Here is a 56,684-nt window from a genome sequence, read left to right as displayed (position 1 = left end):
ACCTCGATCGCGTGCTTGTCGAGGTAGGGCTTCCGGTCCGCCTCCATGGTGGGCATCCAGTTGCCCAGGAAGACATCGACGTTCTTCGCGCCGAGCGAGGCGTAGGTGACCGGGACGGACAGGGTTTGGGTCTTCGGTGCGTAGCCGAGGCCGGACAGGATGCGCGAGGCCAGCGCCGTCGTCGCCGCGATGTCAGTCCAGCCGACATCGGCGAACCTCACGGTCTTGCAGGATGCCGGGTCCGCTGCAGCCGCGCCGACGCAGGAGGCTATTCCGAGCGTTACGCCAAGAAGGAGTCGAGTCGCACACGTGCACATGATGCCCCCTCGTGCCGAGACCCGCGTTTGTAACTGTTCCGGGTCTATTGAACGTTCATTCAATAGATCGAATCACGGGAAGTCACGCACTATTTTTCAGCTTTGTGCTGCAATGCGAGCAAAAATGCATTTAATTTGTGCGCCGCACTGCCGCATCACATTGGTATGAGCGGGCCTATGCAGTGCGCTGTGGCCAGGCGATGCCGGCATGGACATTGCCACCGACACAGATTTGAATGGCCGTTCAATACGCGATCGATCATCGGAGTTGCGAACGATCCGGCCGTTCTGGCGCAAGGACTGCGATGACCTCTTCGAGCCCGATGCAGACCTTCGAGGCGGCGCGCCGCCGCCACTTGGTCGAGGCGACGATCGAGACGCTGGCGGAGGTCGGGTTCAAGGCCGCCTCCCTCAGCGAGATCGCCCGCCGGGCGAACGTCTCCGCCGGCCTCTTCGCCCATTATTTCGGCGATAAGGACGGCCTCCTCGAAGCGACCCTGCGCTTCATGGCGGCCCGCCTCGCCAGCGCGACCGCCCGGAAACTCGCGGCGTCCAGGACCCGGCGCGAACGGCTTTACGCGGTCTGCGACGCCGCCCTGGCCGACGAGGAGTTCGACCGGCGCACCAGCGCCGTGTGGCTCGCGTTCTGGAGCCAGATGGCCCATTCGAAGCGCTACCAGCGCATCCAGGCGATCTACCAGCGCCGCATGATCACCAACCTGCGCCACGGCCTGCGGGGCCTGGTGGCGGATCCGTGCCTGTCGCTCCACGCCACCATGATCGCCGCGATGATCGACGGGCTTTGGCTGCGCTCCCACGTCATGACCGCGACGCCGCGCGAGGCCGGCCCCGACGGGGCGGCCGTCCGCGCTGTGGTGCACGCATTCATCGACGGCCTGCTCGCCGGGGGGGATGGGGCGGCCGAGGCCGGCGCGCCGCGACCCATCTGCGTGACGCCGCCCTGCGCCCCGCGGGAGACCGTCTGGCATCTCAGTCCCGTCACGGGCGAGGAGATCGCCCGTTTCCTGCCCGCCGGCCCGGCGGAGATCCGGGGGGCCGTCCACGATGCGCGTCAGGGCCTTGCCGCGTGGCGCGCGGTCGGGGGAGCGGAGCGCGCCCGAGTCCTGTACCGCTGCGCCGAATTCCTGAGGGCCGAGGGGCCCGACCTCGCACGCCTCGAGACCCGCGAGACCGGCCGCCCCATCCGGCATACGGGCGGCTCCGATCTGCCGGACGCGATCCGCACGCTCGAATACGCCGCCGGGCTTGCCGAACGGACCGGGGCGACCCGAACCGACCTGGGGATGGGCCGGTTTGGCCATCGGCGCCAGGAGCCCCGCGGCGTCGCCGCCGCCTTCGGGCATTGGAGCGCCGCGATCCTCGGCCTCTGCGAGCAGGCGGTCGCCCTGGCCTACGGGAACGCGGTTGTTTTCGCCGCCGACCCGGGCGCCACACAGACGAGCCTGCGCCTCGCCGACCTCTTCGGCCGGGCGGGGCTCCCGGAGGGCGCTTTGACGGTGCTCTGCGCCGACGGAGAAACCGCGCGCCTGCTGCGGGCCGATCCCGGCCTCCTCCTGGAGCCCGACGACGCGGACGCGACGAGCGACCGCGACCTCGGCGCGGGCCTGGGCCGCAGCAAGGCCGCCACGATCGTCCTGCCGGGCTGCGACGCCCCGCGGGTCGCAGCTGCGCTCCTGCACGGCGGCCGACGCTGGCTGCGATCGACCTTCGCCGGCCAGGCGCGGGTCTATGTCCATGCCGAGGCGCGGGTGGCGTTGCGCAGGGCCCTGCAGGCCGCCGCCGCCAGGATGCGCGTCGGCGATCCGCTGGATCCGGCAACTGAGGTCGGCCCGGCACATTCCCCCGCCCATGCCGCCGGGCTGGACGCAGCCCTGCGCGCCGACCTCGAAGCCGGCGCGGAGCTGATCTACGGGGGCGGGCGCCGGCCGGGTCCTATCATCCTCGATCGGTGTACGAATGCGATGGCCCTCGTGCGTGGGCACAGCTTCGCTCCGATCGTGGCGCTGGTCCCGTTCTCGGACGAAGCCGCGCTCGGTGCGGGTCTCGCGAATCCCGGGCTTCGGGCCGGAATTTTTGCGGGTGATCCGGACCGGGCATGGCGGATGGCGAACGCCCTCGACGCCGCGTTCTGCGCCATCAACGATTGCGCGACCGGGTCCGACGCCGGATGTCCCCCGGGCGGATCGGCCGCCTTCGCCGACTGGTCGGTCTCCGCCGATCCGGATCGCAGCCTCTCGCGTATCGCGCGGATCGTCAGCCAGGAGGGGCCGCTTCCGGCCTGATCCCGCCTTGGGCAATCCTACGGGACCGCCGGCCCCTCGGCGTCGCTCGTCCGGGCGGGGACGGAGGGCGCAACCGTGTCCTCCTTGGCGAAGACGCCGGGATCCTTCGACGTCGCATCGAAGGACAGCGTCGCGACGAAGGCCGCGCCGCACCAGTTGGACCGGAAGGTGCCGTTGAAGATGCTACGCGGATCTGCGGTGATCGTCCCGCACTGGCTGCGCGTCATCGTCGTGTCGTGGAAGCGCAGGTCCAGGGTGATGTTCTTCGCCGTGTAGGCGATGCCGACGTTTCCATAGCTGTAATCGGGCAGGCGGAACCGGCCGAAAGAAGCGTTCGTGGTTCCGAGGAAGTAATGCCCCACTTCCGACGAGATCAGAACCCCGCTCGGCAGGACCCCGAAGGTGCCTTCGGGAACGGCGTACTTCATGATGCCCGCGACGTAGGTCCCCGGCGCGTGGGTCCCGAAATAGCTCGGCGAGGTGTAGACGTTGACGCCGAGGGTGAGGGCGTCGTTGACGGCGTAGGCCGCCTTGCCGGCGAACTCATAGTAATCCGCGTTGTTGGCCGTGTAGATGGTGCCGTCCGGCCCGATGAGCGCCCGCTCGTTCGGATAGTTGTAGAACAGGTAGCCCAGATCGAAGGTCCAGGCCCCGAATGTCGGCCTGATCCCGCCGGAGAAATCCATCTCCATGAAGGGGCGGTTCGGCAGCGTCAGCGATTCGCCGGCAATTCCCACATAGGCGAAGCCGTCGAGCATCTGGAGTTCGAGATAGCCCTGCACCCCGGGATGGTGATTGGTCTGCGAGATCCCGCGCGAATTGTAGTCCGTGACGGCACGAAAGCCGAACGACGCGGATACGGCCTGCGGATCGACGATCGGTGCCGAGGGCGGCGCGTCGGCGGCGCGGCCGAGGCCCGGCAGCATTGACGTGAGAAGTACAGCGAGGCATACAGGACGAGCGGACATTGTATTCCTTGCAAAAATCAGCTCTTGAAGCCAAAATTCGCGGATAGAAATAATCGATCGGCTCAAGCAAAATCGCCAAGCCATCTCTAATATGGGCGCACAAAGCAGATACCGTGCGTCGGCTACTGAGGATGGAGCATTTCCTCTTGCCGCTTGTCACGCGTTCAATATGAAAAATTTTCGCTGATGGGCGGATGATGCAGATGTGCATCATTGGTTATTCTTTGGGCCGAATTGATTCAGGTGATAAAATATAAGATGCTTTAGTACAACATCGTGCGGGTCGATTTATTGCTGAACATCATTCATTGCTTATATTATTGGGAAGTAAATCTATTCTAAAAATCCTTGCATTGCGTTCGGGGCAGAACCCCGAGAGGTTTGATCTTCAGTCGGCGAATCCCGGCCGGACGGAAGCGGTGTCAGTGATCGCTGGCGCAGTCGTCCCTGGCAGATGAAACGCTCGCCCGTCCCGGCCGCCTGGAAAGTCTGGAGAAGGTGATCCGGGAGCAAGCGGCACGATCGAACAGCAAGGTCGCGGCGCGCGAACGCTCCGCGTCATCGCATGCCGTGTTTCGGATCGCATCCCGCTCGGGCCGGCATTACCCGCCGGCCATCTCGCTGCGCCGTTCCGGATCCGGCCCTGGGACCACTACGCTTTGATGGGCCGAGAGCTTCCGCTCGGCGCTCGGCGGCCGGCCGAAATGGTCGACATAGGCCTTCGAGAAGTGCGAGGCGGAGGTGAAGCCGCATTCGATCGCGATGGTGAGCAGCGGCATCGCGGATTGGCGGATCAGGCGGCGCGCGTGCTCCAGGCGGATGCTCAGGTAGTGGCGGGCCGGCGAGCAGCCGAGATATTTCAGGAACAGGCGTTCGAGCTGTCGCCTCGAGAGGTGCACGGTGTCGGCCAACGCCTGGCTCCCGAGGGGCTCGGCGAAGGTCTCCTCCATGAGCCCCACCACCTGCAGGAGCTTCGGATGGGCGATCCCGAGGCGCATCCGCAGATCCATCCGCTGACGCTCGCCGGCCTCGCGGATGCGGTGGTGGATCAGCTGGTCGGCGACGTCGGAGGCGAGGGCCGGCCCGTGGTCGCGCACGATCAGCGAGAGCATCATGTCCGCCGCCGCCGTGCCGCCGGCACAGGTGAAGCGGTTGCGGTCGATCTCGAACAGGTCCGAGCCGATCTCCAGGGCGTCGTACTCCGAGGCGAGGCTCGCGCGGTTCTCCCAGTGGATCGTCGCCCGGTAGCCGTCGAGGAGCCCGGCCTTGGCCAGCACGTAGGTGCCGGTGCAGACCGCGCCGATGGCCGCGCCGCCGACGCTGCTCCGGCGCAGGGTCGCCTGGAGCGCGCGGTGGTCGGGGCGGTGGATGTCGAGGCCGCCGCAGACGATGAGCATGTCGAGGCCCTGAGCCTCGGCGAAGGTGCCCGACACTCTGACCTCGATGCCGTTCGAGGCTGCGCAACTTCCGCCCTGCTCAGACCACAGCGAGTAGCGGTACAGCTCCCGCCCGGCGGCCCGGTTGGCGAGGCGCAGGGGCTCGATCGCCGAGGTGAAAGCGATCATCGAGAACTGCGCCACGAGCATGAAGCCGACGGAAATCGCCTCCGCCGCCGGGGCACGCCCGTCGCCGATCGGCCCTACCGCCCACGTCTCACGCATCGCCTGACCTTCTACGCCAACCGGAGCCCGCGCGGCCGAAGTCGATACCGGTTCGGTGTCAGCGAGCGCGTCGAATCACGACCTTGGAACCCCATCCGATCGCAGCGCGGTCGGGTGCGGCCCTGAAGCGAGAATCGTTCCAGGATAGTCCGAACCGGCCCGGAATCGTAGTCGCTCCCGCGGATCGCGAGGGGGCGCTCGCAGGCTGCCCACACCGGGCGGGGAAGCGCCCGGCGTCGCAAATCTCAAACTCGCGGTCGCCGTCGAGAAAGCCGCGCCCGGACGGCCAACCGATGATCGGGCATACCAGCGAGGCTGACCGATGCGCCGCTTTTCCCTCACGTCGCTGCTCTCGGAATCCCTGACGGGACACGAGGGCTGGGGCCGCCAGTGGCGCGACCCGCAGCCGAAGGCCTCCTACGACGTCGTCATCGTCGGCGGCGGCGGCCACGGCCTCGCGACGGCCTATTACCTCGCCACCGTTCACGGCATCACGAACGTCGCGGTGCTGGAGAAGGGCTGGATTGGCGGCGGCAATACCGGCCGCAACACCACGATCATCCGGTCCAACTACCTCTACGACGAGAGCGCAGCCCTCTACGAGCACGCCCTCAAGCTGTGGGAGGGCCTGTCGCAGGAGCTGAACTACAACGTCATGTTCTCCCAGCGCGGCGTGTTGATGCTCGCCCACAACCTGCACGACGTTCAAAGCTTCAAGCGCCACGTCTACGCCAACCGTCTCAACGGCATCGACAACGAGTGGCTCTCCAAGGAAGCGTGCAAGGCCTTCTGCCCGCCGCTCGAGATTTCGGGGAGGCTGCGCTACCCGGTGCTCGGCGGCGCCCTGCAGCGCCGGGCCGGCACCGCCCGTCACGACGCCGTCGCCTGGGGTTACGCCCGCGGCGCCGATGCCCGCGGCGTCGACATCATCCAGAACTGCGAGGTGACGGGCATTCGCCGGGACGCATCCGGTGCGGCCGTGGGCGTCGAGACGAGCCGCGGATTCATCGGCGCCGGCCGGGTCGGCGTGGTGGCCGCCGGCCATACCACCACCGTGATGGCGATGGCCGGGGTGCGGATGCCGTTGGAGAGCTACCCGCTCCAGGCCCTCGTGTCGGAGCCGGTGAAGCCTGTCTTTCCCTGCGTCGTGATGTCGAACGCGGTCCACGCCTACATCTCGCAATCCGACAAGGGCGAACTCGTCATCGGCGCCGGCACCGACCAGTACACGTCCTACAGCCAGCAGGGCGGCCTGCACATCACCACCCACACGCTCGACGCGATCTGCGAGCTGTTCCCGCGATTCACCCGCATGCGCATGCTGCGCTCCTGGGGCGGCATCGTCGACGTCACGCCCGACCGCTCGCCGATCATCGGCAAGACGCCCGTACCGAACCTGTTCGTCAATTGCGGCTGGGGCACCGGCGGCTTCAAGGCGACGCCGGGTTCCGGCCACGTCTTCGCCCACACACTGGCGACGGGCGATCCGCACGCGGTCAACGCCCCCTTCACCCTCGACCGCTTCCGCACCGGACGCTTGATCGACGAGGCCGCCGCGGCGGCCGTCGCGCACTGATTGCCCCGCCTCCTCCCCACGCGACGAGACGCCCGATGCTGCTGATCGCCTGCCCGTATTGTGGAAACCGCCCCGAGACCGAGTTCCGGTGCGGCGGCCAAGCCCATATCGCCCGGCCCGCCGACCCGACCGCGCTCGATGACGACGCCTGGAGCGCGCATCTCTTCGTCCGGGCGAACCCCCGCGGCATCCATGCCGAGCGGTGGTGCCATGCCCATGGCTGCGGGCGCTGGTTCAATGCCCTGCGGGACACGGTCAGCGACCGCTTCCTCGAGACCTATCCAGTGGGCGCCCAGCCCTCCCGCTCCATCGAGACCGAGGCGAGGGCGTGATGGCGCAGCAGTTCAGACTGTCCCGGGGCGGCCGCATCGACCGATCGCGCCCCATCGCCTTCGCGTTCAACGGCCGCACCGTCCAGGGTTTTCAGGGCGATACCGTCGCCTCGGCCCTGCTCGCCAACGGCATCCACCTGGCCGGCCGCTCGTTCAAGTACCATCGCCCGCGGGGGATCCTGAGCCACGGCCCGGACGAGCCGAGCGCCCTGCTGTCGGTGGATCGCGGCCCGGGCCGGATCGACCCGAACAACCGCGCCTCCGTGGTCGAGGCCTACGAGGGCCTCAAGACCCGCTCGCAGAACCACTGGCCGTCGCTCGCCTTCGACGTGGGCGCGGTCAACGACCTGCTGTCGCCGGTCTTCGTCGCGGGCTTCTACTACAAGACCTTCATGTGGCCCCGGACATTCTGGGACCGGGTCTACGAGCCCGTTATCCGCGCGGCGGCCGGCCTCGGCAAGGCGCCGGAAGAGCCCGATCCCGACCGCTACGCCAACCGCCACGCCCATTGCGACGTGCTCGTGGTCGGCGCGGGACCGGCGGGCCTCGCTGCGGCGCTGGCGGCGGCCAAGACCGGCAAGCGAGTGATCCTCGCCGACGAGGGGGCCGAGCCCGGCGGCAGCCTCCTCCACGACCTCACCTCCGAGATCGACGGGCGCCCGGCCGCCGAATGGCTGCGGGCGACGCTGGCTGAGCTCGATGGCCGCGAGAACGTCATCCTGCTGCCGCGGACCACGGCCTTCGGCTATTGCAACCATAACCACGTCGCGCTCACCGAGCGCGTCACCGACCATCTTCCCACGGGGGCGTCGCAGGCGCCCCGCGAGCGGCTATGGCAGGTGCGCGCGGGTGAGGTCGTCCTGGCCGGCGGGTCGCACGAGCGGCCCCTCGTCTTCGCCGACAACGACCGGCCCGGCATCCTGCTCGCGGAGAGCGTGCGGGTGTTCGTCAACCGCTACGGCGTGCTGCCCGGTCGGCGCATCGTCTTCGCGACGAGCGGCGCATCGGCCTACACGGCGGCGCTGGACGCGAAGGCGGCCGGGGCCGAGGTAACCCTGGTCGATCTCCGCCTCGAACCGGATTGCGGATCCGGTCCGGCGCGCCTGCGGGCAGCCGGCATTCCGGTGCTGACCGGCCACACGGTGGTCGGGTCCAAGGGCCGAAAGCGCGTCACGGGCCTGCTCGTGGCGCCGATCGGGAGCGACGGCCGGTGCGGCGGCCGTCGCCTTCTCCCCTGCGATTGCGTCGGCATGTCGGGCGGCTGGACTCCGGCTGTGCACCTGTTCTCGCAATCCCGCGGCAAGCTCGTCTACGACGCCGAACGCGACGCGTTCGTGCCCGGCAGTTCGGCCCAGGCCGAGCGCTCGGCCGGCGCGGCCAAGGGCACCTACGATCTCGCCGCCTGCCTTAACGAGGGCGACGCCGCCGGCGCAGAGGCCGCGGGCTCCCTGGAGCGGCGCGCCTTCACGGCGACGTCGACCCCGACCGGATTTCAGCCGGTGAGGATCATGCCGACGGACGCCAACCCGGCCAAGGTCCGCGCCTTCGTGGACTTCCAGAACGACGTCACCGCCAAGGACATCAAGCTCGCGGTGCGCGAGGGCTTCCAGTCGATCGAGCACGTCAAGCGCTACACCACCACCGGGATGGCGACCGACCAGGGCAAGACCTCGAACATGAATGCGCTCGGCATCGTCGCCGGGCAGCTCGACAAGACGCTGCCGGGGGTGGGCACCACGACCTTCCGCCCGCCCTACACGCCGGTGACCTTCGGGACGCTCGTCGGCCCGGCGCGCCACGCCCTGTTCGACCCGATCCGCACCACGCCGATTCACGACTGGGCGGAAAGCCACGGCGCCCTGTTCGAGAACGTCGCCCTGTGGCGGCGCGCCTGGTATTTCCCGAAGCCCGGCGAAGACCTGCACGCGGCGGTCGCCCGCGAATGCAAGGCGGTGCGCGAGGGAGTCGGCATCTTCGATGCCTCGACGCTCGGCAAGATCGAGATCGTCGGCCCGGACGCCGCCGAGTTCATGAACCGGGTGTACATCAACCCCTGGGCGAAGCTCGAACCAGGCCGTTGCCGCTACGGGCTGATGCTGAAGGAGGACGGCTACATCCTCGACGACGGCGTCGTCGCCCGGGTGTCGCCGGAGTGCTTCCACGTCACCACCACCACCGGCGGCGCAGCCCGGGTGCTGGCCCACATGGAGGACTACCTCCAGACCGAGTGGCCGGACCTGCAGGTGTTCCTGACCTCGACCACCGAGCAATGGGCGGTGATCGCGCTCCAGGGGCCGAAAGCGCGGGCGGTGATCGAGCCTCTGGTCGACGGGATCGACCTCTCGCCTGAAGCCTTCCCGCACATGGCGATGCGCTCGGGGACCATCTGCGGCGTGCCGACCCGGCTGTTCCGGGTCTCCTTCACTGGCGAGCTCGGCTTCGAGATCAACGTTCCCTCGGACAACGCGCTCGCCGTCTGGGAGACGGTCATGGAGGCCGGACGGCCCTACGGGATCACGCCCTACGGCACCGAGACGATGCACGTGCTTCGCGCCGAGAAGGGCTACATCATCGTCGGCCAGGAGACGGACGGGACGGTGACCCCGGACGATGTCGGGCTCGCCAGCATGATCGCCAAGGCGAAGAAGGACTTCGTCGGCAAGCGCTCGCTCGCCCGACCCGACGTGGTCGCCGCCGGACGCAAGCAGCTCGTCGGCCTCGTCACCGACGACCCGAAGCTTGTCCTGGACGAAGGGGCCCAGGTGGTCGCCGACCCGGACCAGCCGATCCCGATGCGGATGCTCGGCCACGTCACGTCGAGCTATTGGAGCGCGAACTGCAACCGCTCCATCGCCCTGGCGCTGGTCGCCAACGGGCGCGAACTCGTCGGCCGCACCCTCCACGTCACGACCCCGGACGGCTTCGCCGCGGCGCGCGTCGCGGAGCCGGTGTTCTTCGATCCCAAGGGGGAGCGCATCAATGCTTGAGGTCCGCTACCGCACCGCCCGCGCGCTGCCGCTCGGCCGCCCGGAAACCACTGCCCCGGACCGGTCCGGCATCCTGATCCGGCCCGCGGACGCGGAGGCGCGCCTGACGCTGCGCGTGCGCGATCCCGGCCGGTCGGCGGCGGACCTGCTCCTCGACCGCCCGATCAACACGGTCGCGGGGGACGAGGGGCGCTGGATCGCCCGCCTCGGACCCGACGAGTGGCTGATCGGCACCGCCGAATACGAGGCGGATGCTCTGGCCGCGACGATCGCGGCCGACCTCGCGGGGAAGGCCCACGCCCTCGTCGATATCTCGCATCGCAATGTCGGCATCGACTTGAGTGGCGCCCACGCTGCCATCGCCCTCAATGCCGGCTGCCCGCTCGACCTCGGCGAGGCCGGCTTCCCCGAGGGCAGCGCCACCCGCACCCTGCTCGGCAAGGCGGAGATCGTCCTGATCCGCCGGCCCGGACCGAGCCCGCGCTACCGCGTGGAGTGCTGGCGCTCGTTTGCCACCTACGTGCACGGCTTCCTGCAGGAAGCCGCCTTCGGGGTCGGACACGGAGAGTAAAGGACGGCGGAACGAATCACCGCGCGATAATCAGCGCCTTCGATCTGTTCGAGATCTCGGGATCGGCCCATCGAGTTCGCACACGATCGGCCCAATGGTTGCCGCATGACGCTTCCGCGCGCATCGCCGCCCGGACCGACGTGGCGATCTTGCTCGGCCTCCTCGGGCCCGAGCCCGCCACCGTCGATCCGGACCACGTGGCTGGCTACACGAAGGCCCGGGTCGACACCGCTCCGGACAACCCCGCTCAGAGAGCCGCGCTTTGCGCGGCATCCGGAAGCGCGAAGATTTCCGGGGCGTGCCCTTCGGCCCGCAGGGCGGCGAGCAGATCGCCGGGGACGAGGGTGAGGGTCCGCGTGTTCACGAGCGGATGGATGTTGATCCGCGATTCGGCGAGCAAGTTGTCCTGGATGAACACCCGCACGCTGTCCGGCGCGGCATTGAGCGCGGCCAGGGGCGAGACCGCGCCGCTCTCGACGCCGAGCTGCTCGCGCAAGGCATCGGCACTCGCGAAGGACAAGCCGCCCCGGGCGCCCAGCACGGACCGGAACGCCTTGAGATCCACCTGCGCGTCGTGAGCGAGGGTGACGAGGAAATAGGTCTTCTTCCCGTCGCGCAGGAACAGGTTCTTGGTGTGCGCCCCTGCGATGGCGCCGCACACCGCCATCATCGCCTCGACGGTCAGGACCGGTGGGTGCTCGGATAGCTGGTAGGCGATCCCGCGCTCGCGCAGCCGGGTCAGGAGGTCGTCGGAGGTCACGGGCATGGGGCTTCCTCATCGGGGGTCGCGGGGTGCGGCGAGCACGCCGATCCGGCGCAGATGGGCCAGGATCTCGCGGGCCGCCTCGTCGGGATCGGGTCGCACGAGGAGCCGCCCGCTCGACGCTGGGCCGGCCTCGCCGGTGGCCGCCTTCAGGCGCTCGGCGGCCGAGCTGCCGGCCGGCGCGCCCTTCACGAGCTTCGGACGGCGGCGATAGGGCCGTTCCTCCACGGCCGGAACCGGGGCCGGATGAGGCGCGAGAGCACCCACGACCGGCTCGATCACGCCGCGCCGGGCCTGGCCGTAGGCGTAGGCGAAGGAAGCAGGGGCATCCGGATGCACCGTCGCCACCACCGGCCCGCGGATCGTCACCCGCCGCCGGGCGCCGCGGCCGAGGCTCTGGTCGAGGTGCAGCGTACCCGCCTCCTCGCCAGGGGCCGCCGCGATGATGTCGGGGATCAGCGGGTAGCCGAGGCGATCCGCGACCGCGTAGGGGACGATCCCGGTCTCGGCGCCGCCCTGTCCGCGCCGCCCGGCCAGGACGAGGTCGGGCGCAAGGGCCGCGAGGCAGGTGGCCAGCGCCGGCACCGGGTCCGCCTCCTCGGGCAGGGCGGCGTGCTGGATGTGCGCGAGCCCCTGGCCCAGGGCTTCCGCCACCACGGCGGCCTCGGGGCCGGCATGAAGACCAATGTGTTGGCCGAGCCCCGCGGCGAGGCGGATCGCCTGCGCCTCCAGGCGGGGCAAGACCGCCGCACCGGAGACCGGATGGCGGCCGGCCGAGAGGAGGATCGCGATCTTCACGCGGCGTCTCCCGGGTCGCCGGCTTCCTGGCCGAGCAAGCGCAGCAGCGCCGGCATGATCAGCTGGGCGTCCTGCACGATGGCGAGGCCCGCGCGCTCGATCATGGCCGCGTGCAGGTCGGTGTTGACCGCCACCACGTGCTCGCAGCCGGCGACCCCCTGGAGATGCTGCGGCGCCCCGGAAATGCCGAGGGCGAGGTAGCAGGTCGCGGCGAGCACGGTGCCGGAGGCGCCGACCTGGGTTTGCCGCGGCATCAGGCCGGCATCGCACAGGACCCGGCTGGCGCCGGGCGTCGCGCGCAGGACCGCGACGAGGCGACGGAAGGTGTCGAGGTCAGTCACGCCGTTGCCGGCCGCCGCGACGAATTCGGCGAGCCCCAGCGGGACCGTGGCAGGGTCGGCCGGGATGCGGATCGCGGACAGGATCTCTTGCGTGATCTCTTGCGCGCCTCGCATCGATGCGTCGATCTCGACCGGCAGCAGCCTTGCCTCGCGGGGAGGGCCCGCATACTCGGCCACGGCCTCGGGCGCGATCGTGGCGAGGAGGCCGGGGGCGGCCCGCTGCTCGATGCTGCGGCCACGCGCCGGACGGATCAGGCCGGTGGGGGACAGGCCCTCGGCATTGCCGAACAGCGGCTCCCGCATCCGCACCGCCACGCGCCGGGCGAGGTCGCCGCCGTCGAGGGTTTCCGGGAACAGGACATGGCGGGGCTTGAGCGCCGCAAGCGTCGCCGCGATCCTGGCGGCCCGTCCGGCAGGATCGTAGGCGTCCGGGTCGTCGTCGAGGGAGATCAGGCGATCGGCGCCAGCGCTGCCGTAGCCCGCGCCGGCGCCGACCGCCAGGACGGCCACGCCGCCTTCGCGGCCGGCGAGGATGCGCGCGGCGCCCAGCACCTGGCGGTCATGGGCCGAAAGGCGACCGCCGGCCATGTCCGGCACGGCCACGACGAGGAAGTCGGGCGCCTCGACGGTCAGGATCGTAGGAGCCGCGGTCCGCTGGGCCGGCTCGGCGCGGACCGGCCCCTCGGCAGGGGCGACCTGGCCGAGATCGTAGCGGAGGCGCAGCGGTCCGGCGACCCGCTGCCCGGCGCGTTCGGCCCGGGGATCGCGGCGCGGGCGTCCGCCGCCGGGACGGCGCGCGCTCCGGTCGTAGCGCGGACGGGCGCCGTCCCGGTCGGGGACGCGGATCGCCGCCCGCTCGGCGCGGGGATCGCGGCGAGGGCGCGTCATCGTCCGGCCTCCACGGCCTGCAGGAGCAATTCGGCGATGTCGCGAATCTCGGCCTTGCGGTCCGGCACGCCCTCCAGCATCGCCGTGCAGGATGGGCAGGCGACGGCGACGATGCCGGCGTCGGTCTCGGCGGCCTGGGCCATCCGCAGGTCGGGGATGCGCCGCTCGCCCGGCACGTCGCTCACCGGCGCGCCGCCCCCGCCGCCGCAGCACATCGCCCGGCGGCCCGAGCGGGTCATCTCGGCGCGGTTCACGCCGATCGCGTCGAGCACGGCCCGGGGCGCCTCGGTCTCCCCGTTGTAGCGGGCGAGATAGCAGGGGTCGTGATAGGTCACCGACAGATCCGGCAGGCGGCCGGGCTTCAGGCGTCCGGCCCGGATCAGATCGAGCAGCAACGCGGTGTGATGGACCACCGTGTAGCACCCGCCGAAGGCGGGGTACTCGTTGCGCAGGGTGTGCAGGGCGTGGGGATCGGCGGTGACGATCCGCTCGAACCGGTAGCGGGCGAGCGTCGCGACGTTCGCCCGCGCCAGGGCCTGGAAGGTCGCCTCGTCGCCGAGGCGCCGGGCGAGGTCGCCGGTATCGCGCTCCTCCGGCCCGAGCACGGCAAAATCGACGCCCGCCTCCCGCAGGAGCCGCACCAGGGCCCGCAGGGTGCGGCCGTAGCGCAGGTCGTAGGCGCCCTCGCCGAGCCAGAGCAGCACCGCGGCCTCGCCGCGCACGGAGATCGGCGGCAGGTCGAGGCCGGCGGCGAAGTCGGTGCGGGCCGCGAGCGGGCGTCCGCCCGGATCGCCGGTCTGGCGCAGGTCGGTCACGGGGCCGACTGCCTTCTCGGGCAGGGAACCGCGCTCCAGGGTCTGGTGCCGGCGCAGGGCGACCACCGCGTCGACATGCTCGATCATCATCGGGCATTCCTCGACGCAGGCCCGGCAGGTGGTGCAGGACCACAGCGTATCAGGATGGATCCGCGCGTCCGGCCCGATCAGCCGGGCGAGCGGCCCGCGTGCCCCCTCGGCCGCCCGCCCCCCCGGATAGGGAGCGCCGGCATAGGCGGGCTCCGAGGGCGAGAACCCCGCGACCAGATCCTGGATAAGTCGCTTCGGGTTCAGGGGCTGGCCGGCGGCGAAGGCCGGGCAGGCGACCTCGCAGCGGCCGCAGCTGACGCAGGCATCGTAGGAGAGCAGCCGGTTCCAGGCGAAATCCGCGGGCACTTCGGAGCCGAGCCGTGGCGCGTCGAGATCGAGGGCCTGGAGCGCCGTGTCGGGGCGGCCCTCGAAGCGGCCGGGTCGCGGGTGGGCGACGAGGTGGAGCGCGCCGGCAGCCGCGTGGCGCATCGGCCCGTGCCGCACCTCGAAGGCGAGGCCGAGCCCGCCCGCCGCCGCGAGCGCGAGAGCCAGGGGCGCGAGCAGCCCGTCGGCCCCGCCGAAGGCCAGGAGCAGGGCCGTGACCGTTCCGCCGACCGCGTAGGCGACGAGCAGGACCGGAAGGATCTGGAAGCGCCCGGCCGAGAGGCGCTTCTGCTTCTCGGGATAGCGGCGCGCGCCGACCAACAGGGAGCCCGCCGCCGTCACCCCGAAGGCGGCGGCCACGAGAACCCAGTAGGGCCGGAAGCCGCCGAGCGGCGGCAGGATCGCCAGGGCCGTCAGCACCGAGGCGGCAAGGAGGCCGCCGGCCACCACCGCGTGCATCCGCGAGGCGTAGGCATCGCGCGCCACGACGTGGTGGACATCCACGAGGTAGCGGCGCGGCAGCTTGGCGAGGCCGTCGAGCCACGCCACCGACGCCGCCGTGCCGAGCCGCCAGAGGGCCGCGCGGCGCGACGCCTGGACGAGCGCCAGCGCCGCCATCGCCCAGACGAGGCCGGGAAACACCGTGGTCAGGGAAGCAAGACCGGTCATGTTTTGTGGTCCGGGCTCGGACGGTCGCGGCCGGCCATGGGCGTGCTCAAAGGTCCTTGCACAGGCGCAGGGCGTCGTAGATCGCCGCATGGATGTTGCGGCCGGCCACCGCGTCGCCGATCCGGTAGAGGGCGTAGCCCTTGGACAGGTCGTAGCGCTGCGGCTCGCCGCGCAGGAGAGCGTCCTGGTCGGTCTGGCCCCGGTTGACCGAGCCGCCCTTGAGGGCGCGGTAGAGGCCGTCGACCGGCAACGTCCCGTGATCCACGACGATGCGGTCGACGAGGCGCTCCTCCTCGGCATCGGTCATGGTGTTGCGCAGCGCCGCGACGAAGCGGTTGCCCTCGGGGTAGATCTCGATCAGCTCCATGTTCGGCGTCATCACCACGCCAAGCTTGTAGAGTTCGCGCAGGTGGATCGGCTGGTTGGTGGTACCGACCTCCTCGGCGACCATCCGGTCGTGGGTGGCGATTTCCACCAAGCAGCCGCGCTTGGCCAGATGCTCGGCGACCGAAGCGGCGTTGTGCTGGCCCATCTCGTCGTAGAGCAGCACCGACCCGGTTGGCTCGACCGCGCCGGTCAGCACCTCGGCGGTGGTCACCGCATGCTGCTCGGCGCCCTTGGCGTGGCCGCGGAACGGCGTGCCGCCCGTCGCCACGATGACGACGTCCGGTCGCTCGGCGCGCACCGCCGCCTCGCTCGCCGCCGTATTGAGGCGCAGATCGACCCCGTGTTTGGTCACCTGCCCGACCAGCCAGCGGGTGATGCCCGACATGGCCTCGCGCCAGCCGGCCTTGGCGGCGATCGCGATCTGGCCGCCGGCCTGGGCGCCCTTCTCGAACAGCACGACGGCGTGGCCGCGCTCGGCGCAGACCCGGGCCGCCTCCAGGCCGGCCGGCCCGGCGCCGATCACCACGATTCTGCGGCGGACATCCGCCTTGCGGATCTCGTGCGGCATCGTCGCCTCGCGGCCGGTGGCGGCGTTCTGGATGCACAAGGCGTCGCCGCCGACATAGATGCGGTCGATGCAATAGCCGGCGCCCACGCATTGCCGGATGTCGTCGGCCCGTCCCTCGGAAAGCTTCCTCACGAGATGCGGATCGGCGATGTGAGCGCGGGTCATCGCCACCATGTCGACATGGCCCTCGGCGACCGCGCGGGCGGCGGTGGCCAGGTCCGTGACCCGCTGGGCGTGAAAGACCGGCACGTCCACCTCGCGCTTGATCGCGCTCGGCAGGAACAGGAACGGCGCCACCGGGAACGACATGTTCGGCAGGGAGATCGCGTGGGCGATGTGGTCCCGCGCCTGGCCGCCCAGCACGTTGAGGAAGTCGACGAGGCCGCGCTTGGCGTATTCCGTGGCGATCGTCAGGCAATCCTCCTGGGACAGGCCGTCGGCGATCATCTCGTCGCCGGACATCCGGATGCCGATCACGTAAGCGTCACCAGTTTCGGCCCGCATCGCCTCCAGCACCTCGATGCCGAACCGCATCCGGTTCTCGAGGCTGCCACCGTATTGGTCCGTGCGCTGGTTGACCGAGGGCGACCAGAACTGATCGATCAGGTGGCCGTGGGCGGCCGAGACCTCGCATCCGTCGAGGCCGCCCTCTCGGCAGCGGCGCGCCGCCTGCGCGAAACTCTTCACGACGCGGGCTATATCCTCCGCCTCCATCTCCTTCGGGACGGTGCGGGACGCCGGTTCGCGCCGGGGCGACGGGGAGATCGTGGGGAGCCAATGCTCGGTGTCCCACTTGGTGCGCCGGCCCATATGGGTCAGCTGAATCATCAGCTTGCCGCCATGGGCGTGCACCCGGTCGGAGAAATCCCGGAAGAACGGGATCACCGAGTCGTCGGCCACCGAGATCTGGTTCCAGGGGGCGGCCGGAGAATCGGGAGCGACCGAGGACGAGCCGCCGAACATGGTCAGCCCGATCCCGCCCTTCGCCTTTTCGGCGTGATAGAGCTGGTAGCGCTCCTGCGGCTTGCCGTCCCGGCCGTAGCCCGGCGCATGGCTCGTCGACATCACGCGATTGCGGATGGTGAGACCCTTGATGGTCAGGGGCTTCAGCAGCGCGTCGGCATTGGCGATCACGGGACGACTCCCGAAGGCAAAAGGGTGATCTTGGAGTGATCTGGACGCGGGTGGGACGGGGAATGGCCGGGGCCGCCCCTCACCGCTCGATGACGAGGTCGCTGGTCGGCTTGGAGCAGCACAGCAGCGCCATGCCGGCATCGATCTCGCGCTGGCGGATGCCGCCGGCATGGGTCATCGCGACGGTGCCGGATGCGACCTTCGACTTGCAGGTGCCGCACAGGCCCTTGGCGCAGGACGAGGGCAGGCGAAGCCCGGCCTTGCGGGCGGCTTCGAGCACCGTCGTGTCTTCCGGACATTCCAGCACCCGGCGGGTCTTGGCGAACTCCACCCGGAAGGTCCGCACGCCGCCTGCCGGCGCGGGTTCATCGAGGACCTGTTCCGCCTCGCGGGCGGCCTCCTGCTCGACCTCCGGCAGCGCGCCGAAATCGAAGCTTTCCTCATGGTGCCGGGTCATGTCGAAGCCGGCGTCGGCCAGCATCGCCCGAACCGCATCCATGTAGGGCTTCGGGCCGCAGACGAAGACTTCGCGCTCGAGGAAGTCCGGGACGGCCTCGCGCAGGATCGCCAGGGACAGCCGCCCCCTCCGGCCCGTCCAAGACTCGCCCGTCGCATCGCCCTCGCAGATCGCGTGGAACCGGAAGGCCGGATCGAGCCGCGCCATCAGCTCCAGTTCGGAGCGGAAGACGATATCCGCCGGGCTCCGGGCGGCGTGGACGAAGGCGATGTCCCGCCCGCCGCCGAGATCGTGGAAGGTGCGCGCCATCGACATCATCGGCGTGACGCCGCTGCCGCCGGACAGGAGCAGGTATCGGGCGGCCGGATGGGTGAAGCAGGAGAACTCGCCCATCGGCCCCAGGGCTCGCACGGTCTCGCCGACCCTGAGGGTCTCGTGCAGCCAGTTCGAGACCGGGCCGCCGGGCACGCGCTTGACCGTGACGGACAGGGCATGCGGCCGGGTCGGCGCCGAGGAGATCGTGTAGCAGCGATGGATCGTCTCGCCGCCGATCTCGAACGCGAAGGTCAGGAACTGGCCCGGCGCGTAGGTGAAGCTCCGGGGCTCGCGGGGGGCGAGCACGAAGGTCTTCACGTCGTGGGTCTCCGCGCGCACGGCGATGCAGGTCAGGAGGTCGTCGGCCTCCGCATCCCAGGGCGTGGGGGCCGCGAGGCGCGCGGCGGCCGGCTCGATCGCGGCGGGAGCCGACGGCATCGTCAGCGCCCGAGATGCGCGGCCATGCGGCCGACATACCAGTTGCAGAACTTCTCGACGAGCATCTCGGTGTTGGGCGAGTACGGGCCGGGCTCGTAGGCGGGGCTGCGAACGCCCTGCTGGCAGAAGCCGACGAGTTCGCTGTCCTGGTCGTTGGTGGCGTCCCAGACGCCGGTCAGGTTGGCGAGGTCGTAGTCCACGCCCTCGACCGCATCCTTGTGCACCAGCCACTTGGTGCGCAGGAGCGAGCGCTCGGCATCGAGCGGCAGCACCGAGAAGGTGACGATGTGGTCGCCGAGGAAGTGGTGCCAGGAATTCGGCTGCGTCCACACGGACAGGCCGCCGAGCTTCGCGTTCGTGAACTGGCCGAGCAGCTTCCGGCAGGCGGCCTTGGTGTCGAGCGTGTGGGATTCGCCCTCGCCGTCGAGCGGCAGGCGCTCGGTGCGGAAGCCCGTGATCATCGTGTCGAGCTCCTCGACTTCCTGCGAGGGCAGCCCCTCCGCCTCCCACTCGGCATGGCGGCTCTTGAGGAGGCAGCCGTAGCGCTCGGCATTGGCGCGGTCGTGCGCGTCCATCTCCTCGGGGGCGAAGCCGAATCCGTAGGCGAAGAGCGGGACGGTCAATTCGGGATGGTTCGCACCGCAGTGATAGCACTCGCGGTTGTTCTCCATCGTGAGCTTCCAGTTGCCGGGCTCGATGATGTCCTTCTGGAAGGCGACCTTCGTGTCCCGCACGTTGTGCGGCGCGATGTAGGGGCCGAGACGGGCGGCCATCGCGTCGAAATCGGCAGGCGGGTCGTCCGAAAGGCAGATGAACAGCAGGCCTTCGAGCGAGCGGATGTGGACCGGCTTCAGCCCGTGGCAGTCCCTCCTGAAATCCGGCCCCATATGCTCGGCATGGATGAGGGCGCCGGTGAGGTCGTAGGTCCAGGAATGGTAGCGGCAGACGAGGTTGCCGACCGTCGACTTCTCCTCGTGGACCAGCCGCGCGCCCCGGTGGCGGCAGACATTGTGGAAGGCCCGGACCGCGCCGTCGTCGTCGCGCACGATCGCCACCGAGGTCCGGCCGATATCGACGACCATCACGTCGCCGGCCTCCGGCACGTCCGGCTCGACGCCGACATAGATCCAGTGGCGGCCGAAGATGACCGCCATGTCAGCCTCGAACACCTCGGGGCTGACATAGAACGCGGCCGGCAGGCTGTAGCCGCGACGGCGCTCCTGCAGGAGACGCTGGAGAGGGGTCGGCGTCACGTCGAGCATGGGACCTCCGAAGCCGATCAGGCCCCACGAGTATCCCCGCCGCTCCACCACCCCGCTGCCCTGTCAGCGACACTCGCTTGGCCTGCCGCGACGCGTCGGGGCCCAGCCTACGCCGCACGGCCGATCGTCCCTCGGTTTCAGGTGCACCTCCGATACGCGATCGATAGGCGGAGGAGGGCTCCCATGGTCAGGGGGGCGACGCCATGACCATGCACAAGGATTACGCCGCGCAGGGACAGGATATGGCTGGCCCCGTAGCCACCGGACGAACGCCGCCGCCTTCCGCAACGGTTTGCTGATGTAACATTGTGTCACGCCCAGGTCATGCGGCGGCTCTACCACGCACCACCCGGAAGCCGGCTGCATGACCGGCCGGAGCAGGAGGCTTGGGCATGATCGGGGCGTTGAGGATCGGGTCGGCGCTGCTCTGCATCGGACTGCCGGTCCCTGTATGGGCACAGTCGGCCACCAATCTCGCGGCCCTGCGCGGCCTGGCCCCGGTTGCCCGGTTGCTGGCCACGCCCGTCGGCAAGGCGGCGCTCGACGCGAACCTGCGCGTGACCGGCGAGATCCAGACCGGCACTGTCCAGCAGCCGACACTGCTGCCGTTTCCCAAGCAGCAGCAATTGGCGTTGGAGGACTGCTCTGTCACCGATGGCAACGCCACCCAGCTGGCCGACGGGCTCGGCACGACGCTCGCCGCCGCCTATCAGGCGAAGGCGCGCCAAATCGATAAGAATGCCTTCACCAGCGCTGCGCCGTCTATCGCTCGTCTGATCGGCTACACGAACGACGTGACCAAGTCGGACTCGAACGCCGGCAAGTATTTCTTCGCGAACGCGACCACCGACGGCAAGACTGCGGTCTCTGCCGAAGCCGCCGCGATCCTCGGCGATGGCGGCGTCACCGATGTGTTCGGCAAGGCCTATGGCCGGCCGGCGGGTGGCCCGGGCTCCGACGCCTTCGGCAATGCTCGGCCGTTCCAGACCCTCCCGAAGGTTTTAGCATACCGGGGCACGGATTACCTCGGTGGCGAGGTCTCCAGCCTCGACTGGCTGCGCGGCCCGAAGCAGGACCTCCTCGACATCCCGTCCTATCCGAGCGGCCACACCACCTACGGCTACACCGAGTCGCTGGTCCTCGCCTTGCTGGTGCCGGAGCGCTACCAGCATATGATCGTCCGCGGCGCCGAATACGGCAATCACCGGATCGTCGTCGGGGCGCATTACGCCATGGACGTGATCGGCGGGCGGGCGACCTCGCTCCACGCGGTGGCGCATCTGCTCGCCAACGACCCGGCCTATGTCGGCCAGATCCGGAAGAACCCCGCGGTGATCGACGCGAACGCGACCGATGCGGACAAGCGCGTCGGCGTGACCGATTACCAGGCGCTTCTGAAGGAGGCCCGGGCGGCCATGACCGACGCGCTCAAGGCCGGCTGCGGCGACGCGGTGGCGGCTTGCGCGGCCCGGGACACCGGCCGGTTCAAGGACGCAGCCGCCAACGCGGCCTTCTACGAGGCGACCCAGTCCTACGGGTTGCCTGTCGTGCACGACGCCACCGCCAACGCCCGGGAGGATGTCGGCACGCTGGCCCCGGAGGCCGGCCACCTGCTGACCGCGGCCTTCCCGGCGCTGACGCTCGCCGAGGCCAACGCCATCCTGACCGAGACGCAGGGCCCCGGCGGCGGCTTCCTGGACGACGGCTCGGAGTTCGGGGTCTATTCCCGGATCAACCTCTACGCGGCGGCCGGCAAGGCGGCAGCGCTGGCGGCGAGCCGGTCCGGGGCAAGCGCGGCGCCTCGCTGAGGGTAGGGGCTGTTGTCCTTGCGGAAATCGGCCAGCGTCTCGACACCGGGCATTGGGCGGCCGGTCAGTTCGATGTCGCGCGGGTTCTCGCGTTCGAGGCAACGACCCGACGTGATGCGGTCGAGGCCGCCGTACAAGTCGATCTTGAGCAACCTCGCCGGATTGCGGGCAGGATGGCCTGGGGCCCTTCAGGCCGAGGGTCGCAAGGCCATCCTGTCGCCAAGTGACATCACCGACGAAGCGTTCTGCAAAGCGCTCTTGCATCCGTGGGGGACACGCCTTCTCCGCGCTGCATGAAGGCGACAACAACCGCGACGACGATGACGCCGCTTGCGACAAGGCAGAGACGCTTCTGGCTCGGTATCTCAAGCGGCCGGGGCTTGATGGGCCTCGGAAGCGAATGCATGCCGCGTGTCGCCGATCGAGCCCTCGGATTGCTTGAGAATCATCCAAGTATCGCCGGCGAGCTTCTTGGCCTACCGGGCGAGGGATTGGAAAAATCGCCGTTTTCTCAAAGTCTCTGATAGAGAAAGTCTCTGTCCGTATCCTGCCCGATCGCACACGTCGCCCGCTTAAGCAGATGATGTCACGCGCGAACTGCGCGTCGCCACACAGCATCGTGTCTGGAGGGGTAGACCACCAAATCACATCAGCCCCTAGACGACCGGTCTGTTTAAAGATAAATGGAAGATCATGACCGTCACGGCAGCCCAGCATCCGGATGTCCGGCAGCAGATCCTTGATACGGCTCAGGTCATTATGGGCGGTAAAGGGTTTTCCGCGGTCGGTCTCAACGAGATCCTTGTTGCATCCAGGGTGCCAAAGGGCTCGTTCTATCACTATTTCAAATCGAAAGACGCGTTCGGGGAGGCGCTGCTCGAGAACTATTTCTCCGATTACCTCAGGGAACTCGACGCGACGTTCGCTCGGCCCGGGCTCACCGGCGCCGAGCGGCTGATGCTCTATTGGCAGACCTGGCGCGATACCCAGGCAACCTGCGATCCGCAAGGCAAATGCCTGGCGGTAAAGCTCGGGGCCGAAGTCGCCGATCTTTCCGAGGGGATGCGCGGCGTCCTGCTGCGCGGGACGACGGCGATCATCCGCCGGCTTGCCTCCATCATCGGCGTCGCTGTGGCGGACGGCTCGCTCGACCGGCCGGCCGATGCCCATCGGCTCGCCGAAACCCTGTACCAGCTCTGGCTCGGTGCCAGTCTGCGGGCCAAGATCACCCGCGACGCCGAGCCGCTCGAGGCGGCCTTGGTCGCAACCCGGCAGATCCTGAACCTCGACACGCCCAACTAGGACCGAATCGGGGCACCTGCCGGGAAACCACATCTGCAAATCGACTGGCCGAAATTATAGACGACCAGTCTAATAGGAGATGGATGATGCTCGACTTCGAATTCTACAATCCCACCCGGATCGTGTTCGGGCGCAACACCATTCCCCGGCTCGCCGACCTCGTTCCGCAGGCCGCGCGCGTGCTCGTCCTGTATGGCGGCGAGAGCGCCCGCAAGAACGGCACCCTCGACGAGGTAAAAGCGGCGCTCGGCGACCGCGATGTGGCGGAATTCGGCGGCATCGAGCCCAATCCCACCTTCGAGACGCTCATGAAGGCGGTGGAGCAGGTGCGCCGTGAGGGGCGCGACTTCCTGCTCGCCGTCGGTGGCGGCTCGGTGATCGACGGGACGAAGTTCGTCGCCGCGGCGGTGCCGTTCGAAGGCGATCCCTGGTCGATCCTGGAAACGCACGGCGCCAACGTCGAGCGGGCCCTGCCCCTGGCGAGCGTCCTGACGCTGCCGGCCACCGGGTCCGAGATGAACAAGGGCTCGGTCATCACCCGCCGGGCGACCACCTCCAAGCTCGCTTTCCTCAGCGATCATTGCTTCCCGCAATTCTCGATCCTGGATCCGACCAAGACCTTCACCCTGCCGGCCCGGCAGGTCGCCAACGGCGTGGCCGATGCCTTCACCCACGTGGTCGAGCAGTACCTGACCTATCCGGTCGGGGCGCTGGTGCAGGATCGATTCGCCGAAAGCTTGTTGCAGACGCTGATCGAGATCGGCCCGAAGGCGGTGGCGGCGCCCGCGGATTACGATCTGCGCGCCAACCTGATGTGGACCGCGACGCTGGCGCTCAACGGCCTGATCGGCGCGGGCGTGCCGCAGGATTGGGCGACCCACATGATCGGGCACGAGCTGACCGCGGCGCACGGGATCGACCATGCCCGGACGCTCGCGGTGGTGCTGCCGTCGCTGCTGCGCGACCGGCGCGCGGCGAAGCGCGGCAAGCTGCTGCAATATGCCGAGCGTGTCTGGGGCATCACCGACGGCACGGAGGATGCCCGCATCAATGCCGCGATCGCCAGGACCGAGGACTTCTTCCACGGGCTCGGCATCCGGACGCGGCTCGCCGATTACGGGCTCGACGCGGCCGCGATCGATCCGCTGGTCGCCCAGCTCGAAGCCCACGGCATGACGGCGATCGGCGAGCACGGCGACATCACCCCCACGGTCAGCCGCCGCATCCTCGAAGCCGCGCTCTGATCCGGGAGGCCGATCATGTCACAGGACAAGAACCGCCGCATCGTGCTGGCGGCCCGCCCGCGCGGGGAGCCGGTGCCCGAGGATTTCCGCCTGGAGGAGGTCCCCCGGCCCGAGCCCGCCGAGGGCCAGATCCTGCTGCGCAACCTCTACCTGTCGCTCGATCCCTATATGCGCGGGCGCATGAGCGAAGGCCCGTCCTATGTCGAGCCGGTGGCGCTCGGCGCGGTGATGGGCGGCGCCACGGTCGCGCGCGTCGCGCTGTCCCGCCATCCCGACTTCAAGCCGGGCGATCTGGTGACCGGGTTCGGCGAGTGGCAGGATTACGCGCTCTCCGACGGGACCAACCTGACCCGGTTGGGACCGGATTTTGCGCATCCCTCGTATGCGCTCAGCGTGCTCGGCATGCCCGGCTTCACGGCTTGGCACGGCCTGCTGACGATCGGGGAGCCGAAGGCCGGCGAGACCCTGGTGGTCGCCTCGGCCTCGGGGCCGGTTGGGGCGGTTGTCGGCCAGATCGCCAAGCTGAAGAGCTGCCGGGTGGTCGGCATCGCCGGCGGCGCGGACAAGTGCCGTTTCGTCACCGACGAACTCGGGTTCGACGCCTGCATCGACCGGCGGGACCCCGCCTTCGCCGAGGCACTCCGGCGCGCCGTGCCCGACGGGATCGACATCTACTACGAGAATGTCGGCGGCCCGGTGTTCGACGCGGTGCTGCCGCTGCTCAACGTCCACGCGCGGATCCCGGTCTGCGGGCTCATCGCCCATTACAACGACACCGCCCCGCCGCCCGGGCCCGACCGGCTTCCGCGGCTCGCGTACACGCTGCTGGTCAAGCGCATCCGCATGCAGGGCTTCATCATCTCGGACCATTACGGGCCCGAGTTCGCAGCCTTCCTCGACGCCATGAAGGCTTGGGTCGCCGAGGGACAGGTCAAGCTGCGCGAGGACATTGTCGATGGCCTCGAGAACGCGCCCAATGCCTTCATCGGGCTGCTCCGAGGTGAGAACTTCGGAAAGCTCGTGATCCGCATCGCCCCCTGACGCCGCCGCGCGCGGCAACATATGCGGCCCGGCGCGGCCGCCCCATGAAGGATGATTGCCATGAAGATCCTGTTGGTTCTGACCTCGCACGACCGGCTCGGCGACACCGGCAAGAAGACCGGCTTCTGGCTGGAGGAATTCGCCGCGCCCTATTACGTCTTCAAGGATGCGGGGGTCGACGTGACCCTCGCCTCGCCGAAGGGCGGCCAGCCGCCCCTCGACCCGAAGAGCGACGAGCCGTCCTCGCAGACCGACGCCACCCGGCGCTTCGCCGCGGATGCGCAGGCGAAGGCAGCCCTGGCCGACACCCTGACGCTGTCGAGCGTTTCACCGGACGCGTTCGATGCCGTGTTCTATCCCGGCGGCCATGGCCCGCTCTGGGATCTCGCCGAGGATGCCACCTCGATCGGGCTGATCGAGAAGACGTTTGCGGCCGGCAAGCCGGTCGCTCTGGTCTGCCACGCGCCGGGCGTGCTGCGGCACGTCAAGGGCCCGGACGGCAAGCCGCTGGTCAGCGGCAAGACCGTCACCGGCTTCACCAACACCGAGGAGGAGGCGGTCGGGCTGACGAAGGTGGTGCCGTTCCTCGTCGAGAACGTCCTGAAGGAGAACGGCGGACGCTTCTCGCGCGGCGACGATTGGGCCTCTCACGTCGTCGCCGACGGCCACCTGATCACCGGCCAGAACCCTGCCTCCTCGGCCGCGGCGGCGCAGCGGCTCCTCGACCAGCTCGGCAAGTCCGCCGCGGCCTGACGGCGTCAGGGGTCTGACAACGCGATCCATCCGACGGGGCCGACGATCAGCGCCGGTCCCATCGGAACGCGGGTGTTATCCTTCGGGAATGGATAGGCGTTCGACGCCTGTCTTACGAAACGGCCTCTCTGGATCGGCACCAGACCGGTCTTTCGGGGCGGCGGGACGCCACGATAAAGTGTAGGAGACGGGAAGATCTGATATTTGGCCGAAAGCGCAAATTGTTCGGAAGAGGATCGTCTGATCCGGAGGTGCTGAGGCGGTTGAGCGGAGGTCGCGCTGGCGAATTTCTCGCGACTCGACTGCGTCGGAGCTGCCGACATGGATCGCTTTCGTGAGCGGACGTGCGTCCTGACGGTCCGGCCCGGCAGGCGTTCCGGATTGTCCTCGAGCAGGTGCCGGAGCGCCGGCGACTCGAGCACGCCAGCGACTATCCTGCGCATGTCCTCAAGGTCGCCGGATAGTTCGGGTCGGCGACCAGCGCCGAGCGCGGATCGGCATCGCGCAGCTTGAAACCGGCAAGAGACACACAACGATCTGCGTGCGTAAAGATAGTATGCTATCTATCAGCACGAGATCGGTAGGCACGTATGCGACGGGGACATGCCGAAGGGCTTGGCAACGGCCATCCGCGCGACCTAATAGGTAGAACACTATTTAATAGGTCTGCACGGTCCTCACCAGAGCCGCGCGCAAAGCCCCGAGAGGTCACCGCCGGTGTCCGAGACTTTCGACCGTCAGCGCCAGACCTATACCCACACCCTGCTGTTGGCCGGGCGCCAATGGCGTCGGGCGGCCAACGCCGTCGCCGAGGCGCATGGCCTGTCGGACGCGACCGCGCTGCCCCTGATCCTGATCGGGCGCCTCGACGGGCATCCCCGCCAGAACGCGCTAGCCGAGGCCGTGGGCATCGAGGGGCCCTCGCTGGTGCGGCTCCTCGACCAGCTCGGCGCGGCGGGCCTGATCGTGCGCATGGAGGATCCGACCGACCGCCGCGCGAAGGTCCTCAGCCTCACGCCGGCCGGGAAGACGGTGGTCGCCCGGATGGAGGCCGAGCTCACCAGGCTGCGGGACGCGGTGTTCGCCGAGGTCGACAGCGCCGATATCGAGGCCAGCTTGCGCGTGTTCCAGGCCATCCAGCGCTACAGCCGCAACCTGCCCGCGGGCCCGGTGCCCGAGGAGGCCGCGGAATGAACCTTCCCGGTTGGCAAGACTGGTCCTTCGCGATCAAGACCTACACGGCGGCGATGCTGGCCCTGTACCTCGCCCTATGGATCGACCTGCCGCGGCCGTACTGGGCCTTGGGCACGGTCTACATCACCAGCCAGGTCCTGGCGGGCGCGACGCGCTCGAAGGCGCTCTACCGAGTGCTCGGCACCCTGCTGGGCGCGACGGTGACCGTGATCCTGGTCCCCAATCTCGCGAACGCGCCGGAGCTTTTGACCCTCGCCATCGCGTTCTGGGTCGCCCTCTGCCTGTACGTCTCGCTGCTGGACCGGACCCCGAGCAGCTACCTGATGATGCTCGGCGGCTACACCGCGGCGCTGATCGGCTTTCCCGCCGTGGGCGAGCCGGGGTCGATGTTCGATACGGCGGTCGCCCGCGCCGAGGAGATCCTGCTGGGCATCCTGTGCGCCAGCCTCGTCTCCACCCTCGTCCTGCCCCGCTCCGTGGCCCCCCTGATCGCAGGGCGGCTCGACCTCTGGCTGCGCGACGCGCGGGGCTGGGTCGCCGACGTGCTCGGTCGGACCGGCGGGGCTCGGGACACGCAGGCCCGGCGCCTGCGGCTCGCCTCCGACGCCTTGGCGTTCGATGCGCTGGCGACGCCGCTGCGCTACGACATGACCGGTGGCGAGCGCTCGGCCGCCGCCATGGCGACCCTGCGCCAGCACATGCTGATGGTCCTGCCCATCGTCTCTGCCATCGCGGACCGCATCGCGACGCTGGACCAGGCCGGAGCGCTTCCCGCACGCATCCGCGGCGTTCTCGACGAGATGGCCGCATGGATCGCCTCCGGGACGACGGATCCGGATGCCGCCGGGCGCATGCGCTCCGCCGTGGACGCCGTCGACCCGCGCCTGGGGCAGGGCTCGCGCTGGTCGGACGTGGTCCTCGCGAGCCTCGTCGCGCGCCTGCGCGACTTCATCGATCTGCGCCAGGATGCGCGGCTGCTGCAGCGGCACGTCGTCGACGGCACGCCCGTCACGGAGGACCTCGCCTTCCAGTACACGGCCAAGGCCCGCTCGATCCGGCATCGCGATCACGGCATGGCCCTGCTGTCGGCGGTCGGCGTGTTCCTCTCCATCCTGCTCTGCTGCGCGATCTGGATCGCCACCGGCTGGCCCGACGGGTCCGGCGCGCCGATGATGGCGGCCGTCGCCTGCTGCTTCTTCGCCGTCCAGGACGACCCGGCCCCGTCCATCGTCGGCTTCGCCAACTCGGCTATCGTCGGCGGCGTCGTGGCCGGCCTCTACCTGTTCGCCGTGCTTCCGAGGGCGACCAGCTTCGAGATGCTGGCGCTGGCGCTGGCCCCGGCCCTGATCCTCTGCGGCCTCTGCATGACCCAGCCGCGGACGGCGCCGATCGCGATGGGCGCCGCCGTCAACGGCTCGGCCATGATCGCGCTCCAGGGCAGCTACACCGGCGATTTCGCGGCCTTCACCAACGCCTCGGTCGCCGTGATCACCGGGATGTGGATCGCGGCGGTGGTGACGCGGCTGGTCCGATCAGTCGGGGCCGATTGGACGGCGCGACGCCTGCGATTTGTGAACCGCCGGAGCCTGGCGGACGCCGCCGAGCGCCGCGGCGCCGAGAACGGCCTCGAACTCGCGGCGATCATGCTCGATCGGGTCGGCCTGATCGCGCCGCGGCTCGCCGCGCTCCCGCCCGAGGATGCCGAATGGACCGCCGATCTCGTCGCCGAGGTGCGGGTCGGGATCAACGTCGTTGAGTTGCGCCGGGACCGCCGGCGGCTGTCGCGCGAGGCGCGGACGGGCGTCGAACGCCTCCTGGCCGCCCTGGCGGAGTATTTCCGCACGCGCGCCGCGCATCCGCCCATCGCGCTCCTGGCCACGATCGATGCCGCGATGGACGCCACCGCGACGCACCTGCAGCAGGCGTCCCACCGGGCGGCTCTTCTCGGTCTGGTGGGGATCCGCCGCGGCCTGTTTCCCGACGCGTCCCCCTGGCAGCCGAGCCTGTCGATCACCATGCGACCGGGGCTCGCGGCATGACCGGTGAACTCGACCTCTACGGGGTCTTCGTCCCGTGCCTCGCAGCCTGGATGCTGCTCGCCTTCCTGATCAGCTTGGTGGCGCGCGGCATCCTGGACCGGATCGGGTTCTACCGCCTGGTCTGGCACCGCCCGCTCTTCGACCTCGCACTCTACGTCGTGCTGCTCGGGTGCGTCGTCTCGGTGGCGCTGCCGCTGATGTCGTGACCGCGCGGCGACCGCCCCCCTCCCTCACCGTGCTCCTGTCCCCGACCGTTCGGCTTCTCCCATGACCCGGCTGCTAACCCTCTCATTCCGCCTGATCGTCACCCTCGCCATGGTGGCGGCCGCGATCGTCGTCGGGCTCGCCCTGTGGGACTACTACATGGAGGCCCCCTGGACCCGTGACGGGCGCGTGCGCGCCGACGTGGTCGCCGTGGCGCCCGACGTCTCGGGCCTGGTCACCGAGGTCCTGGTCGAGGACAACCAGGTGGTGAAGCGCGGCGACGTGCTGTTCCGGATCGACCCCGAGCGCTTCACCCTGGCCCTGCGCCAGGCCGAGGCCGTGGTCGACGGCAAGAAGGCCAGTGCCGAGCAGGCCGCCGCCGACTATCTCCGCTATGCGCGGCTCAGCGATGCCGCCGTCTCGCAGCAGAAGGTCGAGCTCGCCCGGGCGACGGACCTGTCGGCGAAGGCCGCCTACGACCAGGCCCTGGCCGACCGGGACGTCGCCAAGCTCAATCTCGACCGCTCCGCGGTGAAGGCCTCGGTCAACGGCCGCATCACCAACATGGAGCTGCGGCCGGGCAATTACGTCAACACCGGCAAGGGCGTGATGGCGCTGGTCGACGGCGACACGCTCCGGGTCGAGGGCTATTTCGAGGAGACCAAGCTGCCGCGCATCCATGTCGGCGACCGGGCCAGCATCCGCCTGATGGGCGAGGACGGAGTCATCACCGGCCATGTCGAGAGCGTCGCGGGCGGCATCGAGGATCGGGAGCGCACCGCTGGCGCGAACCTGCTCGCCAACGTCAACCCGACCTTCGCCTGGGTGCGGCTGGCGCAGCGCATCCCCGTGCGGATCAAGCTCGACGGCGTTCCCGACCAGGCCCGGCTAGTCTCCGGTCGCACCGCGACGGTCTCGGTCGCTGCGGACGGCCGCGTTCCGCAGGTCAGCCTCCTCGGCGTCTGGCGCAAGGTCATGGTCGTCGCTGACCGCACGCTGAACTGACGCCCGCCGATCCGCGCCGCTCCCGGAACGCGAATGTGGAGGGGTGCCCGGTAAGGATGTGAGAACTTGGCCGCAAGGCGACATCAGGATCCCGCAAGAAGCATCCAATTCATTCCGTGAGCGCAACGCGGGCGCCGTCCCGTCGAACGGCGAGCCTCGATTAGGGGCGCCACGCCAACCCGCAACAACAGTCATGCAAGCTTCATCGCCACGCCGTAACGGACGCTGCCGTCAGCGGCGACGGAGGGGCAGGTGGCGGAGTCCTCGATCACGCGCCGACAGGCGCTCGCGGCGGGCGTCGCCGCCCCGTTCGTCATCCGGCACGCCGCGCTCGCTCAGGCCGACGCGCGACCGTCGATCACGGTGGCCGTGCAGAAGGTGTCCAACACCAACACGCTGGATGTGCTGCGCGAACAGTCCAATGTCGGCGAGCGCGTCTTCTTCTCGTCCCTCTGGGAAGGCCTGATCGGTCGGAACTGGCGCGGCCAGCTCGAATCTGTACCCGGCCTCGCCACCGGATGGCGGCGGATCGATGAGCGCGTCGTCGAACTCACGCTGCGGCGGGGCGTCCGGTTCCACAACGGCGACGCGCTGACAGTGGAAGACGTCGCCTTCACGTTCGGCCGGGAGCGGATGTTCGGCGACACCCAGCCGAGCGCGGGCAAGACCATCGCGGCCGATTTCTCGATCGGCGGCGGCCGGGGCTCGAAGGAGCTTCCCCTTGAGGTTCCGGCAGTGGCCCGGCGCAACTGGCCGGCCTTGCTCGGCGTCGAGATCGTCGACAGGGACACCGTCCGCTTCGTGAACGCCACGCCGGACGTGACGCTCGAAGGCCGACTCTCGCGCTACGGCAGCGAGATTATGAACCGGCGCGCTTTTGAGGAGGCAAGGACCTATGCCGACTGGGCGAACAAGCCGGTCACCACGGGGCCCTATCGCGTCGCCGAATACCGTCCCGATGTCTCGCTGCTGCTCGAGGCGCATGACGCCTACTGGGGCGGGCGCCCGCCGCTGAAATCGATCCGCTTCGTCGAGGTGCCCGAGACCGCCGCGCGCATCGCGGGGCTGCTCTCCGGCGAGTACCTTTTCGCCTGCGACATCCCCCCGGACCAGATCGCGCAGATCGAGACGAACCCGGCCTTCGAGGTTCATGGCGGTCCGATCCCGAATCATCGGCTGACGGTGTTCGATCGGAATCACGCCCAACTCGCCGACCCGCTGGTCCGCCGGGCGATGACGCATGCGATCGATCGGCAGGCGATCGTCGAGTCGCTCTGGGCCGGTCGCACCGCCATCCCGAAGGGCCTGCAATGGCCCTTTTACGGCGACATGTTCATCGAGGACTGGTCTGTGCCGGCTTACGATCCCGGCCTGGCGCGGGATCTCGTCAAGCAGGCGGGCTACCGGGGCGATCCGATCCCCTATCGGCTTCTCAACAACTACTACACCAATCAGGTGTCGACCGCACAAGTCCTGGTCGAGATGTGGAAGGAGGCCGGGCTCAACGTCGAGATCCAGGTCAAGGAGAACTGGCAGCAGGTCTTCGAGCGCACGCCGACCCGCGCCGTGCGGGACTGGTCCAACTCCGCGCTGTTCAGCGATCCCGTCTCCTCGCTCGTGAACCAGCACGGCCCCAACGGCCAGCAACAGCAGGTCGGCGAGTGGAGCCACCCGGAATTCAACACGCTGTCGGTCGAACTCGAGACCTCGATGGACCGTGCCCGCCGCAAGCAGGTCTTCCGCCGGATGCTCGAGATCGCGGAGCGCGAGGACCCCGCCTACACCGTGCTCCACCAGAATTCGACCTTCACGGCCAAGCCCAGGGCGCTCGCCTGGAAGGCTTCGCCCGCCTTCGCGATGGATTTCCGCGCCGAGAACTGGGGTGGACGAAGTTGAGGTCGGTGCGCGCGAGCGCGCCGAGCGCGACGCCTTCCAGGTTCGCCGATCGGCGCGATGAGCCTGACATCGGTGTGAGGACAGGACGACCGATCATGGCTCGTGCGATCACCCGCTGTGGCAACGTCCAGACCGTGGCGAAGACCTGGAAGAACGACGCGTTCAACGCGCTCTGCCCCGTGCTGCAGGGTTCGCTCGACCCGGAGGAGCGCCGGCGCGTCTTCCGGCAGATGCTGGAGATCGACGATGTGATCGATCCGCCGGGCACGGCCCTGCACGACCTCACCATGTTCTACGGCAAGGCCAAGGCCGTCCCGTGGCAGGCGTATCCGGTCGAGGTCATGGATCTCCGCGCCGGCAACATGGTCTAGGCGCGATGGCTCCGCAATCCGACGACCTGATCACGATCCGCGGCCTGACCGTCACCTTCGACGGAGTCCGCGCGCTCCACGGCATCGACCTGAGCGTCGCGCGGGGCGAAGCCCTCGGTCTCGTCGGCGAGTCCGGTTGCGGCAAGTCGGTCACGTGGCTTGCCGCGCTGGGCCTGCTCCCCGGGCGGGCGAAGGTCGGCGGCAGCGTGCAGTTGGAGGGGCAGGAACTCGTCGGCGCGCCGCCGGCGGTGCTGGACCGGGTGCGGGGCGGACGCATCGCCATGATCTTCCAGGATCCGGCGAGCGCGCTCAATCCCGTCCTCCGGCTGGGCCGCCAGGTCGGCGAGGCGCTGGCGCTGCATCGCGGCCTGTCCGGGGCGGCGATCCGGGCCGAGGCGAAGCGCCTCTTCGACCTCGTGGGCATCCCGGACGCGGCGCGGCGCCTCGATGCCTATCCGCACGAGCTCTCCGGCGGCCAGAACCAGCGCGTGATGATCGCGATGGGCCTTGCCGGCGACCCGGATCTGCTCGTCGCCGACGAGCCCACCACCGCGCTCGACGCCACCATCCAGGCCCAGATCCTGGACCTGCTCACCCGCATCCGGCGCGAGACCGGCATGGCGCTGGTGCTGATCAGCCACGACCTCGGGGTGATCGCGCAGACCTGCGAGCGCGTCTGCGTGATGTATGCCGGGCGCATCATCGAGACCGCGCCGGCCGACCTCCTGTTCGCGCAGCCGCTGCATCCCTACGCACAGGGGCTCCTGGCGGCGCTGCCGCCCCTCGAGGGTGTCCGGCGGCGCCTGTCCCCGATTGAAGGCACCGTTCCCGATCCCTGGGACATGCCGCCGGGCTGCGCCTTCGCGCCGCGCTGCCCCGGCGCCGTCGCGGCCTGCGATCGGACGGTGCCGCACCTCGTGGAGGCGCGACCGCAGCGTCGGGCGGCCTGCATCGCGGTCCGCCCGGAGGAGCGGCCGGCTTTCCCGGAGCGCGCCCGCGCATGAGCGAGGCCCTGCTCGCACTGCGCGATGTTGGGCGCCGCTACGTCACGCGCCGGGGCCTCGTCGGGCGCCGAACCGAGGTCCACGCCGTCGACGGCGTCTCGCTGACGGTGGCGCGGGGCCGCACCCTCGGGCTCGTGGGCGAATCCGGCTCCGGCAAGTCGACCACCGGCCGGCTCGCCCTCGGGCTGGAGCCGCCCGATTCCGGAACCGTGCTGTTCGAGGGCGTGCCGCTGCCCCGGGCGACCACGCCGGACTGGCGGCGCCTGCGGGCACGCATGCAGATGATCTACCAGGATCCCCTCGGCGCGCTCGATCGGCGCCTGCCGATCCTAGAGCAGGTGCGCGAGCCCCTCGACGTGCACGGGATCGGCGAACCGAAGGCGCGCGGCGAGAAGGCGCTCGCCCTGCTGCGCTCGGTGGGGCTGCGGCTCGATCAGGGGCGCCGCTACCCGCACGAACTCTCCGGCGGCCAGCGCCAGCGCGCCGTGATCGCCCGGGCTCTGGCGGCCGGTCCAAGCCTCTTGGTCTGCGACGAGCCGGTCTCGGCTCTCGATGTCTCGATCCAGGCGCAGGTGGTCAACCTGCTGGTCGGTCTCCAGGAGGAGCTGGGTCTGGGCCTGCTGTTCATCAGCCACGACCTCAGGGTCGTGCGCCAGGTCAGCCACCGCGTCGCGGTGATGTATCTCGGCCGCATCGTCGAGGAAGGCGAGGCGGATCTGCTCCTGCAGGATCCGGCCCATCCCTATACCGAGTCGCTGGTCTCGGCCGCCCCGGTGCCGGGCCGGGGCGCGCGGCCGCGCATCGTGCTGCAGGGCGATCCGCCCAATCCCGCCGCGCGGCCGCCCGGCTGCGCCTTCCATCCCCGCTGCCACGCCGTGCAGGCCCGGTGCCGGGTCGAGCGGCCGGCGCTGCTGCCGTTGCGCGATGGGCGGCTCGCCGCCTGCCACGTCGCGCAGACCCGGGCGCCGTTCCTCAGGGCCGCGAGCTGATGCTGCGCTTCCTTCTCATCCGGCTCGGCCGCGCGCTGCTCACCATCGCGCTCGTGGTCACCTTCGCGTTCGTTGTGCTGCGACTCTCGGGCGACCCGGCGCTGATCATCATGAGCGTCGACGCCCCGCCGGAAGCGATCGCCGCCTTCCGCAAGGCCTGGGGCCTCGATGATCCGATCTGGCTGCAATACCTGCACTACTTCGCCGCCATCGGTCAGGGCGAACTCGGCCTCTCGATGCGCAGCGGCAGGCCGGCCCTCGACCTCGTCGTCGAGCGTATTCCCGCGACGCTGGCGCTGACCCTGCCGGCGCTGGCGCTGAAGCTCGGCATCGGCATCCCGGCCGGCATCCAGGCGGCGCTGCACCGCGACAGCCCGATCGATCGCCTCGTCATGATCGCGGCGGTGGCGGGTTTCACCGTGCCGAGCTTCGTCCTCGGCCTCGTCCTGGTGCTGATCTTCTCGGTACAGCTCGGCTGGCTGCCCTCGGGCGGGCAGGAGAGCTGGCGTCACGCGGTCCTGCCCGTGCTGACCCTCGGCATCGGCGGGGCGGCGATCCTCGCCCGCTTCACCCGCTCAGCCATGCTGGAGGTGCTGGGCCAGCCCTATATCCGCACCGCCAGCGCCAAGGGCGTGCCCTGGGCGGCGGTGGTACGCGGCCACGCCCTGCCCAATGCCGCGATCCCGACCGTCACCATCGTGGGCTTCATGGTCGGCAGCCTGATCGCGGGGGCGGTGGTGGTGGAGAGCGTGTTCTCCTGGCCGGGGGTCGGGCGGCTGCTCGTCGTCGCCGTCGCCAACCGCGACCTCGCCGTCGTGCAGTGCATCCTGCTGCTCGTGGCGATCACCATGGTGTCGTCGAATCTTGTGGTCGACCTGCTCTACAGCGTCATGGACCCGCGCCTGCGGGGCGGCGGCGCGGCGGGACGGCCCTGAGATGGCTGGAACGACCGCCTCCAGCCTCGTCCGCGGGGCCAGCGCGCCCGGGCGCGGGCGCCGCATGCCCGCCCCCGTCTGGATCGGGCTGGCGTGGCTGGCGCTGATGCTCGCACTCGCCCTGACCGCCGACTGGATCACGCCCTACCGCTTCACGACCTTCGATCTGCGCAACCGCCTCGCGGTTCCGTTCCATCCGGCGCACTGGCTCGGCACGGACGAGCTCGGCCGCGACGTGCTCTCGCGTCTGATCGTCTCGATCCGCATCTCGATCCTCGTCGCCTTCGGGGCGACGCTGATCTCGGCGCTGCTCGGCACGGCGTTGGGATTCCTGGCGGCGCATGCCCGCGGCCTCGTCGAACAGCTCGTGCTGATGCTGGCGGACTTCCAGGCGGCGATGCCCTTCCTGATCCTGGCCCTGGCCGTGCTCGCCTTCCTGGGCAACGCGCTGCCGCTCTTCATTGCGCTGATGGGGCTCTACGGCTGGGAGCGCTACGCCCGCATCGCCCGCGGGCTCGCCATCTCGGCCGGGGCGCAGGGCTATGCCGGGGCCGTGCGCCAGATCGGGGCCTCGCCCTCGCGGGTCTACCTGCGCCACATCCTGCCCAACATCGCCTCGACGCTGATCGTCTCCATGACGCTGACCTTCCCCGAGGTGATCCTGCTGGAAAGCGGCCTCTCCTTCCTGGGTCTCGGCGTGCAGCCGCCGATGACCTCGCTGGGCAACATGGTCAGCTACGGCCGCGAGTACCTGACGCGCGCGCCCTGGATCATGCTCGCCCCGGCCGCCTGCATCGTCACGACCACCCTCGCGGTCAGCCTCGTCGGCGACTGGCTGCGCGACAAGCTCGACCCCACCCTGCGCTGATCAAACGGGAGTGACCTCATGCTGCCCAACGGCGTCTTCGGCACCGGCATTTCCGCGCCCTATCCCGCGGGCGATCTCTCGGACCTGTCCGCCATCCTCAACCGCGTCGAGGCGCTGGGCGTCGAGACGATCGAACTGCCGACCTTCGCGATGGATCTGGTGGTCGGCGGCCGCATCCGCCGCCCGCATCTGGAGCGCTTGAAGCAGGCCTGCGCCGGGCGCCGCGTCCGCTTCACGGTGCACGGTCCGCTCGCGATCAACTTCTTCGACGATCCCGCCCGGCTGGGGCGGCATTTCGAGGTGCTGGAAGCCTCCCTCGAGATCGCGGCCGAGATCGGCGCGCTCCACTACGTCCTGCATTCCGGCCTCGCGCCCGTCGCGGAGACCGCCATCCTCGAGGGCGCTTATGCCCGCCAGCGGGAGTGGCTGGCGCGCGCCGGCGAGGTCGCCCGCGGTCTCGGCCCGCTGATCTGCGTCGAGACGATGTTCGGCGGCCACGAGGGCAAGGTCCATTCCGCATCGCCCGCGCGCCTGGCGGCGGAACTGGCTGCCATCGACCATCCGTATGTGCGCGCCACGCTCGATGTCAGCCATTCCTTCCTGCGGAACGGCTTCCAGGGCGGCGACTTCGTCGCCGACATCGCGGCGCTCGCCCCGTTCGCGAACCATCTCCACGTTCACGATTCTTTCGGCCGCGCCGACGCGATCTGGATGTATCACGAGAGCGAGCGGCTCGCCTTCGGCCACGGCGACATGCATCTCCCGGTCGGCTGGGGCGCGATTCCCTGGGACGCGCTGATCGACGCCTGCACCTTCCCCGCAGGTACCGTCTTCAACATCGAACTCAGGCCGCGCTACTGGTACGCGGTCGAGGAATGCATCACCGCCACGAGGGCGCTCGCCGCCCGAGCCCGTACGCAGGCGGTCCCGAGCGCGGCATGACCGGCCGCTCGCTTCTCGATCCCGCGGCCGAGAACGAGGCGCCCCGGATCTACGAAGCCGGCCTGGGCGTCTTTCGCCAGCGCCTCGCCAGTGCCGAACGAAACGGCTCGCGAATCCTGCTGCACGGCGGTCGGGTCGATTGAGAAGCTCCCCGGGGCACGGGAATGGGTGTCCGGCGGCGAATCATCGGTGACCCGGCACGCCTCGACGGCAGCCGGCCTCGTGTCGCCAAACCCCGCTCGGGACCGAAGCTGGCGGAGACGTCCTTGGCTGTCCGTTCATAGCCATTGTGGAGCGCACGTCCGGCTGGATTGAGAGCTTCACCGTAGACGCATCGATTCGGCATCGACCGCGACTGTGATCCAGTCGGGCAACGCTCGTCCGACGCATGGCGGCAATGTGCTGCTGCACGGCATCAAATCCACCGCGCCATGTTTTTGCCATCATTTCGACACCTGACCGACTTAATAGAACGTTCTAACAGATGGGCGACACGGATCGCATCAGCAAAGCCATTCGAAATTGCATACCGGGGGTTGTAAGATGGACCCAGCTAGTCTCTCGCCGTCGGCGATGTTCTTTCAAGCCGGGCTGGTCGGTAAGGGGGTGATCATCACCCTCACGATCGCCTCTGTGTGGTGCTGGGCCCTGATCGCCGAGGGCATCTACACGACGACGCGACTCGGGCGGTCGCTCAAGGCGCTGGAGCGCGGGGGCGTCCCCAAGTTCCTACGGCCGGTCATCGATGCCGGAACCCAGGCAGCCTCCGTCTCCCTCCCCAACGAGGGTGCGGGCGAGGCCCGCCAGCGCACCATGGAGGCGATGAACCGCGCCGCCACGCACACGATGATCGCCACGGAAGGCGGTTACTCGAACCTCGCCGTGATCGCCTCCGTCTCGCCCTTCGTCGGCCTGCTCGGGACGGTCTGGGGCATCATGACCAGCTTCATCAGCATCGCCGCCTCGAACGACACCAGTCTCGCGGTCGTGGCGCCCGGCATCGCCGAGGCGCTGGCGACCACGGCGATCGGGCTGATCGCCGCGATCCCGGCGGCGATCGCCTACAGCCGCCTCGGATCCATCCTCGGCAAGCTGTCTCAGAACCTGGCCCATCTGGTCGAGGCGCTCTCGGTCGACCTGATCGCCAAGAACCGCCTCGCGCACAAGGAGATCTGACGATGGCCTTCGCCTCCAATTCCGGCGGCCCCTACCGCCCCTCCGCTGACATCAACGTCACGCCGCTGATCGACGTGATGCTGGTCCTGCTGATCGTGTTCATGGTGACGGCACCGCTGCTCACCACGGGCATGAAGGTGAACCTGCCGCAGGCGCAGGTCGCCAAGCCGGTCGACCCGAAGGAGCCGGCGGTGGTCGCCGTCACCAAGGACGGGAAGCTGTTCATCGGCAAGGACGAGATCGAGGCGGATCGCCTCGTCCCGGCAGTGGTCGCCGCGATCGAGAACGATCTGACCCGGGTCATCCATCTTCGGGGCGACAAGGATGCCGCCTACGGCGACGTGATCAAGGTGATGGACCTTCTGGCCAAGAACGGCATGACCCACATCGCGATCATCACCAGCAAGAACGGCGCCCAGGGCGGCGCCAATGCCGGCCGCGCCTCCGCGTCCGCCGCCGCGGGGAGCGGTGAACCATGACCACGATGGCGCTGGCCGGAGCCAATCCGCTCGTCCTGTCCCTGCCCAGACAGGACAATGCCAAGGGCTTGGTCCGCGGCACAGCCCTCGTCGTGGCGCTCGGAGTCCACGCGTTGCTGTTCGTCTCGTCGGGACCCGAACCGCAGCCCATCGCGCCGCCCGCGGTCGAGACGCTCGAGGTCAGCGTCGTCGCCCAGGGCGACGCGACCACCGACAACGCCGCGGAGACGCAGAGCGCGGCCGAGATGGCGCCGCCACCGGAGCCCGAACCGGTCCCGCAGGAGCCCGAGCCGGAACCGCCTCCGGCGGTCGAGGAGGCGCCGGTCAAGGAGGACCCCTCGGCCATCGCGATCCCGGTCCGCAAGCCGGAACCGCCCAAAGTGGTGAAGCCGCCGGAGCCCCGCAAACCGCCGGAACCCCGTCCGGTGCCCAAGCCGAAGCCCCAGCCCAAGGCTCCCCCGAAGACTGAGCCGCCGAGCGCCGCCAGCGCGGCGCAGCACAGGGGCCATGCCGGCGCCGAGCGCGGCGCGCAGGCCGATGCGAGCAAGGCGATCGCCGATTACGGCGCGCGGCTGAAAGCCGAGATCAACCGGCACAAGGCCTATCCGGCCGCTGCCCGCAACCGGCACGCCGCCGGTATCGTCCTGGTGACCTTCCTGGTGGGTCCGTCCGGACACGTCGCCTCCGCGTCGATCGCCCGCTCATCCGGGGATTCCGAGCTGGATCAGGCGGCCCTGCAGGCGGTGCGGGGCTCTAGCCTGCCGCCGCCTCCGGGCGGCCATTTCGGCGGACGGATCGCGGTCGATTTTTCGTTGAAACGCTGACGAATCCAGGCCTCGACGGGCGCTGCGCCGAATATTTCGGCGGGGCGCCCGTCGCGTTCGTGCTGTCACAGGCCGGGCTCGATCCCGGGCAGGGCGTGAAGCGGCGCGAATCCGTGATCCGGCGGAAAGCAAAGCCGACGCCGGGTTTCCTGGGCAGATTGGGTGTACTTCGCGCGCCACCGAAGCGGACCCGTGATCATCACCCGCCGGCCTTAGGCCCTTGTCGTGACGCACATTTTCTCGATGGGCCGGTATCCCCGTCGTCCGAATGCGCTCTAGCCTTGCGGCTGTGTCTCCAGGACCGAGCCCGTGGAGTCGCGGAACACCAGGCGGGTGGGAAACAGCTTCTGCGCCAGGTCGTCCGCGGGACGTGTGCCCTCGACGAGATCCACCAGCGTCGAGAAGGCGAACCGGACCATCTCCAGCATCGGAACCTCGATCGAGGTCAGGCTGGGGATCGTATAGGCGCACTGGACGAAGTTGTCGAAGCCGACGACCCGGATGTCCTCGGGCACCCGGACCCTGTGATCATGCAGCGCCTTCAGCACGCCGAACGCCACCCGGTCGTTGGCGGCCACGATCGCATCCGGCCGGGACTGGCGCTCCAGGAGGCCGAGCGTCACGCGGCGTCCGCTCTCCGAATTCCAATCGCACGGGACGACGAGGTCGTCGCGCAGCGGCAGCCCCGCCTCGGCGAGGGCGTCCTGGTAGCCCCTGAGCCGCTCGGTGACGGCGCGCAGCCGCCTCCCGTCGCGCTCCCCCTTGAAGAAGCAGATCGACGTGCTTCCGGTCTGCGCGAGGTAGCGGACCATCTGGTACATCGCGTCGCGCTCGGCGCGCATCGCGTAATGGGTGTCGGCAACGTCGAGGCCGAACACGAAGAACGGGAAACGCTTGGCCTGCAGCATCGCGATGAGCGGATCGTCCCGGCGGTCGGCGAAGACGACGATCCCGTCGACGCGGGCCTCGCTCACGAGGCTGCTGATCTTGCCCAGGCCCTCAGGGTCGTCGCTGCGCCAGCGGCGATGGATCAGCGTGTATCCGAATTGGTCGGCCACATGCGCGAAGGTCTGCAGGACGATGCCCTGATAGGTCTCCTGCATCATCCCCGAAAGGTCGTCGTAGGGTTGGGCGCCCACGGAGAACACACAGGCGATGCTGCGGCTCGGCTTCTTCCGGAGCGAGCGCGCCGCGAGGCTGGGGACGAAGTCCAGCTCCCGCATCGCGGCTTCGATGGTCTCCCGCGTCGTCCGGGCAACCTTCTCGGGGTGGTTCAGGACCAGGGATACCGTCTGGAAGCTCACGCCGGCACGCCGCGCGACGTCCTTGATCGTTATCTGACCCATCGTCTCCTCAGCCCCGGCCCGTCCGGCAAGGCGGTACGCGCGCAGCATGACCCAGGCCGTGCTGCGTTCGAGGCCGCGAAACGCCGCCTTGTCGGTGGACCAGTCTAAAGCTGGCGGGGACGAAGATAAAGACGCGGATTGAAGGCGAACATATCATTGAATAGGCATAATTCCGGCGCGCCCAGCTCAAGGACAGGCATTGCCGCGGCCAGAGCATTGATCGAATCGCGGCGCACGGCGCGGTAGCGACTCGTCTCGATTTCGTCGAGCGGCTTGATTGCATAAGTCTGGGTGGTGTGAAACTTGTAAGTGTCATGTCCGGGCTGGTGCAGCTTCAGCAGGTCGGATAGCCGGTCCCGCAGGCGGCGCAGCTTCGTGGCCTCGGACTCGTCCGCCGGCACCAGGTAGATTCCCGCCCCCGGACGTACGTCGACGTTGCCGTCGCCCTCCAGCACCTTCATTCGGAACCGCGGTTCGCAGCCGAGGTCGAAAGCTTCGAGTTTCTCGATGAAGAGCCGGTTGCACGCCTCCACGGGCGCGTCGAGGGCGAGATCGGCCGGCCAGAGACTCGGCTTCCGGTTGAAGTCGATCACCCCCTCGAACACCGTCATGTGGTAGCTTGACGGCGGCGTGAAGGTGAACTTGTGCGCGTAGGGCTCCGCCTCCAGCGCGGCGCGGAACGCCGCCAGGGGGGCGGTTGCCGGGTTCGACGGCTCGATGTGACAGATGATGGTGTTGCCGGGGCAGCGCAGAACCTGACCGTCGGGCGTGAATTTGGTGCCGATCCAGGGGAACGGCTTCGCTCCGTCGGCGGCGGACGCGGCCAGGCTTCGAAGCCCGGCAAGGCTGCCGACCGCCGCCGCACCCGAAAGGTGAAGGACATGCCGGCGCGTCATGGTCAGGCTCCGACCGGTTTGAGAGAGATCACGTTGGCGCATGGCTAGAAATCCAGGCTGAGGCTGGCGACGACCGAGAATGGCGCGCCGAGATAGAAGGTCGGTGTGCCGGCGGAAGAAATCTGAATGCCGGTACTGTTGCCGGGATTGATGTACAAATATTTTGCGTTCAGTACGTTGGTCAGGTTGAGCTTGAATTCGCCATCCTGCGCCCCCGGTATCGCGTCGAGGAAGGCCGTGCCCTTGAGCTTGTAGCCGAGGCCGAGATCGACCGTGGTGTAGCCCGGCAGGCGGATGTCGTTGGTCAGGGTGGCGAAGACCGAGCTGGTCCACTTGGCCCGGGCAAACCCATAGAGCGGCCCGTCTTCGTACATGAGGGTTGCGTTGGTGATGTATTTCGGTGCGTTGAAATACTGTTTGCCCTTGGTCTGAAGAATTTTGTTGGTGTCATCGACCTTGAGGTTCATGTCGAGCGTGTCGTCATTGACCGCTTGCGAGAGCAGGACGCTCCAGCCTTCATAGGGCTTAGTGCCGACCTCAATCTCAGTCCCGATCGCCGTGGTACTGCCGATATTCGTGTACTTGCTGCTCAGCAGATCGCCATTCTTGATCGTGACCGCGATCCGGTCGCTATACTTGATTAGGAACGCGGTCGCGTTGACGTTCAGGAGGTCGCCCTTGTAGCGATAGCCCGTGTCGAAGCTGAGGGAGCGCTCGGGTTTGAGCTCATCCATCGTAACCAAGTTGGTGGTGTTGTTCACATGGCCGCCGTCGGCAAGGTTAGGCGGCACGCGCGCGCCCATGGAGGCATTGAAGAAGATCTGGTTCGTATCATCGAGGTCGTAGCGCACGCCGAATGAGGGTAGGAAGAACGCATAGTTCCGCTTAACCTTGTACTCGAGATACGAATCGGTCGTAGCACTGCTTCCCGCCGGGAGGTTGTGGAACAAGCGCGAATAGATCCGCTCCCGGCCGGAAAGATCGATATGCAGCCTGTCGTCGAACAACGCGATGCTGTCGGATAGCGACAGAGCGGTGTTGTAATAATCCGTTGTCCAATCTCTGTTGGTCACAATGCGACCGTTGTAGTCCTTGAGCAGATGGGACTCGAAGAAAATATCGGGAATCGTGTTCGTCGCGGGATCAATTTGCTCGAATGGGCGCAATTGGTGCTGATGGGTGTACTCCGTCCAAAGGCCGCCGCTGATGGTATGTTCTCCGAACCGCCCCGTCAGCGTCGCGGTGTTGCCGACACGATCGAAATTGCTCTGGCTCATCTGAACCAGCAGAGCATTGGTGTTCCGCGTGCCGTAAGCCGTGAATGCGCCGATTGGATTGGTCAGGAACTTGTTTTTGTATCCCTCTTCTTTGAGAAGCGTCTCGCTCGAGCTTCCGGATTCCTGATGAAGGTAGTAGGGGGTCACCTTCAAGTCGATCGCGTCGGTCAGTGGGAAAACGCCGTCGATCGAAGCGTAGGCGTGGCGGCCCGGCTCCCACTGATAGGGGCCGTAGCCCATATTGGCCGGCGTATAGGGCACTGCGGCATTCGTCTGGGCGAACACAGCTTTCGGACCGGCCAGGAGCGTCGGCGGCACCGTCAGCCATCCGTTCCGATAGCCGAACGCGGCGTATTGCGCCTTCGAAACAGGACGGATGTAGGTGTTCTCGAAGTAGTTGAAGAAGGAGTTGAAGCTTAGGCTGGCGCCGCCTTCGAGTTTCAGGTCGAACCGGCTGTCGACATGGTGCCGGTCGGCTGCGCCAGGGCCGGTGAAATAGTCGGACTGTGCGTGCGAGTACGAAAGGTAGCCCTTTGGGGCGTCATCGTACATGAGGCCAGTATTCGCTCGTATGAAGCTTTTAAAGTTATTGTATGACCCGAACGATTGTGAGACCGTGGTCTTTGGCGTATCGGTTGGGACGCATTGCGACATCGAGACTTGGCCGCCGATAGCACCGTGCTGAGCGACTGCGCCGGCGCTGGTCCCCTGGCTGACATCCACCGAGCAGAGGTTTTCTGAATCCGTGTAGACTTGCGGCGTGACCGCGGAGGTGCCGGGATCGTTGAGCGGCACGCCATTGAGCGAGAGGCCGATCTGCGTGCTGTCGAAGCCGCGAATCGAGTAGCCGCCGCCGAACAGGCCGGAGGCGTCGCGCGAGTAGGAATTGACGCCGACGACCTTGCCGATCTGTTGCGCGACGTTCTGGGTGCCCGGTTGGCGGGCAATATCCTCCTGTCGCAGGGTCGTGGCTGCCGATGTGCCATTCTGCTCCGCCAGCAGCGGAGTGCCACGGTCGGCTCCGCCGGCCTGATTCGCTGCCGCCTCCACCGAAACCGTGCCAAGGTCGTTCACCTGCTGTGCGAGCGCTGGAGTTTGGAGAGCCGCCAGAGCAACACTGCTCAATAGGACCTGAATATAGAACGTTCTAATTTTTGTCATTGGAGATCCATGGCTTGTCAATTCTGAGGCTCAAGAAACCAACGTCGGCCCATCGCGTCTGAGCATGGCAAGTCAGAGATGGTATCCAAACGTCTATTAGAACGTTCCAATTTAAACATGTCAAGCATGTCGGTTTTGCGACGCAATATGAATCACATAAAGGCATTCCAGATATATTTCGTTGCTGCAATTTATTCAATATGCATTACATTATAACGGAAGGTAAGAGTGCCTATTTGCTCATCATATCCAATGGCCAGGGTGCGATTCGCAAAAGCTAATCCTCATCGGCTCGGTATGAGCGCCGATATTTTCTGTCTGTCCGATGAGAGAAGGCACGAGGCGAGGGTCTGAACCGAAGCATCGCCTGCGTTTTGGTTTTGTGACCCATGAACGGCGTTCAAGGCGTCTTCCATGCCACCCGAGAAAACGGCGCTTCTCGCACGACCGCGTCGTCCGAGACTGGCGCGCCGAGTGCCTCGATCCGGTGGGCAAAGTCGCGGGTGACGATCGCGCGCATATCGATTACGTCCGCGCGCTTCGCCACCTCTTTGGCGCTCGCGTCGGCGAGGCGGCAGGTGCCCCGGCACGCTGTGACGGGGCTTGAGGTGCAGGCGATGCGCGCCCGTGATCGGGCACCGGGCTACCGGTGCACCCGTAATGCCGAGACCGGGGCATCCGCAGGTCTCTTGGCGCGACAGCAGTCGGGGTCTCACGCGCGACGGCATCGCGCCGCGATCAGCGGACGAGGCAGGGCTTCTTCGGATCGAAGGTCCAGCCGGGGATCAGGAACTGCATCGCCGCCGCGTCGTCGCGGGCGCCCAGGCCGTGATCGCGGTAGAGGGCGTGCGCCCGCTCGACACCCGACCAATCGAGCTCGATCCCGAGGCCCGGCCGTTCCGGCACTTGCACGAGGCCGCCGCGGATCGCGAGCGGCTCCCGGGTCAGGGCCTCGCCGTCCTGCCAGATCCAGTGAGTGTCGATCGCCGTGACATTCCCCGGGGCCGCGGCGGCCGCATGGGTGAACATGGCGAGCGACACGTCGAAGTGGTTGTTCGAATGCGAGCCCCAGGTCAGGCCGTGATCGCGGCAGAGCTGGGCCACCCGGACCGAGCCGGCCAGCGTCCAGAAATGCGGGTCGGCCAGCGGGATGTCGACGGCGCCGAGCTGGATGGCGTGGTTCATCTGCCGCCAGTCGGTGGCGATCATGTTGGTGGCCGTGGGCAGGCCGGTGGCCCGGCGGAACTCGGCCATGATCTCGCGGCCGGAGAACCCGCCTTCGGCCCCGCAGGGATCCTCGGCATAGGCCAGCACGTGGCCCTGGCCCTTGCAGAGCCGGATCGCCTCGTCGAGGGACCAAGCGCCGTTCGGGTCGAGGGTCACGCGCGCCTTCGGGAAGCGCTCGTGGATGGCGGTCACGGCGGCGATCTCATCCTCGCCGCGCAGCACGCCGCCCTTCAGCTTGAAGTCGTTGAAGCCGTACTGCGCGTAAGCCGCCTCCGCGAGGCGGGCCACGGCCTCCGGGGTCAGCGCCTCCTCGTCGCGCAGGCGGAACCAGCCGTCGCGGGCCTCCGGCGCCCGGTAGGCGAGATCCGTGCGGGTCCGGTCGCCGACGTAGAACAGGTAGCCCAGCATCTCGACGGCGTCGCGCTGCTGGCCCTCGCCGAGTAGCGCGGCCACCGGCACCCCGAGGAACTGGCCGAGCAGATCCAGGAACGCGGCCTCGACGGCCGTCACCGCGTGGATGGTGATGCGCAGGTCGAAGGTCTGCAGGCCGCGCCCGCCCGCGTCGCGGTCGGCAAACCGCGTCCGCATGGCGTTGAGGACCGCGTTCCAGGCCCCGAGCGGCCGGCCGATCACGAGGTCCCGGGCATCCTCCAGGGTCTTGCGGATGGCCTCGCCGCCGGGGACCTCACCGAGGCCGGTGGCGCCGGTCGAGTCGGTGAGGATCACGAGGTTGCGGGTGAAGAACGGACCGTGCGCGCCCGAGAGGTTGAGGAGCATGCTGTCGTGCCCGGCGACCGGCACGACCTTCATCTCGGTGACCGTCGGCGTGTTGCGCGTGGCGTGGCCCTGGTCGTTCAGCATGGCGTTCCTCCTCGATGCGGTGGGTGATTGAGCCGCGCGGCCGGTCTCCGCCGAGTGCGCGCGGCCTTGTCGGAGCGGGACCGGACCGCTTTGGGATCGGTCCGGTCTCGGAGGTCAGCTCGCCTTGAGCTCGACGCGGCGGATCTCACCGACAACCACAAGATAGCAGAAGCAGGCCACCAAGGCGTTCAGGCCGACGAAGACCAGGGCGCCGTTGAACGATCCCGTGCTCTGCACGATGTAGCCGATCACGATGGGCGTGGTGATGCCGGCGGTGTTGCCGAAGGTGTTGAACAGGCCGCCCGAGAGGCCGCCGCTCTCCCGCGGCGAGGTGTCGGCGACGACGGCCCAGCCCAGCGCGCCGATGCCCTTGCCGAAGAAGGCCAGCGCCATCAGGCCGACGACGACCGCATCCGTCTGGACGTAGTTGCAGCCGATGATGCTCATCGAGAGCAGCATGCCGCCCACGATCGGGATCTTTCGGGCCGCGGTCAGCGAGTAGCCGCGCCTTAGCAGCATGTCGGAGATCACCCCGCCAAGGATGCCGCCGATGAAGCCGCAGAGCGCCGGCAGCACCGCCGCGAAGCCGGCCTGCAGGATCGACAGGCCGCGCTCCTTGACCAGGTAGACCGGGAACCAGGTCAGGAAGAAGTAGGTCAGCACGGTGATGCAGTACTGGCCGATATAGATGCCGAGCAGCATCCGGTTGGCCAGGAGCTCGCGCAGCGTTTTGCCGGCATGGCCCGGCTTCTTCGTGCCCTGTCCGTCCATGTCGAGCAGCGCGCCGCCGACCTCGATATAGTCCCGCTCCGCCTGGTTCATGGACGGGTGGTTCTTCGGGCTGTCGACCACGCGCAGCCACAGGACCGCGAAGGCGATGCCGAGCAGGCCCATGCTGGTGAAGACGTGGTGCCAGCCGAAATTGTGGACGATCCAGGCCATCAGCGGCGTGAACAGCACCGTCGCGAAGTACTGGGCTGAGTTGAAGAACGCCGAGGCCATGCCGCGTTCGCGGGTGGGGAACCACGCCGCGACGATGCGGGCGTTGGCCGGGAAGACCGGGGCCTCGGTCAGGCCGACCGCCAGGCGCAGGGCGAACAGCATGACGACGGCGGTGAGGCCGGTGAAGAAGCCCACCGCCCCCTGGACGAGGGTGAAGCCGGACCAGAGGGCCACCGCCGCCGCGTAGACCCATTTGACGCTGTAGCGGTCGAGGAGCCAGCCCCCGGGGATCTGGGCGAGGACGTAGGACCACGCGAAGGCCGAGAAGACGTAGCCCATCTGCACGGGCGTCAGGCCGAGTTCCTTGGCCATGTCGGGCCCGGCGATCGAGATGGTGGCGCGGTCGGCGTAATTGATCGTGGTGGCGGCAAACAGCATCACCACGATGAGCAGGCGGACGCGGGTACGGCGCGCCGCATCGGCAGCGTCGAGCATGGTGCTCGCCGTGCCGCTCGTAAGGGCAGTCATGGACGTTCTCCCAGGATGGATGCTGCCCGATTGCGCCCGGGCGGCGGGTCGGGCCGCCGTTGGTTCGGCAGCTCCGGTCTTGGCGAGGGTGGATGGACTCAGCGGCGATCGCCGATCAGCGCCTTCAGCTCGGCCTGTTCGGCGGCGTCGAGCTCGGTGAGCGGCGGCCGGACGGGACCGGCATGGCGGCCCACGGCGGTCATGCCGGCCTTGACGATCGAGACGGCGTAGCCGCGCTTGCGATTGCGGATCGCGATGTAGGGCAGGACGAAGTCGCGCAGCTCCCGGTAGACCGCGTCGCGGTCGCGCCGGCGCACCGCCTCGTAGAAGGACAGCGCCCATTCGGGCAGGAAGTTGAAGATCGCCGAGGAGTAGGTTGTGACGCCCATCTCCAGATACGGCAGCGCGAAGGTCTCGGCTGTCGGCAGGCCGCCGACATAGGTGAGGCGGTCGCCGAGGCCGGCATAGATCCGCGTCATCAGCTCGACGTCGCCGACGCCGTCCTTGAACCCGACGAGGTTCGGGCAGCGGTCGCACAGGCCGGCCAGGGTGTGCTCGTTGAGCTGGGCGTTGGCCCGGTTGTAGACGATGACGCCGAGCGTGGTGGCGCGGCAGACCGCCTCGACATGGGCAGCGAGGCCCGCCTGCTCGGAGCCGACGAGATAGGGCGGCAGCAGCAGGAGGCCGTCCGCGCCGGCGGCCTCGGCCGCCCGGGCGAGCTCGATCGCGAGGGCGGTGCCCTGGCCGGCCGGGGCGATGACCGGCACGCGGCCGCGGGTCTCCTCGACGGCGGCGCGCAGGACGCGGTCGATCTCGGTGGGTGTGAGCGAGAAGAACTCGCCGGTGCCCCCGGCCGCGAACAGGCCCGAGACCTTGTAATCGGCCAGGCGGCTGAGATTGTCCCGGTAGGCAGTCTCGTCGAAGGCGAGGTCGTCGCGGAAATGGGTGACCGGGAAGGAGAGCAGGCCGGAGCCCAGCGCGCGGGCCATCTCGGCCGGGGTCATTCTGGACATCCGCTTCACTCCCTGATCTGCGCCATTCAGCGTTGCATCAGGGGTAGATCGGCGATTTAAATGCGTCCAACGCTCATTATAGCTGGATTATCCCGGATCTTGCATCAATGTTCGATCTCGGCCACGCCCGCAGCTTCGTCGCCGTCGCCGAGGAGATGCATTTCGGCCGGGCGGCGGCGAAGCTCAACCTGACCCAGTCGCCGCTGTCGCGGCAGATCCAGATGCTGGAACAGACGCTCGGGGTGACGCTGCTCGACCGCACCACCCGGGCGGTTCGGCTGACCCCGGCCGGACGCACGTTCCTGGCGGAAGCCTACCGGGTCCTGGCGGCGGCCGAGAGCGCCGCGCGCATCACGCGACGCGCGGCCCGGGGCGAGAGCGGCGTGATTCGGCTCAGCTTCACCGCGGCCTCGGCCTATCGCACGCTGCCCCATGTCGTCGCCCATGTCCGGGCGCGGCTGCCCGAGGTCGATCTCGTCCTGGCGGAGATGGTCTCCGACGAGCAGATCCTGGCGCTTGAAGAGAATCGCACCGATCTCGCGATCCTGCGGCCGGCCCCGATCCTGCAGGACCCCAAATCCTCGATCGCGACGGCCCCGCTGGTGAGCGAGCGCCTCCTGCTCGCGGTTCCCCGCGGCCATCGCCTGGCGACCGGCCGTGTCCCGACGCTTCAGGATCTCGACGGTGAGGCGTTCGTGACCTGGTCGCCCAAGGGTGGTCGATACTTCATCGATCTGCTCGACACGCTGTTCGAGACCGGCGGGGTGACGCCGCGGATCGTGCAGCGGGTGAACCAGGTCCACGCCATGCTGGCCCTCGTCGGAGCCGGCATCGGGATCGCGCTGGTGCCGGCGAGCACCCGCGGCAACAGCATGGCGGATATCCGTTTGCGGCCAATTGCGCTCCCCGCAACCGCACAGCCGGAGCTGTTGCTCGCGTGGCGCCGTGACAACGCCAATCCCTGCCTGGTTTCGGTCCGAACGATGGCTCTTGAGATCTCAACCGAATCGTGACGTCGCTCGGTCGGCCTCGATGTACGGCACCGCCTTGTCTTTGGCGAAATACGCCAAGGTGAGGCCACCCTGCGCCGACCTCAGGATCAGGGCGGTGCTGTTGAACACCGTCTGTCCCTCGACGCGGACATTGATCGCGCACCTGTCTTGGACGCCCAGATGGACAGGCCGCCCAGTGGCGCTGCCAGCGGCATGGCCATCGGCGAGCGCGCGTCGAGCCGGATGCGGCGACCGGCAAACGCGCCGCGTCCGTGAGCGACGCGCATAGCCCCATGCCGATTTGACCCACTCATCTCCGGACGCTTGCGCGGTACTTTGGATCTTATCCAAGCTGCTCGTGTTGCCTCGGGCATTCCGCTATCGATGGACGGTCCCTGATCCGCCATCTCCCGCAACAGGCTCGGAGACCATGATGGGACGACCTGGAGACCTTGCTATGAGTCGACGTGACATGGTCGCCGGCGCGACCGCCGCCGCAGCAGCCTTGACCACGCTTCCGTCCGGCGCCCGTGCCGGGTCCGCCACCGCCGATAAGCCCGTGATGGCGAAGGTCGGTCTGACCGTGAACGGCCAGCGCCGCGAGCTCGAACTCGACATCCGCACCAGCCTGCTCGACGCCGCGCGCGAGCACCTGCACCTGACCGGCTCGAAGAAGGGCTGCGACCACGGGCAGTGCGGCGCCTGCACGATGATCGTCGACGGCCGACGCATCAACGCCTGCCTAACCTTAGCCGTGATGCATCAGGGGTCCGAGATCACCACCATCGAGGGGCTCGGGCAGCCGGACAACCTGCATCCGATGCAGGCGGCCTTCATCAAGCATGACGGCTACCAATGCGGCTACTGCACCCCGGGCCAGATCTGCTCGGGCGTCGCCGTGCTCGCCGAGATCAAGGCCGGCATTCCGAGCCACGTCACCGCCGATCTCAATGCACCGACCGAGGTGAGCGAAGCCGAGATCCGCGAGCGCATGAGCGGCAACATCTGCCGCTGCGGGGCTTATTCCAACATCGTCGAGGCGATGACCGAAGTTGCCGGGAGGCAGGCATGAGGTCCTTCACCTACGAGCGTCCGAGCACGCCCGCCGAAGCCGCCGCCGCCGTCGCCGCCAAGCCGAACGCCAAGTTCATCGCCGGCGGCACCAACCTCCTCGACCTGATGAAGCTGCAGATCGAGACCCCGGCCCACCTCGTCGACGTGAACGGGCTCGGTCTCGACCGGATCGAGGCGACGCCGGAGGGCGGCCTGCGCATCGGTGCGCTGGTGCGCAACACCGACCTCGCCGCGGACGCGCGGGTGCGGAAGGATTACGGGGTGTTGTCGCGGGCCCTGCTCGCGGGCGCCTCGGGCCAGCTGCGCAACAAGGCGACGACCGCCGGCAACCTGCTTCAGCGGACCCGCTGCCCGTACTTCTACGACACCGCCCAAGCCTGCAATAAGCGCCAGCCCGGCAGCGGCTGCTCGGCCCTCGACGGGGTCAGCCGGCAGCTTGCGGTCATCGGCGGCAGCGACGCCTGCATAGCCACGCATCCGGGCGACATGGCCGTGGCGATGCGCGTCCTCGACGCCACCGTCGAGACCGTCGACGCCCAGGGCACCGAGCGCAAGATCCCGATCGCGGAGTTCCACCGCCTGCCGGGCGACAAGCCCGAGGTCGACACGACGCTCAAGACCGGCGAGCTCATCACCGCGGTGACGCTGCCCAAGCCGGTCGCCGGCACGCATATCTACCGCAAGGTCCGGGACCGGGCCTCCTACGCCTACGCCCTAGTCTCGGTGGCGGCGATCCTGGGCAAGGACGGGTCCGGGCACGTGGCGTTCGGCGGGGTGGCGCACAAACCCTGGCGGGTCGAGGCGGCCGAGGCCGCTCTGCCGCGCGGCGCCAAGGCGGTGACCGACCACGTCTTCGCCGGGGCCAAGCCCACCCACGAGAACGCCTACAAGCTGAAGCTCGCCGAGCGCACGCTCACGGCGGCGCTCAACCAAGCGAGGGCCTAAGCCATGAAGTTCGACACCCCCGCCGGCCAGAACCCGATCGACCAGCTCAAGGTCGTGGGCAAGCCGACCGACCGGATCGACGGCAAGTTCAAGACGACCGGGACGGCCCCCTACGCCTACGAGCGCCACGACGTCGTGGCGAACCAAGCCTACGGCTACGTGCTCGGGGCCGGCATTAGCAAAGGGCGCGTCCGTGCGATCCATGTCGAGGACGCCAAGCGGGCGCCCGGCGTGCTGGCCGTCGTCACCACCTTGGAGTCCCCGCGGCTCGAGCGCGGCATGATGAACACCGCCTACCTGTTCGGTGGAGACGTGATCCAGCACTACCATCAGGCTATCGCGGTGGTGGTGGCCGAGACCTTCGAGCAGGCGCGGGCGGCCGCCTTCCTGGTCAAGGTCGACTACGCCGCCGAGGCCGGCAAGTTCGACCTTGCGGCCGAGGCGAAGGGCGCGCCGCCCGTCCCGAGCGACAGCGGCGAGGGCAGCGGTGGCGACGGTGAGGAGCGGGTCGGCGATTTCGATGGCGCCTTCGCGCAGGCGCCGGTCACGCTCGACGAGACCTACAGCACCGCCGACGAGAGCCACGCGATGATGGAGCCCCACGCCACCGTGGCGGCCTGGGACGGCGACAAGCTCACGCTCTGGACCTCGAACCAGATGATCGCCTGGGGCCACGGCAGCGTCGCCAAGATCCTGGGGATCCCCAAGGAGAATGTCCGGATCGATTCGCCCTACGTGGGCGGCGGTTTCGGCGGCAAGCTGTTCGTGCGCGCCGATGCGGTTCTTGCCGCGCTCGGCGCAAAGGCGGCCGGGCGTCCGGTGAAGGTGGCGCTGACCCGCCCGCTGATCGCCAACAACACCACGCACCGGCCCGCCACCATCCAGCGCGTGCGCATCGGTGCGACCAAGGACGGCACGATTACGGCCATCGCGCACGAGAGCACCTCCGGGAACCTCCCCGATGGCGATCCGGAGACGGCGGTCAGCCAGACCAAGCTCCTGTATGCCGGCGCCAACCGCCTGACCGCGATGAAGCTCGCCCATCTCGACCTGCCCGAGGGCAACGCGATGCGCGCACCCGGAGAAGCGCCCGGCCTGATGGTACTCGAGGTCGCCATGGACGAGATGGCGGAGAAGCTGGGTCTCGATCCGGTCGAGTTCCGGATCCGCAACGACACCCAGGTCGATCCGCAGGCGCCGGAGCGCCCGTTCTCCCACCGCGACCTGATCGGCTGCCTCAAGCTCGGGGCCGAGAAGTTCGGCTGGGCCAAGCGCAACCCGAGGCCCGGCCAGGTCCGGAACGGCCAGTGGCTCATCGGCGTCGGGATGGCCGCCGCCTTCCGCAACAACATGGTCCTCAAATCCGGGGCGCGGGTGCGCCTGGACGGCGCCGGCACCGTGACGGTCGAGACCGACATGACCGATATCGGCACCGGCAGCTACACCATCATCGCCCAGACCGCCGCCGAGATGATGGGCCTGCCCCTCGACAAGATCGTGGTGCGGCTGGGCGACTCGGACTTCCCGGTCTCTTCCGGATCGGGCGGGCAGTTCGGGGCCAACTCGTCGACGGCCGGCGTCTACGCCGCCTGCGTGAAACTCCGGGAGGCGGTGGCGCAGCGCCTCGGCATCAACTCGGCGGACGCCGTGTTTGCGGACGGCGAGGTTCGGGCCGGCAACCGGGCCGTGCCCCTCGGCGATGCCGCCGCCCAGGGCGCCCTGTCCGCCGAGGATACCATCGAGTTCGGCGACATCTCCAAGAAGCAGCAGCAATCGACCTTCGGCGCCCACTTCGTCGAGGTCGGGGTCGATGCGGATACGGCCGAGATCCGGGTGCGGCGGATGCTGGCGGTCTGTGCGGCCGGGCGGATCCTCAACCCGAAATCGGCCCGCAGCCAAGTCATCGGCGGCATGACCATGGGGACCGGTGCAGCCCTGATGGAAGAGCTTGCCGTCGACACGAAGCGCGGCTTCTTCGCCAACCATGACCTCGCCGGCTACGAGGTGCCGGTCCATGCCGACATCCCGCACCAGGAGGTGATCTTCCTCGACGAGGTCGACCCGATGTCCTCGCCGATGAAGGCCAAGGGCGTGGGCGAGCTCGGTATCTGCGGCGTTGGTGCTGCTGTGGCGAACGCGGTCTACAATGCCACCGGTATCCGCGTGCGCGATTATCCGCTCACCCTGGACAAGTTCCTCGAACGCATGCCGGACGCGGCCTGAGCGGGGCCGGATGACGGGTCGGTTCCAAAGCTGACCCGTTGCTGCTCGGATGATATGGGTCGCCGCCTTGCTGCGAGGCGACCCATTTCCATTTCAGGCTGTTCGCAGCCAGATCTTCGGCCCCGGGATCGATGCGACCGGCGTACCGCGCCGGAGCTCGCGGCGCTTTTCCGCCGCTCATCATGCCGATCGCCGGGTTCGGCCCTCGCTCCAGGGGGCCCCAGATCTGGCCTATGAGCCCGCTTCAGCTATGGCAGTCGCCTCGACGAGAGGGCAGGGTCCGCATGGTTGCAGATCAGGCCGCCTGCTTGAGCTTCTCGCGCAAGGCACTGGGTAACGCGGCGAGCCACGCGTCTTCCTCGCCCGGCTCCGGCAGGACGTGGCCGAACTCCAAGACACCCAGCGCCGGGATGTCCGAGATGTAGACCCAAACGTCTTGGTCCGAGATGCCGAGGATCCCGCTCGTTTCCGCCATGATGCGCCGGAGCATCCTGGCCTTCTGCTCCCGGGTCCGGCCCGCCCGGATATCGGCGCGGACCCAGACATGATCGTGCGAGGCCGGCTCGCCGCCGATGAAGATCGACCCAGGCTCGACCTTGTTGAAGATGACCTGCACGAAGTAGCGCGGCGCGGTCGCCTCGACCGCATGGATGGACGTGATGCTCGCGACGATCCCGGCGCGCTGTTCGGCCGTGAGCTCCATCGCTGTCGAGATGACATAGGTCGGCATCGGCGTTCTCCCTGTCCTTGAGCGCTCGGCGTGACGGCCGGTGTACGTCATACGTCCAAGCCGGCCCTCAGCCTCGGCGAGGCCCACCGACCGGTGAAACCAAGGTCGGAGCGCCCTGCACCGTTCCATACCGACCCGACACCGGCCCCCGGCCTCACCGCGGAGGGCGGCCTAAAGGCTCGGATGAAGGTCGCGAACGGGGCTCAGCGTCTCAAGCAGCGCCGCGACCTGCAGGATTGTCGACTCGGCCTGCCAGCTAGCCACGACCTGGACGTTGATTGGCAGTCCCTCATTGCTCGTCCCGAACCGCATCGACAGGCCGGGCAGGCCGGTGACGTTCAACGGCACGGTCGCGCCCTGGAGGTAGGTGGCATCGACAGTCTGGCCGTTGATGACGAATTCGGTGACGCCGTGCTTGTGAGCCGGGATCGGCAGCACCGGCGTGACCAGCGCGTCGTAGCGCCGGAAGTACTCGGCGTAGCCGTCTCGCAGCCGCTCCGCCGCCTGCTCGGCCGCGATGTAATCCTCCATCGACGTGTCCGGGAGCGCCAGCATGGTCTTGGCCATTGTGTAGAGCTCGTCCCGGCCCCGGCCGGCAGTCGCCTCGCGGAAGGCCGGCTTGATCTCCATGACGTGCAGCTTGTTGAACACGTCGAGGGCGAAGTCGCGCTCCAGCGCCGGGATGCGCACGGCCTCCACGAGGCAGCCCGCGCCCTTGAGAGCCTCTGCCGCCGCCTGGACGGTCGCGGCGACCTCGGGATTGATCGGGCCGAAGCCGGGCTCGACCAGCCAGCCCACCCGCAGCGGACGGCCAGGCGCGGTGCCCAGGCCGGCATCGGCGGCGACGGTGCGGGAGGCGTAGCCGTCCTGGCCGTCGGGCCCGGACAGGAGCGAGAAGGCCAGCGCGAGGTCGCGGATCGAGCGCGCCATCGGGCCGACGTGCCAGAAGCGCCGCGGCGCGCGGGGCCAGATCCCCGTCATCGGCACCCGCCCGTGGGTCGCCTTGAGCGAGACGATGCCGGTCTGCGCGGCCGGACCCCGAACCGAGATGGCGAGGTCGGTCCCGAGACCGAGCGGCGACATGCCCGCTGCGATGGCCGCTGACTCGCCGCCGCTCGACCCGCCAGGCGTTCGCTCCAGGTCCCAGGGGTTGTTCGAGCGGCCCGAGAGCAGGTTGTCGCTCTCGATCCAGTAGGAGAATTCCGGCAGGTTGGTCTTGGCCAGCAGGATCGCCCCGGCTTCCTTCAGGCGGGCGACGCTCGTGGCATCCGCCTCGGGGACGCGGCCCTTGAAGATCGGCGATCCGCGCTGGGTCGGGACGCCGGCGGTGTCGATCGAATCCTTCACGGTGAACGGCACTCCGTGCAGGGGCCCGAGCGCGCCGCCGGCCAGCACCGCGGCCTCGGCCGCGCGGGCGTCGTCGAGGGCCCG

General features: G+C 68.7%; 50 protein-coding genes (2 of these 50 only partly in view). 30 read left to right on the top strand and 20 right to left on the bottom strand.

The genetic code is table 11. The features are described 5' to 3' along the window. A protein-coding gene (locus tag BM228_RS05145; RefSeq protein WP_092037798.1) for a choline ABC transporter substrate-binding protein crosses the window boundary here: on the bottom strand, positions 1–317 show its 5' end (the start). The gene continues 628 nt to the left of window position 1, outside the view; only the first 317 of its 945 coding nucleotides appear in the window; it begins with the start codon at positions 315–317; its stop codon lies beyond the left edge, outside the window. Between the two features lie 305 nt (positions 318–622). Here BM228_RS05145 and betI point away from each other — a divergent pair, with 305 nt between their 5' ends. Beyond that, on the top strand, positions 623–2,620 hold the full coding sequence (betI, locus tag BM228_RS05140) for a transcriptional regulator BetI (RefSeq protein WP_092037795.1): 1,998 nt from the start codon (positions 623–625) through the stop codon (positions 2,618–2,620). Positions 2,621–2,637: 17 nt separating this feature from the next. Here the strand turns inward: betI and BM228_RS05135 are convergent, their stop codons facing one another. Together BM228_RS05135 and BM228_RS05130 are read right to left on the bottom strand one after the other, a co-directional pair. Then, positions 2,638–3,588: a TorF family putative porin gene (locus BM228_RS05135; RefSeq protein WP_092037793.1), complete on the bottom strand. Its 951-nt coding sequence runs from the start codon at positions 3,586–3,588 to the stop codon at positions 2,638–2,640. A 602-nt stretch (positions 3,589–4,190) separates the two neighbouring features. Beyond that, positions 4,191–5,249: a GlxA family transcriptional regulator gene (locus tag BM228_RS05130; RefSeq protein WP_244537023.1), complete on the bottom strand. Its 1,059-nt coding sequence runs from the start codon at positions 5,247–5,249 to the stop codon at positions 4,191–4,193. Positions 5,250–5,571: 322 nt separating this feature from the next. Here BM228_RS05130 and BM228_RS05125 point away from each other — a divergent pair, with 322 nt between their 5' ends. The 5 genes from BM228_RS05125 to BM228_RS36070 are packed head-to-tail and all read left to right on the top strand — an operon-like array spanning position 5,572 to position 10,824. Further along, positions 5,572–6,825, top strand: a complete 1,254-nt coding sequence (locus BM228_RS05125) for a sarcosine oxidase subunit beta family protein (RefSeq protein ID WP_092037792.1) — start codon at positions 5,572–5,574, stop codon at positions 6,823–6,825. 35 nt (positions 6,826–6,860) lie between these two features. Continuing rightward, positions 6,861–7,157 (top strand): sarcosine oxidase subunit delta, encoded by a 297-nt coding sequence (locus tag BM228_RS05120; protein WP_092037790.1) that lies wholly within the window; start codon positions 6,861–6,863, stop codon positions 7,155–7,157. After that, positions 7,157–10,144, top strand: a complete 2,988-nt coding sequence (locus BM228_RS05115; RefSeq protein ID WP_092037788.1) for a sarcosine oxidase subunit alpha family protein — start codon at positions 7,157–7,159, stop codon at positions 10,142–10,144. Before BM228_RS05120 ends, BM228_RS05115 begins: the two co-directional genes overlap by 1 nt. Further along, positions 10,137–10,715: a sarcosine oxidase subunit gamma gene (locus BM228_RS05110; protein WP_092037786.1), complete on the top strand. Its 579-nt coding sequence runs from the start codon at positions 10,137–10,139 to the stop codon at positions 10,713–10,715. Before BM228_RS05115 ends, BM228_RS05110 begins: the two co-directional genes overlap by 8 nt. Next, positions 10,654–10,824, top strand: a complete 171-nt coding sequence (locus BM228_RS36070; RefSeq protein WP_425284901.1) for a serine dehydratase beta chain — start codon at positions 10,654–10,656, stop codon at positions 10,822–10,824. Before BM228_RS05110 ends, BM228_RS36070 begins: the two co-directional genes overlap by 62 nt. 138 nt (positions 10,825–10,962) lie before the next feature. On the opposite strand, the gene BM228_RS05100 is transcribed toward BM228_RS36070, so the two are convergent. The 7 genes from BM228_RS05100 to BM228_RS05070 form a co-directional block, all read right to left on the bottom strand. Continuing rightward, a complete protein-coding gene (locus BM228_RS05100; RefSeq protein ID WP_092037784.1) occupies positions 10,963–11,481 on the bottom strand; it encodes a prolyl-tRNA synthetase associated domain-containing protein in 519 nt (172 codons plus the stop codon). A gap of 9 nt (positions 11,482–11,490) precedes the next feature. Next, positions 11,491–12,276: an adenine nucleotide alpha hydrolase family protein gene (locus tag BM228_RS05095; protein WP_092037782.1), complete on the bottom strand. Its 786-nt coding sequence runs from the start codon at positions 12,274–12,276 to the stop codon at positions 11,491–11,493. Further along, entirely contained in the window at positions 12,273–13,505 is a 1,233-nt protein-coding gene (locus BM228_RS05090; RefSeq protein ID WP_092037780.1) for an FAD-binding protein, read from the bottom strand. Before BM228_RS05090 ends, BM228_RS05095 begins: the two co-directional genes overlap by 4 nt. Beyond that, complete coding sequence (locus BM228_RS05085; RefSeq protein ID WP_092037778.1) at positions 13,502–15,403, bottom strand: DUF3483 domain-containing protein; 1,902 nt, start codon at positions 15,401–15,403, stop codon at positions 13,502–13,504. The genes BM228_RS05090 and BM228_RS05085 overlap by 4 nt, the downstream gene beginning before the upstream one ends. Before the next feature lie 46 nt (positions 15,404–15,449). After that, complete coding sequence (locus BM228_RS05080; protein ID WP_092037776.1) at positions 15,450–17,492, bottom strand: NADH:flavin oxidoreductase; 2,043 nt, start codon at positions 17,490–17,492, stop codon at positions 15,450–15,452. Between the two features lie 79 nt (positions 17,493–17,571). Continuing rightward, entirely contained in the window at positions 17,572–18,702 is a 1,131-nt protein-coding gene (locus BM228_RS05075) for an FAD-binding oxidoreductase (RefSeq protein WP_092037775.1), read from the bottom strand. 2 nt (positions 18,703–18,704) lie between these two features. Then, positions 18,705–19,964 (bottom strand): aromatic ring-hydroxylating oxygenase subunit alpha, encoded by a 1,260-nt coding sequence (locus tag BM228_RS05070; protein ID WP_092037774.1) that lies wholly within the window; start codon positions 19,962–19,964, stop codon positions 18,705–18,707. Between the two features lie 392 nt (positions 19,965–20,356). Here BM228_RS05070 and BM228_RS05065 point away from each other — a divergent pair, with 392 nt between their 5' ends. Beyond that, positions 20,357–21,772, top strand: coding sequence for a phosphatase PAP2 family protein (locus BM228_RS05065; RefSeq protein ID WP_092037773.1), 1,416 nt, complete (start codon positions 20,357–20,359; stop codon positions 21,770–21,772). Here BM228_RS05065 and BM228_RS36065 read toward each other — a convergent pair. Beyond that, on the bottom strand, positions 21,703–21,924 hold the full coding sequence (locus tag BM228_RS36065) for a hypothetical protein (RefSeq protein ID WP_092037771.1): 222 nt from the start codon (positions 21,922–21,924) through the stop codon (positions 21,703–21,705). The genes BM228_RS05065 and BM228_RS36065 overlap by 70 nt on opposite strands. A gap of 541 nt (positions 21,925–22,465) precedes the next feature. Between BM228_RS36065 and BM228_RS05055 the strand changes: the two genes are divergently transcribed. The 19 genes from BM228_RS05055 (at position 22,466) to BM228_RS04970 (ending at position 40,038) form a co-directional block, all read left to right on the top strand. Then, positions 22,466–23,074, top strand: a complete 609-nt coding sequence (locus BM228_RS05055) for a TetR/AcrR family transcriptional regulator (protein ID WP_092037769.1) — start codon at positions 22,466–22,468, stop codon at positions 23,072–23,074. Positions 23,075–23,157: 83 nt separating this feature from the next. Next, positions 23,158–24,318, top strand: coding sequence for an iron-containing alcohol dehydrogenase (locus BM228_RS05050; protein WP_208611982.1), 1,161 nt, complete (start codon positions 23,158–23,160; stop codon positions 24,316–24,318). Positions 24,319–24,333: 15 nt separating this feature from the next. Further along, the gene (locus tag BM228_RS05045) at positions 24,334–25,359 is read left to right on the top strand and encodes an NADP-dependent oxidoreductase (RefSeq protein ID WP_092037767.1); all 1,026 of its coding nucleotides are present in this window, start codon (positions 24,334–24,336) and stop codon (positions 25,357–25,359) included. 60 nt (positions 25,360–25,419) lie between these two features. After that, positions 25,420–26,112, top strand: a complete 693-nt coding sequence (locus BM228_RS05040) for a type 1 glutamine amidotransferase domain-containing protein (RefSeq protein WP_092037765.1) — start codon at positions 25,420–25,422, stop codon at positions 26,110–26,112. Positions 26,113–26,829: 717 nt separating this feature from the next. After that, positions 26,830–27,306 carry a MarR family winged helix-turn-helix transcriptional regulator gene (locus BM228_RS05035; protein WP_092037763.1) on the top strand — a complete coding sequence of 159 codons (477 nt, stop codon included), beginning with the start codon at positions 26,830–26,832 and terminating at the stop codon, positions 27,304–27,306. Further along, positions 27,303–29,345 (top strand): FUSC family protein, encoded by a 2,043-nt coding sequence (locus BM228_RS05030; RefSeq protein ID WP_092037761.1) that lies wholly within the window; start codon positions 27,303–27,305, stop codon positions 29,343–29,345. The genes BM228_RS05035 and BM228_RS05030 overlap by 4 nt, the downstream gene beginning before the upstream one ends. Next, entirely contained in the window at positions 29,342–29,551 is a 210-nt protein-coding gene (locus BM228_RS05025) for a DUF1656 domain-containing protein (RefSeq protein WP_092037759.1), read from the top strand. The genes BM228_RS05030 and BM228_RS05025 overlap by 4 nt, the downstream gene beginning before the upstream one ends. 61 nt (positions 29,552–29,612) lie before the next feature. Beyond that, complete coding sequence (locus tag BM228_RS05020) at positions 29,613–30,554, top strand: efflux RND transporter periplasmic adaptor subunit (RefSeq protein WP_092037757.1); 942 nt, start codon at positions 29,613–29,615, stop codon at positions 30,552–30,554. Positions 30,555–30,806: 252 nt separating this feature from the next. Beyond that, positions 30,807–32,450, top strand: coding sequence for an ABC transporter substrate-binding protein (locus BM228_RS05015; protein ID WP_092037755.1), 1,644 nt, complete (start codon positions 30,807–30,809; stop codon positions 32,448–32,450). A gap of 95 nt (positions 32,451–32,545) precedes the next feature. Then, positions 32,546–32,821, top strand: a complete 276-nt coding sequence (locus BM228_RS05010; protein WP_092037754.1) for a hypothetical protein — start codon at positions 32,546–32,548, stop codon at positions 32,819–32,821. A gap of 5 nt (positions 32,822–32,826) precedes the next feature. Then, positions 32,827–33,825, top strand: coding sequence for an ABC transporter ATP-binding protein (locus tag BM228_RS05005; RefSeq protein ID WP_092037752.1), 999 nt, complete (start codon positions 32,827–32,829; stop codon positions 33,823–33,825). Beyond that, positions 33,822–34,814 carry an ABC transporter ATP-binding protein gene (locus BM228_RS05000; RefSeq protein ID WP_092037750.1) on the top strand — a complete coding sequence of 331 codons (993 nt, stop codon included), beginning with the start codon at positions 33,822–33,824 and terminating at the stop codon, positions 34,812–34,814. Before BM228_RS05005 ends, BM228_RS05000 begins: the two co-directional genes overlap by 4 nt. Beyond that, positions 34,814–35,749: an ABC transporter permease gene (locus BM228_RS04995; protein WP_167367653.1), complete on the top strand. Its 936-nt coding sequence runs from the start codon at positions 34,814–34,816 to the stop codon at positions 35,747–35,749. The genes BM228_RS05000 and BM228_RS04995 overlap by 1 nt, the downstream gene beginning before the upstream one ends. Positions 35,750–35,813: 64 nt before the next feature. After that, positions 35,814–36,617: an ABC transporter permease gene (locus BM228_RS04990; RefSeq protein ID WP_244537024.1), complete on the top strand. Its 804-nt coding sequence runs from the start codon at positions 35,814–35,816 to the stop codon at positions 36,615–36,617. A gap of 18 nt (positions 36,618–36,635) precedes the next feature. Next, complete coding sequence (locus tag BM228_RS04985) at positions 36,636–37,559, top strand: sugar phosphate isomerase/epimerase family protein (protein ID WP_092037746.1); 924 nt, start codon at positions 36,636–36,638, stop codon at positions 37,557–37,559. Next, entirely contained in the window at positions 37,556–37,702 is a 147-nt protein-coding gene (locus BM228_RS34490) for a hypothetical protein (protein WP_167367652.1), read from the top strand. Before BM228_RS04985 ends, BM228_RS34490 begins: the two co-directional genes overlap by 4 nt. Before the next feature lie 400 nt (positions 37,703–38,102). Then, entirely contained in the window at positions 38,103–38,735 is a 633-nt protein-coding gene (locus BM228_RS04980; RefSeq protein ID WP_092037744.1) for a MotA/TolQ/ExbB proton channel family protein, read from the top strand. Between the two features lie 2 nt (positions 38,736–38,737). After that, positions 38,738–39,214: an ExbD/TolR family protein gene (locus BM228_RS04975; protein WP_092037742.1), complete on the top strand. Its 477-nt coding sequence runs from the start codon at positions 38,738–38,740 to the stop codon at positions 39,212–39,214. Beyond that, positions 39,211–40,038, top strand: a complete 828-nt coding sequence (locus tag BM228_RS04970; RefSeq protein WP_244537022.1) for an energy transducer TonB — start codon at positions 39,211–39,213, stop codon at positions 40,036–40,038. The genes BM228_RS04975 and BM228_RS04970 overlap by 4 nt, the downstream gene beginning before the upstream one ends. A 275-nt stretch (positions 40,039–40,313) precedes the next feature. On the opposite strand, the gene BM228_RS04965 is transcribed toward BM228_RS04970, so the two are convergent. The 6 genes from BM228_RS04965 to kdgD form a co-directional block, all read right to left on the bottom strand. Continuing rightward, positions 40,314–41,384, bottom strand: a complete 1,071-nt coding sequence (locus BM228_RS04965) for a LacI family DNA-binding transcriptional regulator (RefSeq protein WP_092037866.1) — start codon at positions 41,382–41,384, stop codon at positions 40,314–40,316. A 104-nt stretch (positions 41,385–41,488) separates the two neighbouring features. Next, complete coding sequence (locus tag BM228_RS04960) at positions 41,489–42,280, bottom strand: DUF1868 domain-containing protein (RefSeq protein WP_244537021.1); 792 nt, start codon at positions 42,278–42,280, stop codon at positions 41,489–41,491. Positions 42,281–42,324: 44 nt separating this feature from the next. Continuing rightward, entirely contained in the window at positions 42,325–44,631 is a 2,307-nt protein-coding gene (locus BM228_RS04955; protein ID WP_244537020.1) for a TonB-dependent receptor, read from the bottom strand. Between the two features lie 825 nt (positions 44,632–45,456). Continuing rightward, the gene (gudD, locus tag BM228_RS04950) at positions 45,457–46,806 is read right to left on the bottom strand and encodes a glucarate dehydratase (protein ID WP_092037736.1); all 1,350 of its coding nucleotides are present in this window, start codon (positions 46,804–46,806) and stop codon (positions 45,457–45,459) included. A gap of 114 nt (positions 46,807–46,920) precedes the next feature. After that, positions 46,921–48,276 (bottom strand): MFS transporter, encoded by a 1,356-nt coding sequence (locus tag BM228_RS04945; protein WP_092037734.1) that lies wholly within the window; start codon positions 48,274–48,276, stop codon positions 46,921–46,923. A gap of 98 nt (positions 48,277–48,374) precedes the next feature. After that, positions 48,375–49,289, bottom strand: a complete 915-nt coding sequence (gene kdgD / locus BM228_RS04940; protein WP_092037732.1) for a 5-dehydro-4-deoxyglucarate dehydratase — start codon at positions 49,287–49,289, stop codon at positions 48,375–48,377. Between the two features lie 107 nt (positions 49,290–49,396). Here kdgD and BM228_RS04935 point away from each other — a divergent pair, with 107 nt between their 5' ends. Further along, positions 49,397–50,302 (top strand): LysR family transcriptional regulator, encoded by a 906-nt coding sequence (locus tag BM228_RS04935; protein ID WP_092037730.1) that lies wholly within the window; start codon positions 49,397–49,399, stop codon positions 50,300–50,302. Here the strand turns inward: BM228_RS04935 and BM228_RS35785 are convergent. Continuing rightward, positions 50,288–50,410, bottom strand: coding sequence for a hypothetical protein (locus BM228_RS35785; protein WP_280142312.1), 123 nt, complete (start codon positions 50,408–50,410; stop codon positions 50,288–50,290). The genes BM228_RS04935 and BM228_RS35785 overlap by 15 nt on opposite strands. 304 nt (positions 50,411–50,714) lie before the next feature. Between BM228_RS35785 and paoA the strand changes: the two genes are divergently transcribed. From paoA to paoC, 3 genes are read left to right on the top strand one after another with little or no spacing between them, the layout of a single operon-like run. Further along, positions 50,715–51,353, top strand: coding sequence for an aldehyde dehydrogenase iron-sulfur subunit PaoA (paoA, locus tag BM228_RS04930; RefSeq protein WP_092037728.1), 639 nt, complete (start codon positions 50,715–50,717; stop codon positions 51,351–51,353). Further along, entirely contained in the window at positions 51,350–52,300 is a 951-nt protein-coding gene (locus tag BM228_RS04925) for an FAD binding domain-containing protein (RefSeq protein ID WP_092037726.1), read from the top strand. The genes paoA and BM228_RS04925 overlap by 4 nt, the downstream gene beginning before the upstream one ends. Before the next feature lie 3 nt (positions 52,301–52,303). Continuing rightward, positions 52,304–54,523, top strand: a complete 2,220-nt coding sequence (gene paoC, locus BM228_RS04920) for an aldehyde oxidoreductase molybdenum-binding subunit PaoC (protein ID WP_092037724.1) — start codon at positions 52,304–52,306, stop codon at positions 54,521–54,523. Positions 54,524–54,818: 295 nt separating this feature from the next. Here paoC and BM228_RS04915 read toward each other — a convergent pair whose 3' ends face one another. Together BM228_RS04915 and BM228_RS04910 are read right to left on the bottom strand one after the other, a co-directional pair. Then, complete coding sequence (locus BM228_RS04915) at positions 54,819–55,253, bottom strand: tautomerase family protein (RefSeq protein WP_092037722.1); 435 nt, start codon at positions 55,251–55,253, stop codon at positions 54,819–54,821. Between the two features lie 171 nt (positions 55,254–55,424). Next, positions 55,425–56,684 carry the 3' portion of an amidase gene (locus BM228_RS04910; RefSeq protein ID WP_092037720.1) on the bottom strand. It continues 150 nt past the right edge of the window, so 1,260 of the gene's 1,410 nt are visible here — the last part of the coding sequence; its start codon lies beyond the right edge, outside the window — the gene reads right to left on this strand; its stop codon occupies positions 55,425–55,427.

It is taken from the genome of Methylobacterium pseudosasicola (assembly GCF_900114535.1).
GTDB lineage: Bacteria > Pseudomonadota > Alphaproteobacteria > Rhizobiales > Beijerinckiaceae > Methylobacterium > Methylobacterium pseudosasicola.
This window is presented reverse-complemented; position numbering and strand designations above follow the sequence as displayed.

What these genes read in the sequence shown, in the direction of transcription:
- betI (WP_092037795.1), top strand. Translation starts at nt 623, where the DNA reads ATGACCTCTTCGAGCCCGATGCAGACCTTCGAGGCGGCGCGCCGCCGC.
- BM228_RS05135 (WP_092037793.1), bottom strand. Translation starts at nt 3,588, where the DNA reads ATGTCCGCTCGTCCTGTATGCCTCGCTGTACTTCTCACGTCAATGCTG.
- BM228_RS05130 (WP_244537023.1), bottom strand. Translation starts at nt 5,249, where the DNA reads ATGCGTGAGACGTGGGCGGTAGGGCCGATCGGCGACGGGCGTGCCCCG.
- BM228_RS05125 (WP_092037792.1), top strand. Translation starts at nt 5,572, where the DNA reads ATGCGCCGCTTTTCCCTCACGTCGCTGCTCTCGGAATCCCTGACGGGA.
- BM228_RS05120 (WP_092037790.1), top strand. Translation starts at nt 6,861, where the DNA reads ATGCTGCTGATCGCCTGCCCGTATTGTGGAAACCGCCCCGAGACCGAG.
- BM228_RS05115 (WP_092037788.1), top strand. Translation starts at nt 7,157, where the DNA reads ATGGCGCAGCAGTTCAGACTGTCCCGGGGCGGCCGCATCGACCGATCG.
- BM228_RS05110 (WP_092037786.1), top strand. Translation starts at nt 10,137, where the DNA reads ATGCTTGAGGTCCGCTACCGCACCGCCCGCGCGCTGCCGCTCGGCCGC.
- BM228_RS05100 (WP_092037784.1), bottom strand. Translation starts at nt 11,481, where the DNA reads ATGCCCGTGACCTCCGACGACCTCCTGACCCGGCTGCGCGAGCGCGGG.
- BM228_RS05090 (WP_092037780.1), bottom strand. Translation starts at nt 13,505, where the DNA reads ATGACGCGCCCTCGCCGCGATCCCCGCGCCGAGCGGGCGGCGATCCGC.
- BM228_RS05085 (WP_092037778.1), bottom strand. Translation starts at nt 15,403, where the DNA reads ATGACCGGTCTTGCTTCCCTGACCACGGTGTTTCCCGGCCTCGTCTGG.
- BM228_RS05075 (WP_092037775.1), bottom strand. Translation starts at nt 18,702, where the DNA reads ATGCCGTCGGCTCCCGCCGCGATCGAGCCGGCCGCCGCGCGCCTCGCG.
- BM228_RS05070 (WP_092037774.1), bottom strand. Translation starts at nt 19,964, where the DNA reads ATGCTCGACGTGACGCCGACCCCTCTCCAGCGTCTCCTGCAGGAGCGC.
- BM228_RS05065 (WP_092037773.1), top strand. Translation starts at nt 20,357, where the DNA reads ATGATCGGGGCGTTGAGGATCGGGTCGGCGCTGCTCTGCATCGGACTG.
- BM228_RS05055 (WP_092037769.1), top strand. Translation starts at nt 22,466, where the DNA reads ATGACCGTCACGGCAGCCCAGCATCCGGATGTCCGGCAGCAGATCCTT.
- BM228_RS05050 (WP_208611982.1), top strand. Translation starts at nt 23,158, where the DNA reads ATGATGCTCGACTTCGAATTCTACAATCCCACCCGGATCGTGTTCGGG.
- BM228_RS05045 (WP_092037767.1), top strand. Translation starts at nt 24,334, where the DNA reads ATGTCACAGGACAAGAACCGCCGCATCGTGCTGGCGGCCCGCCCGCGC.
- BM228_RS05040 (WP_092037765.1), top strand. Translation starts at nt 25,420, where the DNA reads ATGAAGATCCTGTTGGTTCTGACCTCGCACGACCGGCTCGGCGACACC.
- BM228_RS05030 (WP_092037761.1), top strand. Translation starts at nt 27,303, where the DNA reads ATGAACCTTCCCGGTTGGCAAGACTGGTCCTTCGCGATCAAGACCTAC.
- BM228_RS05025 (WP_092037759.1), top strand. Translation starts at nt 29,342, where the DNA reads ATGACCGGTGAACTCGACCTCTACGGGGTCTTCGTCCCGTGCCTCGCA.
- BM228_RS05020 (WP_092037757.1), top strand. Translation starts at nt 29,613, where the DNA reads ATGACCCGGCTGCTAACCCTCTCATTCCGCCTGATCGTCACCCTCGCC.
- BM228_RS05010 (WP_092037754.1), top strand. Translation starts at nt 32,546, where the DNA reads ATGGCTCGTGCGATCACCCGCTGTGGCAACGTCCAGACCGTGGCGAAG.
- BM228_RS05005 (WP_092037752.1), top strand. Translation starts at nt 32,827, where the DNA reads ATGGCTCCGCAATCCGACGACCTGATCACGATCCGCGGCCTGACCGTC.
- BM228_RS05000 (WP_092037750.1), top strand. Translation starts at nt 33,822, where the DNA reads ATGAGCGAGGCCCTGCTCGCACTGCGCGATGTTGGGCGCCGCTACGTC.
- BM228_RS04995 (WP_167367653.1), top strand. Translation starts at nt 34,814, where the DNA reads ATGCTGCGCTTCCTTCTCATCCGGCTCGGCCGCGCGCTGCTCACCATC.
- BM228_RS04990 (WP_244537024.1), top strand. Translation starts at nt 35,814, where the DNA reads ATGCCCGCCCCCGTCTGGATCGGGCTGGCGTGGCTGGCGCTGATGCTC.
- BM228_RS04985 (WP_092037746.1), top strand. Translation starts at nt 36,636, where the DNA reads ATGCTGCCCAACGGCGTCTTCGGCACCGGCATTTCCGCGCCCTATCCC.
- BM228_RS34490 (WP_167367652.1), top strand. Translation starts at nt 37,556, where the DNA reads ATGACCGGCCGCTCGCTTCTCGATCCCGCGGCCGAGAACGAGGCGCCC.
- BM228_RS04980 (WP_092037744.1), top strand. Translation starts at nt 38,103, where the DNA reads ATGGACCCAGCTAGTCTCTCGCCGTCGGCGATGTTCTTTCAAGCCGGG.
- BM228_RS04975 (WP_092037742.1), top strand. Translation starts at nt 38,738, where the DNA reads ATGGCCTTCGCCTCCAATTCCGGCGGCCCCTACCGCCCCTCCGCTGAC.
- BM228_RS04970 (WP_244537022.1), top strand. Translation starts at nt 39,211, where the DNA reads ATGACCACGATGGCGCTGGCCGGAGCCAATCCGCTCGTCCTGTCCCTG.
- BM228_RS04965 (WP_092037866.1), bottom strand. Translation starts at nt 41,384, where the DNA reads ATGGGTCAGATAACGATCAAGGACGTCGCGCGGCGTGCCGGCGTGAGC.
- BM228_RS04960 (WP_244537021.1), bottom strand. Translation starts at nt 42,280, where the DNA reads ATGACGCGCCGGCATGTCCTTCACCTTTCGGGTGCGGCGGCGGTCGGC.
- gudD (WP_092037736.1), bottom strand. Translation starts at nt 46,806, where the DNA reads ATGCTGAACGACCAGGGCCACGCCACGCGCAACACGCCGACGGTCACC.
- BM228_RS04945 (WP_092037734.1), bottom strand. Translation starts at nt 48,276, where the DNA reads ATGACTGCCCTTACGAGCGGCACGGCGAGCACCATGCTCGACGCTGCC.
- kdgD (WP_092037732.1), bottom strand. Translation starts at nt 49,289, where the DNA reads ATGTCCAGAATGACCCCGGCCGAGATGGCCCGCGCGCTGGGCTCCGGC.
- BM228_RS04935 (WP_092037730.1), top strand. Translation starts at nt 49,397, where the DNA reads ATGTTCGATCTCGGCCACGCCCGCAGCTTCGTCGCCGTCGCCGAGGAG.
- paoA (WP_092037728.1), top strand. Translation starts at nt 50,715, where the DNA reads ATGGGACGACCTGGAGACCTTGCTATGAGTCGACGTGACATGGTCGCC.
- BM228_RS04925 (WP_092037726.1), top strand. Translation starts at nt 51,350, where the DNA reads ATGAGGTCCTTCACCTACGAGCGTCCGAGCACGCCCGCCGAAGCCGCC.
- paoC (WP_092037724.1), top strand. Translation starts at nt 52,304, where the DNA reads ATGAAGTTCGACACCCCCGCCGGCCAGAACCCGATCGACCAGCTCAAG.
- BM228_RS04915 (WP_092037722.1), bottom strand. Translation starts at nt 55,253, where the DNA reads ATGCCGACCTATGTCATCTCGACAGCGATGGAGCTCACGGCCGAACAG.